This is a genomic window from Streptomyces sp. NBC_01717 (assembly GCF_036248255.1).
Taxonomy (GTDB): domain Bacteria; phylum Actinomycetota; class Actinomycetes; order Streptomycetales; family Streptomycetaceae; genus Streptomyces.
On sequence record NZ_CP109178.1, the window covers coordinates 1,248,789 to 1,305,870 of the forward strand.

The 57,082-nt window shown below is 69.0% G+C and carries 49 protein-coding genes and 4 pseudogenes (2 of these 53 only partly in view); 27 read left to right on the plus strand and 26 right to left on the minus strand.

All coding sequences use genetic code 11. The features are described from left to right. From OHB49_RS05850 to OHB49_RS05885, 8 genes are all read right to left on the minus strand, one after another. Positions 1-1,209 carry the 5' portion of an alkyl/aryl-sulfatase gene (locus OHB49_RS05850; protein ID WP_329158490.1) on the minus strand. 660 nt of this gene lie to the left of the window's left edge, so the window shows 1,209 of its 1,869 coding nt (coding positions 1-1,209); its start codon is at positions 1,207-1,209; the stop codon falls past the left edge of the window. 6 nt (positions 1,210-1,215) lie between these two features. Beyond that, the gene (locus OHB49_RS05855) at positions 1,216-2,253 is read right to left on the minus strand and encodes an acyl-CoA dehydrogenase family protein (RefSeq protein ID WP_329158492.1); all 1,038 of its coding nucleotides are present in this window, start codon (positions 2,251-2,253) and stop codon (positions 1,216-1,218) included. Beyond that, positions 2,250-3,371 carry an acyl-CoA dehydrogenase family protein gene (locus OHB49_RS05860; RefSeq protein WP_329158494.1) on the minus strand — a complete coding sequence of 374 codons (1,122 nt, stop codon included), beginning with the start codon at positions 3,369-3,371 and terminating at the stop codon, positions 2,250-2,252. Before OHB49_RS05860 ends, OHB49_RS05855 begins: the two co-directional genes overlap by 4 nt. 30 nt (positions 3,372-3,401) lie before the next feature. Beyond that, complete coding sequence (locus OHB49_RS05865; RefSeq protein ID WP_329158496.1) at positions 3,402-4,184, minus strand: enoyl-CoA hydratase/isomerase family protein; 783 nt, start codon at positions 4,182-4,184, stop codon at positions 3,402-3,404. A gap of 14 nt (positions 4,185-4,198) precedes the next feature. Continuing rightward, a complete protein-coding gene (locus OHB49_RS05870) occupies positions 4,199-5,740 on the minus strand; it encodes an AMP-binding protein (protein ID WP_329158498.1) in 1,542 nt (513 codons plus the stop codon). Between the two features lie 79 nt (positions 5,741-5,819). Then, positions 5,820-6,587 (minus strand): 3-oxoacyl-ACP reductase FabG, encoded by a 768-nt coding sequence (fabG, locus tag OHB49_RS05875; RefSeq protein ID WP_329158500.1) that lies wholly within the window; start codon positions 6,585-6,587, stop codon positions 5,820-5,822. Positions 6,588-6,624: 37 nt separating this feature from the next. Beyond that, on the minus strand, positions 6,625-7,389 hold the full coding sequence (locus tag OHB49_RS05880) for an SDR family NAD(P)-dependent oxidoreductase (protein WP_329158501.1): 765 nt from the start codon (positions 7,387-7,389) through the stop codon (positions 6,625-6,627). A gap of 24 nt (positions 7,390-7,413) precedes the next feature. After that, positions 7,414-8,571 (minus strand): acyl-CoA dehydrogenase family protein, encoded by a 1,158-nt coding sequence (locus OHB49_RS05885; protein ID WP_329158502.1) that lies wholly within the window; start codon positions 8,569-8,571, stop codon positions 7,414-7,416. 145 nt (positions 8,572-8,716) lie between these two features. Between OHB49_RS05885 and OHB49_RS05890 the strand changes: the two genes are divergently transcribed. Then, on the plus strand, positions 8,717-9,892 hold the full coding sequence (locus OHB49_RS05890) for a thiolase family protein (protein WP_329158504.1): 1,176 nt from the start codon (positions 8,717-8,719) through the stop codon (positions 9,890-9,892). A 183-nt stretch (positions 9,893-10,075) separates the two neighbouring features. On the opposite strand, the gene OHB49_RS05895 is transcribed toward OHB49_RS05890, so the two are convergent. Next, positions 10,076-10,753: an ATP-binding protein gene (locus OHB49_RS05895; RefSeq protein WP_329158506.1), complete on the minus strand. Its 678-nt coding sequence runs from the start codon at positions 10,751-10,753 to the stop codon at positions 10,076-10,078. Positions 10,754-10,919: 166 nt separating this feature from the next. Between OHB49_RS05895 and OHB49_RS05900 the strand changes: the two genes are divergently transcribed. The 4 genes from OHB49_RS05900 (at position 10,920) to OHB49_RS05915 (ending at position 17,140) form a co-directional block, all read left to right on the plus strand. Further along, positions 10,920-11,525 (plus strand): acyl-CoA-like ligand-binding transcription factor, encoded by a 606-nt coding sequence (locus OHB49_RS05900; protein ID WP_329158507.1) that lies wholly within the window; start codon positions 10,920-10,922, stop codon positions 11,523-11,525. A gap of 57 nt (positions 11,526-11,582) precedes the next feature. Then, positions 11,583-13,190 carry an MDR family MFS transporter gene (locus OHB49_RS05905; RefSeq protein ID WP_329158509.1) on the plus strand — a complete coding sequence of 536 codons (1,608 nt, stop codon included), beginning with the start codon at positions 11,583-11,585 and terminating at the stop codon, positions 13,188-13,190. Between the two features lie 301 nt (positions 13,191-13,491). After that, positions 13,492-15,315, plus strand: coding sequence for a sulfatase (locus OHB49_RS05910; protein WP_329158510.1), 1,824 nt, complete (start codon positions 13,492-13,494; stop codon positions 15,313-15,315). Between the two features lie 112 nt (positions 15,316-15,427). Continuing rightward, complete coding sequence (locus OHB49_RS05915; RefSeq protein WP_329158511.1) at positions 15,428-17,140, plus strand: phospholipid carrier-dependent glycosyltransferase; 1,713 nt, start codon at positions 15,428-15,430, stop codon at positions 17,138-17,140. A gap of 43 nt (positions 17,141-17,183) precedes the next feature. Here the strand turns inward: OHB49_RS05915 and OHB49_RS05920 are convergent, their stop codons facing one another. Next, positions 17,184-17,942, minus strand: coding sequence for a CDP-alcohol phosphatidyltransferase family protein (locus OHB49_RS05920; RefSeq protein ID WP_329158513.1), 759 nt, complete (start codon positions 17,940-17,942; stop codon positions 17,184-17,186). A 113-nt stretch (positions 17,943-18,055) separates the two neighbouring features. On the opposite strand from OHB49_RS05920, the gene OHB49_RS05925 reads away from it, so the two are divergent. From OHB49_RS05925 to OHB49_RS05945, 5 genes and pseudogenes are all read left to right on the plus strand, one after another. Then, positions 18,056-19,063: a zinc-dependent alcohol dehydrogenase gene (locus tag OHB49_RS05925; RefSeq protein ID WP_329158515.1), complete on the plus strand. Its 1,008-nt coding sequence runs from the start codon at positions 18,056-18,058 to the stop codon at positions 19,061-19,063. A gap of 111 nt (positions 19,064-19,174) precedes the next feature. Next, positions 19,175-19,573, plus strand: coding sequence for a 6-pyruvoyl trahydropterin synthase family protein (locus tag OHB49_RS05930; RefSeq protein WP_329158517.1), 399 nt, complete (start codon positions 19,175-19,177; stop codon positions 19,571-19,573). Next, the gene (locus OHB49_RS05935) at positions 19,546-20,703 is read left to right on the plus strand and encodes a glycosyltransferase family 4 protein (protein WP_443079495.1); all 1,158 of its coding nucleotides are present in this window, start codon (positions 19,546-19,548) and stop codon (positions 20,701-20,703) included. The genes OHB49_RS05930 and OHB49_RS05935 overlap by 28 nt, the downstream gene beginning before the upstream one ends. Beyond that, positions 20,685-21,668 carry a class I SAM-dependent methyltransferase gene (locus tag OHB49_RS05940; protein WP_443079644.1) on the plus strand — a complete coding sequence of 328 codons (984 nt, stop codon included), beginning with the start codon at positions 20,685-20,687 and terminating at the stop codon, positions 21,666-21,668. The genes OHB49_RS05935 and OHB49_RS05940 overlap by 19 nt, the downstream gene beginning before the upstream one ends. 29 nt (positions 21,669-21,697) lie before the next feature. Beyond that, positions 21,698-22,612, plus strand: a pseudogene (locus tag OHB49_RS05945) (lysylphosphatidylglycerol synthase transmembrane domain-containing protein); the annotation flags it as partial. On the opposite strand, the gene OHB49_RS05950 reads toward OHB49_RS05945, so the two are convergent. Next, positions 22,544-23,449, minus strand: a complete 906-nt coding sequence (locus OHB49_RS05950) for a RibD family protein (protein WP_030979892.1) — start codon at positions 23,447-23,449, stop codon at positions 22,544-22,546. The pseudogene OHB49_RS05945 and the gene OHB49_RS05950 overlap by 69 nt on opposite strands. Further along, positions 23,446-24,276, minus strand: a complete 831-nt coding sequence (locus OHB49_RS05955) for a creatininase family protein (protein WP_329158521.1) — start codon at positions 24,274-24,276, stop codon at positions 23,446-23,448. The genes OHB49_RS05950 and OHB49_RS05955 overlap by 4 nt, the downstream gene beginning before the upstream one ends. A 214-nt stretch (positions 24,277-24,490) precedes the next feature. On the opposite strand from OHB49_RS05955, the gene ribA reads away from it, so the two are divergent. The 4 genes from ribA (at position 24,491) to OHB49_RS05975 (ending at position 27,538) form a co-directional block, all read left to right on the plus strand. Continuing rightward, positions 24,491-25,147 (plus strand): GTP cyclohydrolase II, encoded by a 657-nt coding sequence (ribA, locus tag OHB49_RS05960; protein ID WP_329158523.1) that lies wholly within the window; start codon positions 24,491-24,493, stop codon positions 25,145-25,147. Positions 25,148-25,500: 353 nt separating this feature from the next. Further along, on the plus strand, positions 25,501-26,067 hold the full coding sequence (locus OHB49_RS05965; RefSeq protein ID WP_329158526.1) for a hypothetical protein: 567 nt from the start codon (positions 25,501-25,503) through the stop codon (positions 26,065-26,067). Continuing rightward, positions 26,064-26,189: a hypothetical protein gene (locus OHB49_RS05970; protein WP_267881613.1), complete on the plus strand. Its 126-nt coding sequence runs from the start codon at positions 26,064-26,066 to the stop codon at positions 26,187-26,189. Before OHB49_RS05965 ends, OHB49_RS05970 begins: the two co-directional genes overlap by 4 nt. Before the next feature lie 170 nt (positions 26,190-26,359). Beyond that, the gene (locus OHB49_RS05975; protein ID WP_329158527.1) at positions 26,360-27,538 is read left to right on the plus strand and encodes an alpha/beta hydrolase; all 1,179 of its coding nucleotides are present in this window, start codon (positions 26,360-26,362) and stop codon (positions 27,536-27,538) included. 16 nt (positions 27,539-27,554) lie between these two features. Here OHB49_RS05975 and OHB49_RS05980 read toward each other — a convergent pair whose 3' ends face one another. Next, on the minus strand, positions 27,555-28,505 hold the full coding sequence (locus tag OHB49_RS05980) for an AEC family transporter (protein ID WP_329158528.1): 951 nt from the start codon (positions 28,503-28,505) through the stop codon (positions 27,555-27,557). Between the two features lie 1,039 nt (positions 28,506-29,544). Here OHB49_RS05980 and OHB49_RS05985 point away from each other — a divergent pair. Beyond that, a complete protein-coding gene (locus OHB49_RS05985; RefSeq protein WP_443079645.1) occupies positions 29,545-31,704 on the plus strand; it encodes an RICIN domain-containing protein in 2,160 nt (719 codons plus the stop codon). Between the two features lie 20 nt (positions 31,705-31,724). Then, complete coding sequence (locus tag OHB49_RS05990) at positions 31,725-33,029, plus strand: ThuA domain-containing protein (RefSeq protein WP_329158530.1); 1,305 nt, start codon at positions 31,725-31,727, stop codon at positions 33,027-33,029. Between the two features lie 348 nt (positions 33,030-33,377). On the opposite strand, the gene OHB49_RS05995 is transcribed toward OHB49_RS05990, so the two are convergent. Both OHB49_RS05995 and OHB49_RS06000 read right to left on the minus strand, forming a co-directional pair. After that, complete coding sequence (locus OHB49_RS05995) at positions 33,378-33,698, minus strand: hypothetical protein (protein ID WP_329158531.1); 321 nt, start codon at positions 33,696-33,698, stop codon at positions 33,378-33,380. Positions 33,699-33,863: 165 nt separating this feature from the next. Beyond that, positions 33,864-35,114, minus strand: coding sequence for an IS701 family transposase (locus tag OHB49_RS06000; protein ID WP_329166300.1), 1,251 nt, complete (start codon positions 35,112-35,114; stop codon positions 33,864-33,866). Between the two features lie 252 nt (positions 35,115-35,366). Between OHB49_RS06000 and OHB49_RS06005 the strand changes: the two genes are divergently transcribed. Together OHB49_RS06005 and OHB49_RS06010 are read left to right on the plus strand one after the other, a co-directional pair. After that, on the plus strand, positions 35,367-35,876 hold the full coding sequence (locus OHB49_RS06005) for a helix-turn-helix domain-containing protein (protein ID WP_329166297.1): 510 nt from the start codon (positions 35,367-35,369) through the stop codon (positions 35,874-35,876). After that, positions 35,762-36,400 carry an IS630 family transposase gene (locus OHB49_RS06010; protein WP_329166298.1) on the plus strand — a complete coding sequence of 213 codons (639 nt, stop codon included), beginning with the start codon at positions 35,762-35,764 and terminating at the stop codon, positions 36,398-36,400. The genes OHB49_RS06005 and OHB49_RS06010 overlap by 115 nt, the downstream gene beginning before the upstream one ends. On the opposite strand, the pseudogene OHB49_RS45810 reads toward OHB49_RS06010, so the two are convergent. Then, positions 36,371-36,619 (minus strand): annotated as a pseudogene (locus OHB49_RS45810) (hypothetical protein); the annotation flags it as partial. The gene OHB49_RS06010 and the pseudogene OHB49_RS45810 sit on opposite strands and share 30 nt — an antisense overlap. A 29-nt stretch (positions 36,620-36,648) precedes the next feature. On the opposite strand from OHB49_RS45810, the gene OHB49_RS06015 reads away from it, so the two are divergent. Next, on the plus strand, positions 36,649-37,431 hold the full coding sequence (locus OHB49_RS06015) for an MBL fold metallo-hydrolase (protein ID WP_329158535.1): 783 nt from the start codon (positions 36,649-36,651) through the stop codon (positions 37,429-37,431). 125 nt (positions 37,432-37,556) lie between these two features. On the opposite strand, the pseudogene OHB49_RS06020 reads toward OHB49_RS06015, so the two are convergent. Continuing rightward, positions 37,557-37,805, minus strand: a pseudogene (locus OHB49_RS06020) (antibiotic acetyltransferase); the annotation flags it as partial. A 302-nt stretch (positions 37,806-38,107) separates the two neighbouring features. Here OHB49_RS06020 and OHB49_RS06025 point away from each other — a divergent pair. The 4 genes and pseudogenes from OHB49_RS06025 (at position 38,108) to OHB49_RS06040 (ending at position 40,409) form a co-directional block, all read left to right on the plus strand. Beyond that, positions 38,108-38,383, plus strand: coding sequence for a hypothetical protein (locus OHB49_RS06025; protein ID WP_329158536.1), 276 nt, complete (start codon positions 38,108-38,110; stop codon positions 38,381-38,383). A gap of 119 nt (positions 38,384-38,502) precedes the next feature. Next, positions 38,503-38,976, plus strand: a complete 474-nt coding sequence (locus OHB49_RS06030; protein ID WP_329158537.1) for an AAA family ATPase — start codon at positions 38,503-38,505, stop codon at positions 38,974-38,976. Positions 38,977-39,208: 232 nt separating this feature from the next. Continuing rightward, positions 39,209-39,559: pseudogene (locus OHB49_RS06035) on the plus strand (L-threonylcarbamoyladenylate synthase); the annotation flags it as partial. 211 nt (positions 39,560-39,770) lie between these two features. Further along, positions 39,771-40,409 carry a carbonic anhydrase gene (locus tag OHB49_RS06040; protein ID WP_329158538.1) on the plus strand — a complete coding sequence of 213 codons (639 nt, stop codon included), beginning with the start codon at positions 39,771-39,773 and terminating at the stop codon, positions 40,407-40,409. A 226-nt stretch (positions 40,410-40,635) separates the two neighbouring features. On the opposite strand, the gene OHB49_RS06045 is transcribed toward OHB49_RS06040, so the two are convergent. Continuing rightward, positions 40,636-41,016 carry a hypothetical protein gene (locus OHB49_RS06045; protein ID WP_329158539.1) on the minus strand — a complete coding sequence of 127 codons (381 nt, stop codon included), beginning with the start codon at positions 41,014-41,016 and terminating at the stop codon, positions 40,636-40,638. Between the two features lie 253 nt (positions 41,017-41,269). Next, a complete protein-coding gene (locus OHB49_RS06050; RefSeq protein ID WP_329158541.1) occupies positions 41,270-42,751 on the minus strand; it encodes an MFS transporter in 1,482 nt (493 codons plus the stop codon). 275 nt (positions 42,752-43,026) lie between these two features. On the opposite strand from OHB49_RS06050, the gene OHB49_RS06055 reads away from it, so the two are divergent. Next, a complete protein-coding gene (locus OHB49_RS06055) occupies positions 43,027-43,656 on the plus strand; it encodes a GntR family transcriptional regulator (protein ID WP_329158542.1) in 630 nt (209 codons plus the stop codon). A gap of 38 nt (positions 43,657-43,694) precedes the next feature. Here OHB49_RS06055 and OHB49_RS06060 read toward each other — a convergent pair whose 3' ends face one another. The 3 genes from OHB49_RS06060 to OHB49_RS06070 are packed head-to-tail and all read right to left on the minus strand — an operon-like array spanning position 43,695 to position 46,286. Then, positions 43,695-44,042 (minus strand): cupin domain-containing protein, encoded by a 348-nt coding sequence (locus tag OHB49_RS06060; protein WP_329158544.1) that lies wholly within the window; start codon positions 44,040-44,042, stop codon positions 43,695-43,697. Between the two features lie 30 nt (positions 44,043-44,072). Beyond that, positions 44,073-44,897: a carbon-nitrogen hydrolase family protein gene (locus OHB49_RS06065; protein ID WP_329158545.1), complete on the minus strand. Its 825-nt coding sequence runs from the start codon at positions 44,895-44,897 to the stop codon at positions 44,073-44,075. Positions 44,898-44,936: 39 nt separating this feature from the next. Next, positions 44,937-46,286, minus strand: a complete 1,350-nt coding sequence (locus tag OHB49_RS06070) for an MFS transporter (protein ID WP_443079496.1) — start codon at positions 46,284-46,286, stop codon at positions 44,937-44,939. A gap of 127 nt (positions 46,287-46,413) precedes the next feature. Here OHB49_RS06070 and OHB49_RS06075 point away from each other — a divergent pair, with 127 nt between their 5' ends. Further along, a complete protein-coding gene (locus OHB49_RS06075; RefSeq protein WP_329158547.1) occupies positions 46,414-47,100 on the plus strand; it encodes a DUF2848 domain-containing protein in 687 nt (228 codons plus the stop codon). Between the two features lie 959 nt (positions 47,101-48,059). On the opposite strand, the gene OHB49_RS06080 is transcribed toward OHB49_RS06075, so the two are convergent. The 4 genes from OHB49_RS06080 to OHB49_RS06095 all read right to left on the minus strand — a co-directional run bounded on the left by OHB49_RS06080 (position 48,060) and on the right by OHB49_RS06095 (position 54,021). After that, on the minus strand, positions 48,060-49,250 hold the full coding sequence (locus OHB49_RS06080; RefSeq protein WP_329156964.1) for an IS110 family transposase: 1,191 nt from the start codon (positions 49,248-49,250) through the stop codon (positions 48,060-48,062). Between the two features lie 317 nt (positions 49,251-49,567). After that, on the minus strand, positions 49,568-50,632 hold the full coding sequence (locus OHB49_RS06085) for a WxL protein peptidoglycan domain-containing protein (RefSeq protein ID WP_329158549.1): 1,065 nt from the start codon (positions 50,630-50,632) through the stop codon (positions 49,568-49,570). A gap of 76 nt (positions 50,633-50,708) precedes the next feature. Next, on the minus strand, positions 50,709-52,685 hold the full coding sequence (locus OHB49_RS06090; RefSeq protein ID WP_329158551.1) for a metallophosphoesterase family protein: 1,977 nt from the start codon (positions 52,683-52,685) through the stop codon (positions 50,709-50,711). A 127-nt stretch (positions 52,686-52,812) separates the two neighbouring features. Beyond that, entirely contained in the window at positions 52,813-54,021 is a 1,209-nt protein-coding gene (locus tag OHB49_RS06095) for a HupE/UreJ family protein (RefSeq protein WP_329158553.1), read from the minus strand. A gap of 172 nt (positions 54,022-54,193) precedes the next feature. Here OHB49_RS06095 and OHB49_RS06100 point away from each other — a divergent pair, with 172 nt between their 5' ends. Both OHB49_RS06100 and OHB49_RS06105 read left to right on the plus strand, forming a co-directional pair. Next, entirely contained in the window at positions 54,194-54,877 is a 684-nt protein-coding gene (locus OHB49_RS06100; protein WP_329158554.1) for a hypothetical protein, read from the plus strand. Between the two features lie 332 nt (positions 54,878-55,209). Next, positions 55,210-57,082, plus strand: partial view of a potassium transporter Kup gene (locus tag OHB49_RS06105; RefSeq protein ID WP_329158555.1) — the 5' portion only. The gene runs 98 nt beyond the window's last position; only the first 1,873 of its 1,971 coding nucleotides appear in the window; it begins with the start codon at positions 55,210-55,212; its stop codon lies beyond the right edge, outside the window.

Below are 57,082 nucleotides of genomic sequence, written 5' to 3' on the forward strand. Positions count from 1 at the left end.
CTCGACCGGCGGGTGCTGCCACAGATGCGCCGGGTTGCCGTCGTACCAGCCCATGTAGCGCTGGTACACCGCCTTGACGTTGTGGCTGATGGAGCCGTAGTAGCCGCGCACGCTCCAGGCCCGCCCCAGCTCGCCGGGGAAGGACTGGATCTCCTCGGCGATCTCGGGGCCGGTGAGCCCCTGGTTCATCAGCCGGACGGTCTGGTCGTGGATGTACGCGTAGGCGTCGCGCTGCTCGACAAGCATCCGCATCACCTCGTCGTTGCCCCACGTCGGCCAGTTGTGGGAGCCGATGAGCACCTCGACCTGGTCGAAGAGCCTGATCGACTCGGTGATGTACGACGCCCAGGCGTGCGCGTCGCGGACCTGGGCGCCGCGCAGAGTGAGGATGTTGTGCAGCGAGTGGTTGACGTTCTCGGCGATGAGCAGGACTCGGTGGTCCGGCAGGTAGAAGTTCATCTCCGAGGGCGCCTCGGTGTCGGGCGTCAGCTGGAAGAACAGCCGTACACCGTCGACGACGAACTCCTGGCCGGTGCCGGTGACGGTGTCCGTCGGCGCGATGAGGCCGACGGTGCCGGTGGACAGGGCCTGGCCGAGGCCGAAGCCGACCGAGGCCTCGGCGCCGACGGGCAGCGAGCGGCCGTACATGTAGACGGCGCGGCGCATCATCGCCGGGCCGGCGAAGATGTTCTCGCTGACCGCGTGGTGCATGAACTCGTCCGGGGCGATGACCAGGCAGTCCCCGGCCGCCACCGCCTCGTTCGTGGTGACTCCGAGGACTCCGCCGAAGTGGTCGCCGTGGCTGTGCGTATAGATCACGGCCTTGACGGTGCGCTCACCGCGGTTGCGGATGTACAGCCCGAGCGCCTCGGCGGCGACCTCCCTCGACGTCAGCGGGTCGACGACGACCAGACCGGTCTCGCCCTCGATGATCGTCATGTTGGAGACGTCGAGGCCGCGAACCTGGTAGATGCCGGGTACGACCTCGAACAGGCCCTGCGCGGTGTTGAGCCGGCTCTGCCGCCACAGGCTCGGGTGCACCGTGTCGGGGCAGTCGTCCTTGTTCAGGAAGTCCCAGCGGTCGTTGTCCCAGACGACCCGGCCCGCCTCGTTGCGCACGACGCAGGGCTCCAACCTGTCGATCAGGCCGCGCGTGGCGTTGACCTGATCGGTGGTGTCGTCCCAGTCGAATACGGGTGTGGAAGGCATCGCTACTCATTCCTCGCGGGTGGGGTGGTGACGCGGACCGCCGCCGTCGTCCACGTCGGGGCTCCATCGACCGGTGGCGGTGATCCGCGTCCAGACGCCGGTCTCGCCCGCTTCGGCAGCGCGCCTGCCGAGGCTCTCGGCCCAGCGGCGCTCGGACGTGACGGCGTCCCGCCAGGACCAGAGGCGGCGGGTCAGGCGGTGCAGCGGGTACTCCTCCGTGATGCCTATCGCGCCGTGCAACTGGTGCGCGATCTGGGCGATCTCGGTGGCAGCGGAGGCCGTGGTGATCCGTACGATCTCGATGGCGCCGTCGAGCGGTGCGGCCTCACGGGCCAGGGCCAGGGCGGCGTCGGCCTGGATGAGCTGGACGCGCATCCGGGCCAGGTTGCCGGCGACGGCCGGGATCTTGAGCAGGGGTGCGCCGAACTGCTCCCGCTCGGAGACGTACTTCTTGGTGAGGCGGTACGCGCCCTGGGCGGCGCCGAGCACGGCGGCCGACCACAGCAGGGCAAGGCGCTCACGGACCTCGGCGTATTCCGGCGCGCCCTCGACGGCGGTGACGGGCGTGCCCGCGAGGAGCACGGTGTCGCGGGGCTCGCCGGCGATGTTGTCCACGGGCCGCACGGTGACCGAGGCATGGGCCAGGTCGACGAAGAGCGGCGCGGCGCCGGGCGCGCACAGCACCAGGCGTGCGGCGTCGCGGGCCCACGGCACGGTGGTCAGCTCGGCGGTGAGAGTGCCGGTGGAGGCGTCGGGCACCTCGTCGAGCAGCAGGACCGTGGTGAGGCCTTCGGCGAGGCCGCCGGCATGACTGAGGACCCAGTCCGCTGTGGACGCCTCGACGATCGGTACGCCGATGCCGTGCCTGCCGAGGGATTCGACCACCACGAGCAGATCGTCGAGGCAGCCGCCGGAGCCGCCCTTGTCCTCGTCGATGCCGACCCGGGGAAGTCCCGACCCGACCAGGCTGTCCCACAGTTCGGGTTTGCCGGATGCGGCCAGGTCGTCGACCAGGCTGCGCAGTTCGTCGGCGAACTGGCTCATGAGCGGGCCTCCTGGCGGGCGATGAGGGAGAGCAGCACCTCGGCCGCGCCGCCGCGCAGGCTGAAGGCCGGAGAGGCGAGCAGCGCCTGACCGAAGACGGAGCCGAAGGCGGGGTCCTGGCAGAGGTCGGTGCGGCGCAGCGCCTCGATGATGTCGTGTTCGAAGGCGTTGCCGAGGAACTTCAGGGCCGCGGCCTGCTGGACGGGGGCCCGACCCGCGTCCATGGCGCCGGCGACCTCGAAGCAGAGCCGGCGAAGGACCGCGAGGCGGGCGACGAGGGAGCCGAGCAGCGCGTGCAGCTCCCGGTCGTCCTTGTCGCGGGCGGCCGCGGCGATCAGCTCCACGAGGACGGGGTAGCTGGAAAGGGAGCGCTCGGCGCCGCCGCGCTCGAAGGAGAGCTGCTCGACGACCTGCTTCCAGCCCTGGCCGGCCTCGCCGATGAGGCGGTGGGTGGGCACGACGACGTTCTCGAAGCGCACCTCGTTGAAGTGGTGCTCACCCGCGAGGTCGACGATCGGGGTGACCGACACCCCCTCGGCGTCCATGTCGAGGACGAACTCGCTGAGCCCCTCGTGTTTCCGCTCCGCGCGCGAGGTGCGGGCGAGGACGTAGGCGTGGGTGGCGTGGTGGGCCTGAGTGGTCCAGATCTTGTGGCCGTTGACCAGCCAGCCACCGTCGGTCCGCTCCGCGGTGGTCCTCACCGAGGCCAGGTCGGATCCGGCCTCCGGCTCGCTCATGCCCAGGCAGAACACGGCCTCGCCGGAGGCGATCTTCGGCACGATCTCCTCCTGGAGCGCACGCGTACCGTGGCGCAGGACCGCGGGGCCGATCTGCCGGTCGCCGATCCAGTGGGCGGCGACGGGGGCGCCTGCGCGCAGCAGTTCCTCGGTGACGGCGAGGCGCTCGACGTTGGTCCGCGCGGCGCCGCCGAACTCCTTCGGGTACGTCATCGCGATGAGGCCGCGGGCTGCGAGCTCCTTGCTGAACTCCAGGTCGAAGGAGCGCAGCCAGGAGTCACTGCGGGGGGTGTAGCGTCCGGCGTCCCGCCACTCGGCGGTCAACCGGCGGACCCGTTCGCGCAGTCGGGCGCAGGAGTCCGGTCCTGGAGAGTGGTCCATGATGGCCTTTCGGGCGTAGCGACGAGGGGCTCAGCGGCCGTTGAAGACGCCGGGGCGCTTCTCCTGGAAGGCTGCGAACGCCTCGGCGGAGTCCTCGGTCGAGGTGATCACGGCCATGTGGGACGAGATCAGGTCGAGGGCGGTCCGCAGGTCGTGGCGGGCGCCCTGGCGGACGGCACGCTTGATGGTGCGGATCGCGGCCGGCGGGCGCTCGGCGAGCCGGGTGGCATACGCGTACACCGCGTCCATCAGCTCCTCGTCCTCGTGCACTTCGTCCGCCAGGCCGATGCGCAGCGCCTCGTCGGCGCCGACGAAGTCGCCCGTCCACAGCATCCGCAGAGCGGTGGAGGTGCCCACGGCGCGGGGCAGCAGCCAGCAGCCGCCGTCACCCGGGACCAGGCCCACCTTGATGTAGCCCTCGGAGAAGCGGGCGCTGCGTCCTGCGAAGCGCAGGTCGCACAGGAGCGCCATGTCCATTCCGGCGCCCACGGCAGGTCCGGCGACGGCGGCGATCACCGGCTTGTCGACATCCTCCAGGGCGAGCGCGACCCGGTGCACGTGCTGGGTCAGCAGCTCCTTCTCCCCCAACGGCGGCCGCTGCTCCCCCTTGAAGGCGGAGAGGTCCACGCCGGAGCAGAAGGAGCCGCCGGCGCCGCTGACGACGATCACCCGCACCTCCGGGTCGCGCTGGGCCTCGATCAGGGAGTCGGCCCAGGTGTGCACCATGTCGATGGTGAAGGCGTTCTTGCGCTCGGGGCGGTTGAGCAGGATGGTCGCGATGTGGTCGCGAACCGTGTATTCGAGGTCGGCCATCGCCGTCCCTTTCTCTACTTGATGCCGGCCCGCAGCTCGCGCTTGAGGACCTTGCCGTTGGGGTTGCGGGGCAGCTCGTCGACGAAGTGCACCCCGCGCGGCTTCTTGTACGAGGCGATCCGAGACTTGGTGAAGTCGATGAGCTCCTGCTCGGTTGGGCGCACGACGCCCTTGCGCAGGACGACCATGGCGGTGACGGCCTCGCCCCACACCTCGTGCGGCACACCGATGACCGCGGCCTCGGAGACCGCGGGGTGCTCGGCCAGCGCGGACTCGACCTCGGCGGGATACACGTTCTCGCCGCCGCTGACGATCATGTCCTTGATCCGGTCGGTGAGGAACAGGTAGCCGTCCGCGTCGAGGAATCCGCCGTCCCCGGTACGGAGCAGGCCGTCGGCGTCGTACAGAGCCGCGGTCTCCTCGGGACGGTTCCAGTAGCCGGGGGTGTTGTGCCGGGAACGGATACGGATCTCGCCGGGGGTCCCGGCCGGGACCGGTCTGCCGGTGACAGTGTCCGCGATCACCACATCCACCCCGCGGCGCGGCCTGCCCACGGACTTCAGCAGGTACTGCCTGGGTCCGTCGGCCTCGTGGTCCTCCGGCGGCAGTTGGGTGACCGTGCCGCCGCCCTCGGTGAGGCCGTACTTGCCCATGAAGTGGCAGGAGAAGAGGGACATCGAGCGGCGCAGCAGCGCCGGGGTGATGGGCGCGGAGCCGTAGGTGATGAGCGCGAGGCGGGAGAAGTCGCGCTTCTCGATCCCCGGCAGCTCCGTGAGCATGTGCAGCACCGAAGGGACGAGGAAGGCGTGCGTGACACCCTCGCGCTCGATGGTCTCGGCCGCGGTGTCAGGCGTGAAGTCCGGGAACATCAGGCTGTTGGCCCCGGCGGTGAGCGCCACGCGCAGCCAGCCCAGGCCCCCGATGTGGAACATCGGCAGGGCATTCAGCGCCACCGACCCGGCCTCCCAGAGGTACTCCTCCAGCTCCGTCGTGTCGGCGTAGAAGTTGCCGTGGGTGAGCAGGACGCCCTTGGGCACGCCGGTGGTGCCGGAGGTGTAGATCTGCAGGAACACCTCGTCGGCGTCGGCGTCCGTGCCCCGCCCCGGGTCGTCGTCGGGGTGGGCGGCGAGCCAGTTCTCGTATGCGGGTACGGCATCGTCGGCGGACGGGCCGATGACGACCAGCCGCACGTCCGGCATGGCCGCGCGCACGGCGTCGGCCGCGGTACGGAACTCGGGCTCGGCGAGCAGGAACGTCAGCTCGGCGTCCTGGGCAACGGCGGTCAACTCGGGCACGGCGAGGCGCCAGTTGAGAGGCACCGTCACCAGACCGGCCTTGGCCGCGCCGACCAGGATCTCGCCCGCCGCGTTGCGGGTGCGGGCGAGGAAGCCGATCCGGGACCCGGCGGGGGCGGCGGCGAGGAGCGCGCGGGCGATCCGGTTGCTACGGGAGTCCAGCTCGGCGTAGCGGACGGTGCTGCCCTCCGAGGTGAGCGCGGCGAAGGAGCCGCGCTCACGTGCGTGCAGGCGGATGGCCTCGGGCAGGTGCAGACCCATGACGGGGTCCCTCCATCGTCATTGGCAGAGGATGCGGCAGTACGGGGTGGACAGGGCCCGACCGGACCCGGCTCGGGCGTCAGCCCTTCGGGCCGCCCGCGACATAGAGGACCTGGCCGGAGACGAAGCCGGCCTCCTCGCGTGCGAAGTACGAGACCGCCTGGGCGATGTCCTCGGGGACGCCGACCCGGCGGACGGGGATGCTGGTGGCGTAGCGCCCGGTGAACTCCTCGAAGGTGATCCCCATCCGCCCGGCGGTGGCCGCGGTCATCTCGGTGGCGATGAAGCCGGGTGCCACGCAGTTGGAGGTGACGCCGAACGGGCCGAGTTCGATCGCCAGAGTCTTCGTGAGAGCCTGCAGGCCGGCCTTGGCGGAGGAGTAGTTGGACTGGCCCCGGTTGCCGAGGGCGGCGGCGGAGGACATGTTGATGATCCGTCCCCACCTGGCGTCGACCATGTGCTTCTGGCAGGCCTTGGCCATCAGGAACGCGCCGCGTAGGTGGACGCCGATGACGGCGTCGAACTCCTGCGGGGTCATCTTGAAGACGAGGTTGTCGCGGATGATGCCGGCGTTGTTCACCAGCACGGCGGGGGCACCGAGTTCGGCCACGACCTCGGCGACGCCGGCCTCGACCTGCTCGGGGTCCGAGACATCGCAGCCGACGGCGAGTGCACGGCCGCCGCCCTTCTCGATGATCTCGACGGTGCTCGCGCAAGCCGCCTCGTCCAGATCGAAGACGGCGACGGCGAAGCCGTCGCGGGCCAGGCGGGCGGCGGTCGCCGCACCGATGCCCCGTGCGGCGCCGGTGACGACGGCGACCTTCTGGGCCGGGTCGGTTTCGGACACAGTTGGCTCCCTGTGGACAGCAGCGGTGGGTGGTGGTCTACTTCGGGGCCATGCGGATGGCGCCGTCGAGACGGATCGTCTCGCCGTTGAGCATGGGGTTCTCGATGATCGAGGTCGCCAGCTGCGCGTACTCGGACGGGTCACCGAGGCGCGAGGGGTGCGGCACCTGGGCGCCGAGCGCGTCGAGTGCCTCCTGCGGTTTGCGGTTCAGGAGCGGGGTGGAGAACAGGCCCGGGGCGATGGTCATCACGCGGATCCTGGCGGCGGCCAGGTCGCGGGCGATCGGCAGGGTCATGCCGACGATGCCGCCCTTGGAGGCGGAGTAGGCGCACTGGCCGATCTGGCCCTCGAAAGCCGCGGCGGAGGCGGTGTTGATGATGACGCCGCGCTCGCCGTCGACCTCCTCGGTCCTGGACATCTCGGCGGCCGCGAGGCGCAGCACGTTGAAGGTGCCGATCAGGTTGACGCCGACGACGAACTCGAAGTCCTTGAGCGCGTAGGGCGTGCCGTCGCGGTTGACCGTGCGACCGCCCTTGCCGAGGCCCGCGCAGTTGACCGTGATGCGCAGTGGCGCCCGGTCGGCGGCGGTGGCGACGGCGCAGGCGGCGTCCTCGGCGCTCCGGACGTCACCGGCGACGAAGTGTGCTCGCTCGCCGAGTTCCTTGGCGACCTGCTCGCCGGCCGAGGTGGGAAGGTCGAGCAGGACGACGTGTGCGCCCCGCTCGAGCAGGCGCTTTGCGGTGGCGAGGCCGAGGCCCGATGCGCCACCGGTGATGACGGCGGAGACTCCGTTGATCTGCATGGTGGGGGGTTCCGTTCTCGAATCTCAGAGGCCGATGGATTTGGCGATGATGGTCTTCATGACCTCGCTGGTGCCGCCGTAGATCCGCATGACGCGGGTGTCGGCGTACAGGCGGGCGATCGGGTACTCGAGCATGTAGCCGTAACCTCCGTGCAGCTGGAGGCACTTGTCGATGACGCGGCCGGCGGTCTCGGTGCAGAGGAGCTTCGCCATGGCGGCGTAGTCCGCGGACAACTCGCCCTGCGCGTCGCGCTCCAGCGCCTCGTACGCCATGAGCCGGGCCGCCTCGACCTCGGTGGCGCACTCGGCGAGCACGAACTTGGTGTTCTGGAAGGACGCCACAGATTTACCGAAGACCGTACGGTCCTGGGTGTACTCCTTGGCGAAGCGCACGGCGGCGTCGGCCGCGGCGGCGGCCTGGACGGCGATGACGAGGCGCTCGCGCGCGAGGTTGCGGCCCAGGTGGAAGAAGCCCTCGCCCTCCTCGCCGAGGACGTTCTCGACCGGCACCTTGACGTCGGTGAAGGACAGCTCAGCGGTGTCGGAGGCGTGCAGGCCGATCTTGTGCAGGCTGCGGCCGACCGCGAAGCCCTCGCTCCTGGTGTCCACGACAAGGATCGTCAGTCCCTTGCGGCGGTTGTCCGCCGGGGCGGGCGACGTACGGCAGACCACCAGGACCAGGTCGCACCGGGTACCGCCGGTGATGAAGGTCTTGGCTCCGTTGAGGACGTAGTGCGTGCCGTCCTCGGACAGCACGGCCGTCGTCCGGATGCCGGCCAGGTCCGAGCCGGTGCCGGGCTCGGTCATCGCGATCGACAGCATGATGTCGCCCGAGGCGCAGCCCGGTACCCAGCGTTGCTTCTGCTCCTCGGTACCGAAGTGCAGGAGGTACGGCAGGATGATGTTGGCGTGCGTCATGGCGGTGCCGACGGTGGCCCCGGCCCGGGCGACTTCCTCCGCGAACACGGCGCCGAAGTGGTGGCCGGTCCCGGCGCCGCCGCCGTACTCCTCGGGCACCTCGATGCCGAGGATGCCGAGCTCTCCGAGCTTGCGGTAGAAGTCGCGCGGGACGGCCTTGGCCGCCACCCAGTCCTGCAGTTGCGGGACCGCTTCCTTCGCCAGGAACTCCCGCACCACCACCCGGAAGGCCTCGTGCTCCTCGTTGAATACCGTGCGCGGCATGCCTGCCTCATTCCAGATCATGGGTTAGCCGGTTTTCACTTTCAGGCCCCACAAGGCCCACTGTCAAGGGATTTTTCTTATTGGACTCTGAGGTTAGCTTGGAATAACTTAATGTCACCCGTCTCCCCGTTACCAGGAGCAGCCCATGCGTGACGCAGTGATCGTGGATGCCGTTCGAACCCCTGTCGGCAAGCGCGGCGGTTCCCTCTCCGGTATCCACGCCGTCGATCTCTCCGCCCATGTCCTGACCGCCCTCGCCGAGCGCAACGGTCTCGACCCCGGCACCGTCGACGACGTCGTCTGGGGCACCGTCTCCCAGGTCGGCGAGCAGGCCGGTGTCGTCGGCCGTTTCGCGGCCCTCGCGGCCGGCTGGCCCGAGTCCGTACCCGGCGTCTCCGTCTCGCGCGCCTGCGGCTCCTCCCAGCAGTCCGTGCACTTCGCCGCCGGTCTGGTCACCGCCGGCCAGTACGACATCGCCGTCGCCGGCGGCGTCGAGTCGATGAGCCGCGTGCCGATGGGCTCGGCCCGCAGCGTCCCGACGGCCGGCAAGGCGTACGGCCCCCTGGTCCTGAACCGCTACTTCCCCGGCGGCGAGGGCGAGTTCGACCAAGGCGTCGGTGCCGAGCTGATAGCCGAGCAGTACGGCCTGAGCCGCACGCAACTCGATCAGCACGCCCTGGACTCGCACGAGCGCGCCGCCCGCGCGATCGACGAGGGGCGCTTCAACTCCCAGATCACACCCGTCACGGTCACCGACCCAGACGGCACCACGCGCGTCTTCGACACCGACGAGGGCGTGCGGCGCGGCTCCACCCTGGAGAAGCTCGCCGGCCTGAAGACGCCCTTCAAGCAGGACGGCGTGGTGAGCGCCGGGAACTCCTCACAGATCTCCGACGGCGCCGCCGCGCTGCTCATCACCACCGGTGAGATCGCGCAGCGGAACGGCTGGACCCCGATCGCCCGCGTGCACACCGCCGTTCTCGCCGGGGCCGACCCGGTCACCATGGCCCTCGGTCCCGCCCCGGCCACCGCCAAGGCGCTCAAGCGCTCCGGCCTGTCGATCGGCGACATCGGCGCCTTCGAGATCAACGAGGCGTTCGCCCCGGTCACCCTGGCCTGGCTCAAGGAGACCGGCGCCGATCACGAGCTGATGAACCCGCTCGGCGGCGCCATGGCGATCGGCCACCCGCTCGGCGGCTCGGGCGCGCGCCTGATGACCACGCTGGTCCACCACATGCGCGACAACAACATCCGCTACGGCCTGCAGGCCATGTGCGAGGCCGGCGGCATGGCCAACGCGACGATCCTCGAACTCCTCTGAAGCAGAGTCTCGTTCAAGTGGGGGTGCCGCCCGTGGGCGGCACCCCCACTCGCACTCTTGAGGAGCCTGCCGGTGGGCGTGAATGGGCGAGGGCGAGCGCCCTCACCGGGTGAAGGTAAGAAGACGAGCGGGCGCACGTCTCCACATGAGTCGACGCTCTGCAGGACGTCAAGCAGCACCGTGTCAGGCAGTCTCGGTCGCCGGGGGCTGCGCTGGAAGAGGCTGTTCGGCCCACACGGTTTTGCCGCCGGTGTCGGAGGTGTTGCGGACGCCCCAGTCCTCGCTGAGTTGCGCGGAGATGAACAGGCCTCGGCCGCCCTCGTCCACCGTGCGGGCGTGACGAACATGTGGTGCGGAGGGGCTGCTGTCGTGCACCTCGCACGTCAGGGTGCGGCCTTTGATCAGACGCAGTTGCACGGGTGGAGCACCGTAACGGATCGCGTTGGTCACCAGCTCGCTGACGATCAATTCGGTTGTGTACGCGGTCTCGTCGTCGACCCCCCACGTGGCGAGTCGGCGTCGCGTGCGTGCCCGAGCCTGACCCACGGATTCTGGCTGGTTGTCCAAGTCCCAGCTGGCGACCTGGTCGGCGGGGAAGACGCCGGTGCGGGCAAGGAGGAGGACCGCATCGCCGGTGGCGGGGGCGTTGCCCAGCCGGTTGACGGCGTCGTCGCAGATGTCCTGCAGGGCCCCCGGCCGGGGGCCAACAGCAGCCGGAGGGGGCCCAGGTCGGCCGGCCCGTTGGACGAAAGTGCGGACACGAGCGCGGTGGTGCAGAAAGCAAGGACGCTCCCCTCGGGTGTCCGACGTCAGTGTGTGAAGACAGAGTTGGACACCCGCGTCTCCTTGACGCCCGGCCACAGTACGACGAAGGCGGCCAGTACCTCACCCACGCTCCGGCTCGGAGCATCGATGACCCACTTCGTGCCATCCGCCGGAGAGCCGGCGGCCAGGGGCCTCAGGGCCTCCACAGCTCCCGCCGGCCAGAATTTTGCACACCACGCAAAATTGCATAGCATGCACCTTCATGAGCGCCGACGACATGCCACTCGGGCTGCGCGAACGTAAGAAGCGTGCGACACGTGACGCCCTCGCGGACGTGGCGCTGCGCATGGCCGCGGATCGCGGAATCGAGAACGTGACCGTGGAAGCGGTCACCGATGCGGTCGGCGTCTCTGCGCGCACCTTCTTCAACTACTTCCCGTGCCTGGAAGACGCGGTCACCCGACCCGACCCCGACACCGCCGAGCGGGCCCGTCGGGCCGTACTCAACGCGCCGAAGGAACTCTCGGCGCTCCATGCTCTGCGCGAGGCGATCGGCCAGGAACTCGCCCATATCGAGGAGGATCACGAACGCTGGGAACTCCAGACGGCCGCGCTCAGGAAGAGTCCTTCGCTGCTGCCCGGATTCCTGGCCGCCCAGGGCGCGGACGAACGCGCACTGGTCGCTGTCGTGGCCGAGCGCCTCGGCCAGGATCCCGAGTCCGATCTTCACCCCCGGCTTCTCACGCACGTGACGATCGCTGCCGTGCGCGCCGCCGTCGAGCTCTGGGTGGCCTCCGGCCGTACCCGCACGTTCCAGAGCATCTACAGCGAGGCGTTCGCCTCGCTGGCCGCCGGTCTGAGCGACTGAAGCACATCCGAACCCCCCACCGGGGGCCCTTCACCAGAGAATGAGGAACGTCAACCGATGACCGCTGCCGTCACACCCGAAACCGGTACCGCCGGTGCGCCCGAGGGGGCTGCACCGGCCATGACGCGTCGTCACATACTCCAGGCCATGTCGGGCCTGATGGCCGGCATGTTCGTGGCCATCCTGGCCTCCACCGTGGTCTCCAACGCCCTTCCCAGGATCATTGCCGATCTGCACGGCAGCCAGTCCTCGTACACCTGGGTGGTCACCGCCGAGCTCCTGGCGATGACGGCGACCGTCCCGATCTGGGGCAAGCTGTCAGACCTCTACGACAAGAAGCTGCTCATCCAGCTCTCGCTCTCGATGTTCATCGTCGGCTCGCTCGTCGCCGGCTTCTCGCACAGCGTCGGCCTGCTCATCGTGAGCCGTGTGGTGCAGGGCATCGGCGCGGGCGGTCTCACCGCGCTCGCCCAGGTCGTGATGGCGGCGGTCATTCCACCGCGTGAACTCGGCCGCTATTCCGGCATCTTCGGCGCCGTCTTCGCCGTCGGCACCGTCGCGGGACCGCTCATCGGCGGCGTGCTCGTGGACACCTCCTGGCTGGGGTGGCGCTGGTGCTTCTTCATCGGTGTGCCGTTCGCCCTGCTCGCGATCGTGCTGCTCCAGCTGACCCTGAAGCTGCCCACGGTCCGCAGGGAGGTGAAGATCGACTATCTCGGTGCCGTCCTCATCATGAGCGGGGTCAGCTCACTGCTGCTGTGGGTGACCCTCGCAGGCAACCGGTTCGACTGGGCGTCGTGGCAGACCGCCGCTCTGGTCTCCGCCGGTGTGGTCCTGCTGGCCACAGCGGTCCTGGTCGAATCCAGGGTCCAGGAACCGATCATCCCGCTGGACATCTTCCGTAACCGGACCGTCGCACTGACGACGGTGGCGAGCCTGCTGGTCGGCGTGGCCATGTTCGGCGGCACGGTGTTCCTCTCCCAGTACTTCCAGATCTCGCTCGGCAAGTCGCCGACCATCGCAGGTCTGATGAGCCTGCCGATGATCCTCGGTCTGATGCTCTCCACGACCGTCGCCGGGCAGATCATCTCCGCCCGGGGCAAGTGGAAGGGCTTCCTGATCGCGGGCGGCATCATCATGACCGCGGGCATGGGCCTGCTGGCCACGATCAGCGCGGACTCCTCGTTCGGGCTGCTCAGCATCTACATGGTCGTACTGGGCGTCGGCGTCGGCATGCTGATGCAGAACCTGGTGCTGGCAGCTCAGAACGACGTACCCGCGTCGGAGCTCGGCGCAGCGACCTCGGTGCTCTCGTTCTTCCGCAGCCTCGGTGGGGCGATCGGCACGAGCGCGCTGGGCGCCGTGCTCAGCCACCGGGTGGCGAGCGAGATGGAGAAGGGCTTCGGCGGGGCGGCGGACAACGGGGGCGCCGGGCACGGGGTCCCCGACCTCGCCGCCCTTCCCGAATCGGCCCGGCAGGTGGTCGAGCATGCGTACGGGGTCGCGACCGCGGATGTCTTCCTGATCGGAGCCCCCTTCGCGTTTCTCGCGCTGATCGCGGTGCTGTTCATCAAGGAGAAGCCGCTCAAGACGCAGAGCGGCATGGAACGGCTCGCGGAGGAGAACGCCGCCGCGGCAAAGGCGCCGGCTGCCCCGGCGCACTGAGCGCGCCACAGCGACAGGTACACCGAGTTCGAGGCGAAGCGCCGCCGTGCCCGGACAGAATCTGCGGACACGCACGATGCGTCCGCGTGAGGACGTCGCGCGCGGCGGCCAGGCTCCTTCTCGCCCAGGGGTACGAACGGACCAGATGCCCCGAACCGACGACGCGTTCAGCCTGAACACGCCATCGCAGTGCTTGCTTGAACGGGAGCCGCCTCCGAGCCGTACATGATGGGTGGCGGAACGCGGCCTCCCAACCTGGTCCGCCGTGCCACCACTTGGCTTCGCACGGAAGGATCTTCGGGTGTCGCACGCTGACCGCGCTCCGGTCCCGCCCCATACGGACAGCGCAAGCACGGAGGAGGACCTGACACGGGACGGTTCTCCGGAGCACGTCCCGGACTGTGACGCCGCGGGTCCGGACGGCGCCGCACGCGACGACCCTGGCGAGGCCGTCGTCCGCGGCCCGCGGGAAAGGCGCCCGGCCGTGGTGCGGAGCGTGGCGTGGGTGACCACGGCCCTGGCCACCGCGCTCGTGCTCTTCGCTCTACTCCTGCCGAACCAGGTCAGCCGACTCACGCCCGGCACGTTCGCCCGCATTCCGGTGGAGGCGATCCTCGGCGTCGCCGTACTGCTCGTCCTGCCGCCAAAGGCGAGGCGGGTGATGGCGGTGTTCGCGGGGGTGGGCCTCGGCCTGCTGACCATCCTGAAGTTCCTCGACATGGGTTTCTACGCGAGTCTCGACCGGCCATTCGATCCGGTACTCGACTGGATCCTGCTCGACGACGCGGAAGCCTTCCTCAAGGACTCGGTCGGCCGGGCCGACGCGATCGGTGCGCTGATCGGGATCGTGGCCCTCGCTCTCGCCTTGCTCGCCTTCATGACGCTGGCTGTGGTCCGGCTGAGCCGCCTCCTGGTCCGGCACAGCGCCGTGGCGACCCGTACCACCTTGGTGCTCGGGACCGCATGGATCACCTTCATGGCGCTCGGCACGCAGATCGCCGGCGTGCCGGTCGCTTCCAGGAACACGGCCACCCTCGTCGAGGACCGTGCCGGCTCGGTGCGTGCAGGCCTCAAGGACGAGCGGGAGTTCGAAAAGGAGTCTGCCGTCGATGCCTTCGGCGACACCCCGGCCGACCAACTGCTGACCGGGCTGCGCGGCAAGGACGTCATCTTCACCTTCATCGAAAGCTACGGGCGCTCCGCAGTCGAGGACCCGGCGATGGCGTCGCAGGTCGACGCGGTGCTCGCGGACGGGACCAGTCGGCTGAGTGCGGCCGGATTCTCCTCGCGAAGCGGCTGGCTCACCTCCCCCACGACGGGCGCCGGTAGCTGGCTTGCCCACACCACCTTCATGTCAGGCCTGTGGGTCGACAATCAGCAGCGCTATCGCAGCGTCACCTCGAGCGACCGGCTGACCCTCACCGGCGCCTTCCGGCGCGCCGACGCCTGGCGGACGGTCGGCATCATGCCGGGGGTCACCCGGGCCTGGCCGGAGGGGAAATTCTTCGGCCTCGACAACATCCACGACTCCCGGCAGCTCGGGTACAAGGGCCCGAAGTTCAGCTGGACGCCCGTACCCGACCAGTACAGTCTGTCCGCCTTCGAACGCCTGGAGCACGGCAAGCCGGGCCGTGACCCATTGATGGCGGAGATCATTCTCGCCTCCAGTCACAATCCCTGGGCACCCATACCCAGGATGATCGGCTGGAACGAGGTCGGTGACGGCTCGGTGTACGACGCCATGAAGAAGGCCGGCAAGGACCCCAAAGAAGTGTGGCGGGACCCCGCCCAGGTGCGAACCGAGTACCGGCGTGCCATTGAATACTCGTTGCACAGTCTCATCTCCTACGTGGAGAAGTACGGCGACGACAACACCGTGCTCGTCTTCCTCGGCGACCATCAGCCGGTGACGACCGTCACCGACGGCAAGTTCGGCCGGGACGTACCGGTCGCGATCGTCGCCCGCGATCCGGCCGTGCTGGACCGTATTTCCGGCTGGGGCTGGCAGGACGGTCTGAAACCCGGCCCGTCCGCTCCGGTCTGGAGGATGGACACCTTCCGCGACCGCTTCCTGACCGCCTTCGGTCCGCAGTCGGGCCCCAACTCGTCCCCGCCGACCCGGTGACCAGAGGCATCAGCAGTTGACCAGGTGGAGCCATGATGTCGCGTCGACCCGCCACAGCACAGTCGACGTCACTCAGGATGTGCGACAGAAGGAGCGGAAGGTTCGCGCACTGATGCGGCGGGCAGTGACGCGGCAGGCCGCTCGAGCAGGCGAAGGGCTGCGGAGACACCGGCGGTGGCTGTTCGCACTCGTCGTGGTCGTGCTCCTCGCCGAGATGGCGTTCGCGATGGTCACGACGGCCGTGAAGCAGACCCCGACCATCGACGAGCCCGTGTACGTGGGCACGGCGGTGGTCTACCTGCAGCAGCACAGCCTGCGGTACAACCCTGAGCATCCGCCGCTGGGGAAGCTGCTCATCGCGTCAGGGACGGCCTTCGCCGATCCGCACCTCGACCGCGCCTTCGTCGGCGATCAGACGGAGCTCGGACGGCACCTCCTGTACGAATCGGGCAATGATCCGTGGCGTCTGATGCTGTGGGCGCGATTGCCGGTGATCGTGCTGACGCTACTGTTCGGGCTGGTCGTCCTCGCGTTCGCCCGTGACCTCGCCGGTCCCGTGGGCGGGTTGGTGGCGCTCGGTCTGTACGCGTTCTCGCCCGACATCATCGCGCACGGGTCGCTGGCCACACTTGACGTACCGGCGGCCGGCTTCCTGCTGACGTCGGTCTGGTTGCTGTGGCGGGCGCGGCGGCGGCCTCGCCGCTGCCTCCCGCTCGCCGGAGGGGCGCTGGGCGCGGCCGTGGCCACGAAGATGAGCGTGTTGCCCGCGGTTCCGGTGCTGTTGCTCCTCGTCGTCCTGTCGGTCTGCCACGCCCGCCGGACGCACAACCTCGGCCCCCGCGGGCGGATGCGGCTTCTCCTGCTCGGCGTGGCGGCCGCATCGGTCGTGGCGCTGGTCTCGATCGCCGTGGTGTGGGCCACCTACCTCGCCGTCGACCCGCAGTTGCGATGGGCCGGTCCCGAGACCCTGCCGGTCACCCACGGGCTGCGCGCGCTGGTCGTCGACCGGCTCCCGTTCCCGGAGCCGTACCGGGACGGTATGCGCATCCAGTTCGGCTTCGAGAACATGGCGTGGGGCGGCTTCCTGTTCGGCCGCCACTACCACGGTTCGCTGTGGTACTACCTGCCGACCGCGCTCCTGATCAAAACGCCGCTGGGCATGCTCGCGCTGTGGCTGACCGGAGTCGTCGCCACCGTGACGGTGCCCCGGCTGCGGTCCGCGGCACCGTACGTACTGGTCCCCACGGTGGTTCTGCTGGCCGCGGCCATGTCCGGGTCCCGCGATCTCGGCGTCCGGTACGCCCTCTTCATGCCGATGTTCCTGGCAGTCGCCGCGGCGGGCGTGGCCGTCTTCCGGCGGCGGGCGGCGCACATCGCGTCCGCGGCGCTGATCCTGTGCGTCGTGGTGAGCTCGCTGCGGACGTACCCGTACTACCTGCCGTACTCCAACGAGGCGTTCGGCGGCCCGGCCAGGACTCACCTGCGCCTGCACGACTCGAACGTCGATTGGGGTCAGGACCTGGGCCGGTTGGCCACCCGTCTGCGGCAGCGGTACCCGGACGAGAAGATCTGGCTCGTCTACAAAGGCAGCGGCGTGCCCTCCTTCTACGGCATCGACGCGTCCGACCCGCGCAAGGTCCCCCCGAGCGAGGTTCACGGCCTCCTCGTCGTGTCGGACTCCTCGATCGCAAAGGCCGATGACCGACTGGCGACGCTGATCAACACCAGCGCGCGCATCGACGAGGTGGGCCACTCGATCACGATCTACCGCCGGGCAACGCGCGTGCCCGGAGCCCTCGAGGCGAAGCGGTCCCAGCGCGAGTAGGTACCTGACAACCGTTCCACGACGTGACCGGGCGAGGCAGCGATCATGCGTTTTCGAGCATCGTCTCCCGGACCTCGCCGGCGTTCTCGCGGGACCTGACGCACCACAGCCACCCGATGTCACGCGCGAAGGACCAGACGAGCAGCACCAGCGCCCCGAGGACTGCTGCATACGAGGGCAGGCGCGGGATGATCCCGGCGCCGACCGCGAGAAGAACGATCCCCTGCAGGGCGGCCACCGTCTTACGGGCCATGCTCGGACGTAGGGGCCCACGCAACCACGGCAGTACCCGGGCCGCCACGACGAATACGTAGCGCATGGCACCGATCAGCAGCACCCAGGCGCCCAGCGACGTGGCGACGTGGACGCTGAGCACCAGAATGAGGAAGGCGTCGACTTCCATGTCGAAGCGCGCCCCCAGGGAGGACGCCGTCCCGGTGCGCCGGGCGACCTGGCCGTCGACTGCATCGAGGATCAGCGCCACCGTGGCGAGCGCGGCCAGGACCACGACCGGCGGTCGGCTCACGAAGGAGTCTGCGACCAGCGCGGCCACACCCCCGACGAGCGTCGTGCGGGCCAGGGTGACGCCGTTGGCGGGACCGAAGGGCCTGTTGCCCGCCTGGTCCAGTGCACGTGTGAGGACGACCCAGACGCCGGCCGTGAAGCCCAGGCCTGTCAGCCATCCCGCGGCTCCCAGTCCGGTCGTCATGCCGAGAAGAACCAGCAGCAGTGTCTGCCCTGCTGCCCCCCACGCCGGCTCCGGGCGCAGCAGACGAGTTCTGTATGTGCTACTCCGGGTCACCGCGCGCCGCCCTCCTGCCGTGTGACACATTCGCCGAGAACCGCGTACGTTTACGCGGTCTCACGATCATCAGAACGTAAACCATCGCCCGAGCGTTCAGCAGGAGGTCATCGATGGAGCGCACCGCACGCGCCTTCTGGCTCCGCTCCCCCGGCCACGGCGAGATAAGGGATGTTCCGCTGCCGGAACCGGCCGGCGACGACGTCGTGGTGCGCACGCTGTTCTCCGGTGTGAGCCGTGGCACCGAGAGCCTCGTCTTTCGCGGCGGCGTACCGGAGAGTCAGCACACCGCGATGCGGGCGCCGTTTCAGGACGGCGATTTCCCCGGTCCCGTCAAGTACGGCTATCTCAACGTCGGCCTTGTCGAGGAAGGACCGGGGCACCTCGTGGGCCGTACGGTCTTCTGCCTCTACCCGCACCAGAGCCGGTACGTCGTCCCTGCGAGTGCTGTGACCCCGGTGCCGGACACCGTCCCCGCCGGGCGGGCGGTGCTGGCCGGAACGGTGGAGACGGCGGTGAACGCCCTGTGGGACGCCGCACCGCTGATCGGCGACCGGATCGCCGTCGTCGGAGCAGGCATGATCGGCTGCTCCGTCGCAGCGCTTCTCGCCCGGTACCCGGCCGTCCGCGTCCAGTTGGTCGATTCCGATCCCACCCGCGCCGCTGTCGCCGGCGCGCTGGGCGTCGACTTCGCGCTCCCCGAACATGCCCTGGGCGACTGCGACCTCGTGGTCCACGCCAGCGCCACCGAAGCCGGGCTCACCCGCTCGCTGGAGCTCCTCGCCCCGGAGGGCACGGTCCTGGAACTGAGCTGGTACGGCGACCGGCGGGTCAGCCTGCCGCTCGGGGAGGCCTTCCACTCCGGTCGTCTGGTCCTGCGCGGCAGCCAAGTGGGGACCGTGTCTCCGGCCCGGAGCTCCCGCCGTACCTTCGCCGATCGGCTTGCCCTCTCGCTCGATCTGCTCGCCGACCCCGCCTTCGACGCACTGATCACCGGCGAATGCGCCTTCGAGGAGCTGCCGTCGGTGCTGGCCGGGATCGGCAAGGGTGATCTTCCCGGGTTGTGCCACCGCGTGCTGTACGACACGACCCCAGTGCCACGGGTTCCGGCCGAGCGTTGAACGAATCTCGCCATTGAACCTGTCGGGCCCTGAACGCACAGCGTGTTCCAGCCGTACTGAACGACAAGGGCCGCGAGCGGCCACACGGGTCGGACCAGGAGGTCACAGCCGTTGTTCAGTGTCACCGTCCGCGAGCACTTCATGATCGCCCACAGTTTCCACGGGAAGGTGTTCGGTCCCGCGCAGCGTCTGCACGGAGCGACGTACGTGGTGGACGCCTCCTTTCGCCGTCCCGAGCTGGACTCCGACAACATCGTCGTCGACATCGGGCTGGCCACCACTGAACTCAAACGCGTGGTGGGCGAGTTCAACTACCGCAACCTCGATGACGAATCCGAGTTCGCGGACATCAACACCTCGACGGAATTCCTGGCCAAGGTCATCGCCGACCGCCTGGCCGACCAGGTGCGCGCCGGAGCACTGGGCGAGGGCGCACATGGTCTGACCGGCATCACGGTGACCCTGCACGAATCACACATCGCATGGGCGAGCTACGAGCGGCTCCTGTGAACCCCTCCGCTGCCACCACGGTGACCGGGCGCTCGGTCATCGTGGTGATGCCCGGTGGCGTCGACGATCCGTCGGCGCCGAGTGGGGGCAACACCTACGACCGCCGAGTGTGCCGGGACCTGCCCCGGATCGGATGGCAGGTCCACGAGTACGCCGTCGCGGGCACCTGGCCACAGCCCCGAACCACCGCGCGTACGGAACTGGCCCGGATGCTCAGGGAGTCGGCGGACGGCGCCGTCGTCCTCCTCGACGGACTCGTCGCCTGCGCCGTCCCCGACATCGTCGTCCCCGAAGCAGAGCGGCTGCGCCTGGTGGTGCTCGTCCACCTGCCGCTGGGCGACGAGACAGGCCTCACCCCTGCCATGGCGGCAGCTCTGAACGCTGGAGAGCGCAGGACGCTGCAGGCCGCGGCGGCGGTCGTGGCGACCAGTGGCTGGGCAGCCGACCGGCTCGTGGCGCACCACGGACTCGACCCCGGCCGGGTCCACGTCGCCGCCCCCGGAGCCGACACGGCACCCCTCGCGACCGGCACCGCAACCGGTACCGACCGCGCCCCGAGCCTGCTCTGCGTGGCCTCTGTCACTCCGCGCAAAGGGCAGCTCCAGCTGGTGGAGTCCCTCACGGCCGTCTCGGACCTTCCGTGGAACTGCGTCTGCGTCGGCGGACTGGGCCAGGACCCCGGCTACGTCACCCGGCTCCGGGAACTGATCGAGCGGTGCGGCCTCGACGACCGGGTACACCTTGTCGGCCCGCGGACAGGCACCGAGCTGAACGCGAGCTACGCCGCAGCTGACCTGCTGCTGCTCGCCTCGCACGCCGAGACGTACGGCATGGTTGCGACGGAGGCTCTTGCCCACGGCGTCCCCGTACTGGCGACGGCGGTCGGTGGGCTCCCGGAAGCGGTCGGACACGCACCCGACAGGGGCGTGCCGGGCTTCCTGGTACCAGCGCAGGACCCGGCAGCATTCGCCTCGGCGTTGCGCCTCTGGCTCGGTGAGCCGGACGAACGCCGACGTTCGCAAGAGGCTGCCATGGCTCGGCGCACTGCGCTGGCCGGCTGGGACACGACGTCGCGCAGTGTGGCCGCGGTGCTGGAACAACTCCGCAAGGAATCTCAGGAGGCCGCGTGAGCGGGACCGGTGCAACTCGCTATGCCCCGGAGTGGCTGGCGCTGCGGGAGGGTCCCGATGCGGCCGCCCGCGCATCCGGACTCCTCGGCCCGCTGCGGCGGCACCTGGAGGCCGCGGCCGGTGGGCCCGGAGGTGCAGAACCGACGCCAGGCCTCTCGACGTCGGTGATCCGCGATCTCGGGTGCGGCACCGGTTCCATGGGGCGCTGGCTCGCTCCCCGGCTGAACGGTCCCCAGCACTGGATCCTGCACGACCATGACCCGGGTCTGCTCGACCTGGCCGCTGCTCGGACGCCTGAGAGGGCTGCCGACGGCAGCCCCGTCACCGTCACAACAGAACGCGGCGATGTCGCGCGACTGACCGCGAACGTCCTCTCAGGCACCTCGCTGGTGACGGCCTCCGCTCTGCTGGACCTGCTCACCCGCGAAGAGCTGAACAGGCTGGCCGCGGCCTGCGCCGGGGCCGGCTGCCCGGCCCTGCTGTCGCTCTCCGTGGTGGGAAGGGTCCACCTCACCCCGGCGGACCCGCTGGACGCCGAGATCGTGCACGCGTTCAACGCGCACCAGCGCCGCGTCGACCAGGGCCGCCGGCTCCTCGGGCCCGACGCCGTCGCGGCGGCGTCCGAGGCCTTCGCACGTCATGGCCTGACCGTACGAGAACAGCCGAGCCCGTGGCGGCTCGGTTCCGGTCCTCGTTCTCTGCCCTGCGACGGGTCGCGCCGGACGCGAGAGGTCGATCCGTACGGATCCGGAAGTCGGGACCTGGGCACCTGCGAGTCCGCGCTGACGGCGGAGTGGCTTCGGGGCTGGGTCGGCGCCGCTCGTGACCAGCGGCCGGACCTCGCACAGCGTGCCGATGCGTATCTGCGGCGCCGCCTGGCGGAGTGCTGGGCAGGTGAGTTGCAGGTGGTGGTGCATCACAAGGATGTACTGGCCCTGCCCGGCCCGACGGGTGGATCTTCGTGACGCCGCGGGTCGTGCGGGCCCGTCTCGGCATGCTCGCCGGAACGGCCATCGTCGCGGGGCTGCTGTGGTGGCAGGGCACCGCCGTCGTCCTGAACGGCGTGCGCGGGATCGACGGCCCCACACTGTTGGCCGCTCTCGGTCTCGGCGTGCTCACCACCGTGTGCAGTGCGTGGCGTTGGCGCCTGGTGGCGAAAGGGCTGAGCGTACGGCTGCCGCTGGGTCGGGCCGTCGCCGACTACTACCGTGCTCTGTTCCTGAACGCGGCGCTGCCCGGTGGCGTCCTCGGCGACGTACACCGTGGTGTGCGGCACGGGCAGAGCGCAGGGGACGTCGGCCGGGGGGTCCGCACCGTCGTCCTCGAGCGCGTTGCGGGCCAAGTGGTCCTTGCCGCAGTCGGCGTGACGCTCCTGCTCACGCAGCCCTCCCTGGCACTGGACAGGATCGGCCATCTCGCCGATCGGACCGCTACTGCGCCGGGTGCCCTGTCCGCCCTCCTCGTGCTGTCCGGCGTGGTGATCGTGGGTGCTGTCCGGCTCCGCGGGAGGCAGAGCACATCCCGGTTGCACCGAGCGGTTCGGACCACGCTGGCCGAAGCGCGCCTCGGACTGCTCGCCCCCGGAAGCTGGCCGGGGGTGCTGATCTCGTCCCTTGCCGTGCTGGCAGGACATCTCGGCATGTTCCTTCTGGCCGCCCGAACCGCAGGATCGACGGCGCCGGCGACCGAACTCGTGCCGCTGATGGTGCTGGCACTTCTCGCCATGGCTCTGCCGCTGAACGTCGGGGGCTGGGGGCCCAGGGAAGGGGTCACCGCATGGGCCTTCGGAGCCGCGGGCATGAGTGCCGCGCAGGGACTGAGCGTCGCCGTGGTGTACGGACTACTCACCCTCGTCGCGAGCCTGCCCGGTATCGGCGTGCTCGTCACCCAGTGGTTCACCGGGATGCGCCGTCCGCAGATCGAGCTCGAAGAGAGTGTCCTCGCCGAGAGCGGCGCGCCGGGTCGGCGGACGGAGCGCATCGCGCATCAGCTCCGGGCCGGGGAAGCCGAGCCCCGGGACGCCGTCACCGAGCAGGACCGGTGCCACTGTGAGGTAGAGGCGGTGCAGCGCCCGCGCGTGGAGGAAGCGCGACACGGTGATTCCGCCACCCTCGACAAGCACGCGGCCCAGCCCACGGCGTGCGAGTTCCCGCAGCAGACGTCGAGGGGCGAACGCGGCGGCGTCGGGCAGGGGCAGTATGTCGATGCCCTCCATGGCCGGAACGGCCTGCCCCCGGTCCTTGTCCGCGCCCACCACCCACAGGGTGGGTGCTGCCCCGTCACTGAACACTCGGTGGCGCAGCGGTACCCGGCGGTGCGGATCGAGGACGACGCGAACCGGGTTGCTGCCCGCGCAGGTACGGACCGTCAGTTGGGGATCGTCCGCGACGGCGGTGCCGGCACCGATGACCACCGCGTCGCAGAGGGCACGCAGGCGGTGCAGATGGTCGCGGTCCTCCGTGCCCGTGACGTAGTCGGCGTCTCCGGTACGGCTCGCGATGAATCCGTCCAGACTCTGTCCCAGCTGCGCGATGGCGAAGCGCGGACCGCCCAGACAGAGCGGCAGATAGCGGTCGGCGAGGATGTCCGCATCGGGCGAGGCGCATCCCCACCGGCGTCGGCCGTCGGTTCCCCGGATCAGTCCGGCGGCCTCGGCGTCCGCCTCGGACCGGATGCCGCGCAGCCGCTCCCAGGCTTCCGCCGCATCAAGGATGCCGTCGCGCTGTTCCGAGGAGCGGCCGGTCACCGCGTTCCCCGCCGGACGACGGCCGACGGCCGGCTGTCCGCGGCGCCGGACGGCCCGGACCCGGGGTCCGCCGGAACCAGGAGCTCATCCGGTGCCAGAAGCGAGAGGTATTCAGCGAAGGAATCGACGAGACCGGTCAGCAACTGCTTGCCCTTTTCGGCGGATGCCAGGGAAGGACGGCCGATCACACCGGATTCCGTATAGGCCCGCATACCGAGAGTGAGCAAATGCTTCCGGTCGTCGGCGAGGAAATCGGAGGTCTCATAACCGGGGCGGATCATTCCTGGATCCACATTCAGCAGGATGGACGTTTCCAATTCTCCCGCATGCATGTCGCTGTATGAGGACGTACTCAAGCCGGCCCTGTCCCGCGCCCTGCCCCAGTCGGCCGATCCGGGGAACAGAGCCATCCGAGTCCCCGTTCCCGCCGACTCCTGAACTGCGTTACGCAGCACATAGTTTCCACCGTGCCCGTTGATCAGAACCAGATTATTGATACCGGATCGACGGAGCGATTCAGCGATGTCCCGGACAACGGCACACAAGGTGGCCGCAGAAATGCTGACCGTTCCCGGCCAAGCGGCGTGTTCGTGCGAGCAGGAGATCGTCACCGGAGGCAGTCGGTGCACCGCATGGGCGGCAGCGATCTCCCGGGCGATGGCGCAGGCCACGACCGTATCGGTCATCAGGGGCAGATACGGCCCATGTTGCTCGAAGCTGCCGATGGGAAGGACCGCGACACCGGCCCGACCGGCCCCCACATCCGCCGTCGTCGCGTCCGGTGACAACAGATCGGATATCCGCGTGCGCCCTTGCCGTTCACTCATGTTTCCCGACCCATTCCTTCTTCGCGCCACGAGACCTGGCCACCGGCCGGCCCGAATAGGACAGCACACGGAGGGAAGTTCCGTACGCGCCCACGAGAGCAGGCTACGCAAAGTCGATGCATTCATCAGTCGAACACGATGACCTGGCAGACCAGTTGTCTTCCTGTCGTCGACTTCCGGCCCACCGGTGAAGGCTACCCGATATGATCGGGCCATGATAGAGAGCGATGGCGCACACCGCGACAGCGCGCGTTCAACGGGCGCTGAACGAGCGACAACTGTCCAGCTGTCAACCGAGCACGGTGTGTTCCGTGCTGTCGGCTACTGGGATCACAATCGTAGGGACGAACAAATAGCGCTGGTATACGGCGACATCGAGGGAGACGATGCGCTCACCCGGGTACATTCGGAGTGTTTGACCGGAGATACTTTTGGGTCCAACCATTGCGAGTGCGGGGACCAATTGTCCGCGGCGCTACGCGCCATCGTGGGCGAAGGACGCGGCGTACTCATCTACCTGCGGGGTCACGAAGGCCGGGGGATCGGCCTGTTGGCCAAGCTCCGAGCGATGCAGCTCCAGGCGGAGGGACTTGACACGGTCGAGGCGAATATCGCGCTCGGGCTCCCGGTCGACGCCCGCAACTACCAGGTGGCGGCAGAGATTCTGCACGACCTCGGTGTCCGATCCGTGCGGCTGCTGTCGAACAACCCACGCAAGCGCGAGGCGCTGCTGCAGCACGGCATCAAGGTCACCGAACAGGTTCCGCTCCTGACAGAACCGCGTGAGGAGAATCTCGTCTACCTGCGGACCAAGCGAGAACGCCTTGGCCATCACCTGCCGCATCTGGATGGCGGGGTCGACCGGACCTGACGCGTGGGCGAAGCCCGGTGCGCGGCGTTGCCCGTGCAGAGGCGTCCGGCAGCCTCCGGGGGCGCCGGCAGGCTGTCGGTTCCGACGCCGGCACTCCGGTGGCGGAGTTAACCGTTCGGTGTATTTACTGAGACGGTATGCGGTCGGCAGCTGCCGACGTGAGAACGGCGCGCTCCTCGTCCATGGCGATGCGGACCGCATCCTGCCGGTACGAGAACACCGCCGGACGACTGCCTCCGCTGTTCCAAGGACCTCACCTTCGTGACGGTAAAGGCGGTCCGCACAACGTCGCCCGGACACCCGCGGAGGTCGTCACCCCGCGCTGCTGGACTCCGTGAAGGGATGAGCGGCCTATGACAGGAATCAGCGGTCCGGCCCGACACCTGCGTGGTCTCCTGGCCGGGGCCGCCGCGGGCGCCGCCGGGACCACGGTCCTGGACGCGGTCGGATACCTGGACATGGTGATCCGCGGTCGAGGAGCGAGTACGACACCCGAGGTCACCGTGGAGCGACTGTCGGAGACCCTGCACGTTCCGATTCCGGGCGACGAGAAGAAGCGGGAGAACCGCGTCAACGGTCTGGGCCCCCTGACCGGTGTGGCAGCGGGTGTGGGGATGGGAGCCCTGCTCGGCCTCGCTCTGTCCTGCGGCTGGCGGCCGGGCAACGCGGTCCTGACCGCCACGGCGACCACGGGGGCGCTGATCGGGACCAACGGACCGATGACCATGCTGCGCGTGACCGACCCGCGCACCTGGTCACGCTCCGACTGGGTCGCCGACATCATTCCGCACGTGGCCTACGCGCTGGTCACCGTCGCCGTCGTCAGGGGCCTGGAACCTGGCCCGCCCGATCACGCCGGCGGGATCCGCACGGGAGTGCGGGAGTGCGGCGCCGCGCTCCGGCACACCCTGTGCTCATGACCGACCAGGGCTGTCCCTGTTCCACCGACCGCGGGCCGGTGGTGGACATCAGCGTCGCCGACCGGGACCGGCGGCTTCCCGAGGCAGATGCGCCCGGCGCGCGTAGCGCGGTCACCGGATGAGGCATCGCCCACCATCCCCTGCCTGCACGAACGGGACCGACCGACCCGCTCTGCCGGGCTGCCGCGCGTACCGCGCCAGGACACTCCAGCAGCCCAACCGGGCTGGTCGGTGGCCCGCGATGCCAACAGGCTGACCCAGGGGACCTACAAGCACGTTGGGATCAGCAGACATGACATCCTCGCAACGACGTCCGATAGCCCGCAGGACCCGCTACGGAACCATGGTCGCGCTCCTGGTGACGACCAGCGCAACGCTCAGTGCCTGCGCCGGCCACAGCGACCGCGCCGCGGACAGCCACCGCACCGCCGAGAGCAGCCGGGCGGTAGCCGCCGGGGCCACGCAGAGCCAGACCCCGTACGTGCCCTGCGGCAAGCCGCCGGTGAAGCTGGAGAAGGCCGACCAGGACTTCCTCGACACGCTCGCGGCGGCCGGCGGCACCCCGCTGTACGAGCAGTCGTACAAGGACGCCCGGGAAGTGCTGAACAAGCTGCAGGCAGGTCCCGTGGACATGCTGCCCGCGCAGATCAGTGAGCGGACCGTGCCCGGTGGTCCGACCGGTCCGGTGTCCATTCACGTCGTCCGCCCCGACGGTGTCCAGGGCGATCTGCCCGCCGTCGTGTACATCCACGGCGGCGGCTGGGTGCTGGGCAACTTCATGACCCACGAACGCCTCGTCCGGCAGATCGCCGACGGTGCCCGCGCCACTGTCGTCTTCGTCGACTACACCCCCTCCCCCGAGGCCCAGTTCCCCGTCCCGGTCGAGCAGGCCTACACCGTCGCCAAGTGGGTGGCCGACCACGGCCGTGAGATCGGCGTCGACCCCAGCCGGCTGGCAATCGCCGGCGACTCGGTGGGCGGAGACATGACCGCGGCCGTCACCATGATGGCCAAGCAGCGCGGTGGCCCCCACTTCAAGCAACAGGTCCTGCTCTACCCCGTCACCGACGCCGACTTCGACACCGCCTCCTACAACCGCTTCGCCGAAAACTGCTGGCTCACGCGGCCGGCCATGAAGTGGTTCTGGGACGCCTACGCGCCCCGCGTGGCCGACCGCAGCAATCCGCTGGCCTCCCCGCTGCACGCCACCGTCGACCAGCTGCGCGGCCTGCCGCCCGCCCTGATGATCACCGACTCCGATGTGCTGCTGGACGAGGCCAACGCCTATGCCGCCAAGCTCCGCGCAGCCGGAGTCCCGGTCACCTCGACCCACCACAGCGGGATCACCCACGACTTCATGATGCTCAACGCACTGGCCGACACCCAGGCCGCCAAGCAGGCCGTCACCCAGACGACCGCAACTCTGCGCGAGGCACTGTACGCACCGACCGACCCCGGCCCCGGCAAGTAACACGCACTTCCTGGGCTCATGCGTGCTGGGGCAGCAGGGCGATCACCACGGACAGCGAGGCAATCCCGGCGACCGTCGAGAGCATCAGAGTCGATCCGGCAACCCTGGACTGCACACCGAAGGGCGCGCTGAACACCAGCCCGAAGAATCCGCAGGGAATGGCGGTGAGCAGCACGGCCTCGGTGGTGGTGAGCCTGTCCAGGCCGAGGAGCAGGCACAGCCCCCAGACGAACAGCGGCATGAGCCCGTTCTTCACCACGATGCCGTACGCCACGTTCGGCCCGAACGACACCTTCTGCGCGGAGAGCAGGAGCCCGGTGAGGAACAGCGCCGCACCCGCACCGGCCTGGCCCATGGGGGTCAGTGTCTTCTCGACCAGGTCAGGCATGTGCACGCCGCTGAGCACGAGCACGATGGCGAGCATCGGAGCCCAGAAAATCGGCCGACGCACCGACTTGCCCAATGCACCGCCGAACCGGGAGAGAGTGGACCCGGGCGCGTTCGGGCCCAGCTTGGAGTCCTCCAGCAGGGCCAGACTGAACGGCACGATGGTCACAGCCCCTACCGCGAGGCCGATGGCGACGGCGATTGCCCCACGGGCGCCGACCACGGCGGCGGACAACGGCAGGCCGATGGACGCATAGTTCGGGAACGCGACGGTGAGGGCCTGCACTGCGGCCTCCGCCTTCTGCAGCCCGAACGCTTTTTGCTGCAGCACCAGAGTCACGGCATACACGACAGCCAGAGCAACGACTGTCACGACGATGTACCCGGCGTGCGCGGTGATGTCGGACCGGTCCGTGGAGGAGATCGATACGAACAGCGACGCCGGGATGGCGAAATCCATGACCAGCTTGTTGATCGAGGAAACGTTCCGGTTGTCGACGTATCCGCGCAGGCCGGCGCCGAACCCGAGGGCGAGGGCGAAGAAGACGGGGAGCAGGGCCGTCGCGATCTCGTGCACCATGCAAAAACTATAGACTTCTGCAGTAATCGCTACGGAGAATGACTTTCCCCTATATTTCCATGAATATGCGGTGCAGGTCGCCCGTACGTGCTCACCCGGTACTCGAGCTGCCGGGCACGGCGCCGCTGACCGGTCGCAGCCGTGGCGTCCACGGGTGAACCGGCCGACGTGGACGCCAGATGCGACCGCTGGGATCGGGGCGGGCCGGATGGGGCGTCAGCTGCGGGGTAGGGCGCGCCGGGTGGCGAAGAGTTGGAGCCAGGGGTCCCGGGAAGGTGCAGCGCCAGCACCGCGTCCCTCGGGCGGTAGCGCCGGCACGGCGCCCGGGTTCTGGATCGTGACGCTGCCGGCCCCGGCGGGTTGGACGGCGGCCAGTGAGCCGGGGCGCGCATGAGGTCGTGAGTGAACGCGACCAGGGCCGGGCAGACGGTTTTGGCCTGAAAGTCTCCGGACGGAAGGTTCGCGCGGGGACCTTCCGGGCTGGGGCGCGGGCGACCTTCCAGCCCAAATCCCCGCGGGCCCGCGATGGCCGAGTCGGCGCTCCGACCGCGAATACGGGTGCCGCCGGCACCACACACGTCCGTCGACGACACGAATCCGCCGACGCGCCCGTGCGTTCAACTCCTTGCACATACAGAGCAATTACAGGGTCTCCTTGCTTCACATCTTGACGTGCCTGGTTCAGACCTTTAGGTTCACCGATCACCACCGTTCCATGAATGCACTCGACGTTCACATGTCTGGACGGGCCACGCACCTCCCGTCCCGATGCCTGCACCTGCGCGCCACGTTCCCATCCCCCCACCGTCGGCCACGCACGAAAGGCTTAGACCCCTCGATGGCCGGACATCTCTTTCCGCGCCCCACGACGCTGCGCGCCGGCCTCCCGACAGCGCTACTCGCACGCTGCTCCGGAGTCACCGGCTGACGGACACGTCCGCCGCTCCCACCCCCCACCCCGACCCGCACAGGAGATCCCACCGTGCCCGGATCCAAGAGAGAAACCGGCCGTCGCCGGATACCGAAGCTGCTCACCCTGATCGCCCTCGTGGCCACGACCGGAACCGGTGTCGCGGCCGCCTCGCAGGACACGGCGACCGCGCAGGCCGCCGCGCTGCCGACCAGTTGGGCCACCGTGGTCAACGTGGGCAGCGGCAAGTGCGTCGACGCGCGCGCCGCGGGAGCGGTGAACGGCACCGTCGTCCAGCAGTACGCCTGCAACAGCAGCCAGGCCCAGCAGTGGCAGTTCGCCGCCACCTCCGGCGGATTCACCCAGGTCGGCAACCGCACCGACGCGACCAAGGTCTGGGACGTCACCGACGTCTCGACGGCGGACAGCGCGCTCGTGCAGCTGTGGACGTACGGCGGCGGAAACAACCAGCAGTGGCAGGCCGTGGCGGAGTCCAGCGGCGCGTACCACTTCGTGAACCGCAACAGCGGCAAGTGCCTCGACGTGCCGAGCGCCTCGACCGCGGACAGCGTGCAGCTCCAGCAGTACACCTGCAACGGCAGCGCGGCCCAGTCCTTCCATGTCAACCCCGCGGATCCCCAACAGCCGCCCGGGACACCGGACCTCGGCCCGAATGTCACCGTTTTCGACCCGTCCACACCCGCTGCCACCATCCAGAGCAGCCTGAACGCGGCCTTCGCCCAGCAGGAGACCAACCAGTTCGGCACCGCCCGCAAGGCCTTCCTCTTCAAGCCGGGCACGTACGACGCCGATGCCAATGTCGGCTTCTACACCCAGGTCGCGGGGCTCGGCCTCTCCCCCGACGACGTCACCATCCGCGGTGCGGTACACACCGAGGCGGACTGGTTCCAGGGCAACGCCACCCAGAACTTCTGGCGGTCGGCGGAGAACCTGTCCGTGACCCCGACCTCCGGCACGGACCGTTGGGCGGTGTCGCAGGCCGCCCCGTACCGCCGGATGCATCTGCGCGGCAACCTCCGGCTGGACGACGGCGGTTGGTCCAGCGGCGGCTACATGGCCGACACGAAGATCGACGGTCAGGTCAACTCGGGTTCGCAGCAGCAATGGCTGTCGCGCAACACCGAGTGGTCGAGTTGGACCGGCTCCAACTGGAACATGGTCTACGTCGGCGCCAAGAACGCTCCCGCGAACAGCTTCCCGAGCCCGCCGTACACCACGGTCGACCAGACCCCCGTGTCGCGTGAGAAGCCCTTCCTGTACGTCGACACGTCGGGCGCCTACAAGGTGTTCGTACCCGGCGTACGCACCAACTCGTCCGGGACCTCGTGGAGTTCAGGCGCGCCGGCGGGCACGTCCCTGCCCCTCTCCGACTTCTTCATCGTCAAGCCGGGCGCGACGGCCGCACAGATGAACGACGCGCTCGCCCAGGGCAAGAACCTGCTGGTGACGCCGGGTGTCTATCACCTCGACCAGACGCTCAAGGTGAACAGGGCCGGCACCGTGGTCCTGGGCCTCGGCCTGGCCACGCTCATTCCCGACAACGGGATCACCGCCATGACGGTCGCCGACGTGAACGGTGTCCAGCTGGCCGGGCTGCTGATCGACGCCGGCACCACGAACTCGTCCCAGCTCCTCGAGATGGGACCGAGCGGGTCGTCGGCCGACCACAGCGCCGACCCCAGTTCCCTGCACGACGTGTTCTTCCGGATCGGCGGCGCGGGCGTCGGCAAGGCCACCACCAGCCTGACCATCAACAGTAACGGCGTCATCGGCGACCACCTGTGGCTGTGGCGCGCCGACCACGGCAACGGCGTGGGGTGGACCAGCAACACCGGCGCCACCGGGCTCGTCGTCAACGGCAACAACGTGACGATGTACGGCTTGTTCGTCGAGCACTACCAGAAGCACCAGACCATCTGGAACGGCAACGGCGGCCGCACGTACTTCTACCAGAACGAGATGCCGTACGACCCGCCCAACCAGGCCTCCTGGATGAATGGTTCGACGCAGGGCTACGCCGCCTACAAGGTCGCGGACTCCGTAACGAGTCATCAGGTGTACGGATTCGGCAGCTACTGCTACTTCAACGTCAATCCGAGCGTCACCGCCGAGCACGCCATCGAGGCGCCCAACAACGCGAATGTGCGGTTCAAGGACATGGTGACGGTCTCGCTGGGCGGCACCGGGACGATCCGGCACGTCGTCAACGACCGGGGTGGCCCGTCCAACTCCACCACCAACGTCGCCAACCTCGTCAGCTACCCCTGATGGTCAAGGAAGGATCGTCGATGGACATCAGTCCGGACACCAGCAGAACCGGTCCTGCGCGTGCGACCCTGTGGGTCCTCGTCCTGCTGGCGACGCTGCTCGGCCTGGCGACACCGCCCGACGCCCGGGCGAGCACGGCGGCAACGCCGTTCAAGGTGCTCGCTCTCTACAACGGCACCTGGGACGCCGCGCACATCAGCTTCGTCCACGAGGCCAACGAGTGGTTCCCCGAGCAGGCCGCGCAGAACGGCTTCACCTACACGGCCAGCAACAACTGGGACCTCCTCAGTAACGGTGGCGTGAATGCCTATCAAGTCGTGCTGTTCCTCGACGACTTGCCGCAGACCGCTGCTCAGCGGTCCGGCTTCGAGCAGTACATGCGCGGTGGCGGCGCCTGGATGGGCTTCCACGTGTCCGCGTTCACGACGGACGCACAGTCCTGGCCCTGGTACCACAACCAGTTCCTGGGCAGCGGCAACTTCAAGTCCAACACCTGGGGTCCGACCACGTCCGTCCTGAAGGTCGAGGACCGCACTCACCCGTCCACCACGAGCCTGCCCGGGACCTTCACCTCGTCGGTCAGCGAGTGGTACAGCTGGTCCAACGACCTGCGGCAGAATCCGGACATCAAGATTCTCGCCTCGATCGACCCCAGCAGCTTCCCGCTGGGTACAGACCCCAACCAGACCTGGTACAGCGGCTATTACCCGATCCTGTGGACCAACACGAAGTACCGGATGCTGTACGCGAACTTCGGTCACAACGCGATGGACTACGCATCCAACACCACGCTGTCGTCGACGTTCGCCAGTGAGACACAGAACCGGTTCCTGCTCGACGGGCTGAAGTGGCTGGGCGGCGCCGGAGGCACCGTGCCACCGGCGGACCCGATCTCCGAGACCGCCTGGTACTCGCTGACGAACACCGGAAACGGCACCTGCGTGGACGCCCGTTCCGCCGCCACGGCGAACGGGACGGCGATCCAGCAGTACTCCTGCAACGGGACCCTGGCCCAGCAGTTCCAGTTCCGCGCGACGGACGGCGGATACACCCGGATCACCATTCGCGGGAACCCACAACAGGTCATCGATGTGACCGACCGCTCGACCGCCGGCAACGCACCACTACAGCTGTGGAGTTACTCGGGCGGGCAGAACCAGCAGTGGCAGCCCGTGAAGGAGAGCAGCGGGCGTTACCACTTCACCGCCCGGCACAGCGGCCAGTGCCTGAGTTCCGCGAGCTCCTCGGCGAACGGTGTCCAGCTCACCCAGCGACCCTGCGACGGCTCCTCCGCACAGAGCTTCACGCTCACAGCCCAGCCCTGACCGCTCCACCTGCCGGTGCCCCTCGCCGCCGATCCGCGGCGAGGGGCACCGGCCCGTTCTGCGCCGCTTGCCTCGGGGATGAACGCACCCAACGGCACGAGCACCAGGAATTGCGGCAGGAACAGGGTCCGGCCGCGAGCATCCTCGTGCCCGTGCAGTTCGTGGTGGGGGCGGCTGCCGTTGAGCCAGGCGATCGGGCCGGCCACCCGCTCGCGCGGCTGCTCGCCATGAGCGCGCGGGGGCTGCCACAGTTGGCGGCGCAGCCTGGCCCACTGCTCGTGTTGCCCCCTCGCTCTGCCTGCCGGGTTGCCATGCCGGCACGTGCTGCCTGGAGGCTGTCGCGAGGTGTCAGTAAAGGCTGCGGTGGAGCTCGGGTGGTCCGCCCAGGGTGTATCGCAGGGAGAGTGGGGCGCTGCCGTCGATGTCGGTGATACCGAGGTGGGCACCCAGTTCAGCGCCGATCAGTGCCCTGCCGGAGAGCTGCATGAGATCGTCGGCCGCGTAGAGGGCCGATATCACCCGGCCCGTGAACTGCGGGGATTCGCGCCTGTTGGTTGGTCGGGCCTCAGCAGGCAACGTTGCGAAATGCGCTCGTGCGGGCTCGGTGTCCAGTCCGCCCATCCAGATCGAGACGGCGGCGACGTTGTGGGGACGGAGATCCTTGGCCATGTCGGCGGCCATCTTGTCGGCGCCGGCTTTCTGGGCGCCGTACGCGGGTCCTAGTAGGGCTTGGTCAGGTTCGTATGGGGGTGGGTATGTTGCGGTGGCAGGTGGGGCAGGCGCCGACCCAGAGGGCGAGGAGTGTCTGGAGTTCGCGGAGGACCTGGTAGAGGCTCAGACCTGCGCTGAGTCTTTTGGGTGGTGTGCCAGTCGTTGCAGGGTGCAGAAGGCATGAGCTGCGGAGACGAGGGTGACGTGGTGATGCCAGCCGTTCCAGGTGCGGCCTTCGAAGTGGGCAAGTCCCAGGGCCTGTTTCATCTCGCGGTAGTCGTGCTCGATGCGCCAGCGTAGTTTGGCCAGCCGCACCAGTGTGGCCAGCGGCATCCCGGAAGGCAGGTTCGAGAGCCAGAACTGCACCGGCTCGGGCTCGGTGGCGGGCCATTCGGCCAGCAGCCAGCGCTCTGGTAGTTCTGGACCGTCGCCGGCTGTGCGGGCACCGCGTCCGGCCGGTCGGACGCGCAGAGCGACGAAGCGTGAGTGCATGCGCTTGAAGCCGCTTTGGCCCTGGCCTGGCCGGGATCCTTCCCGCCAGGACACCGGTCTCGCAGCAGCCCGGCCGGCCGCGATGACCAAATTTTTCATGGTCTGTGCAGGCTCGGGATACTGCATCTTCGGTGGCCGGCCGGTGCCCGCATAGGCAGGCTGGACAGGCCGGGCGCCGGCCCGATGGGCGGTGTGGCGGGAAGAAATGCCCACCGCATAAGGCAGGTTGCGTTCCTCCAAGCCCAGACGGAAGGCGGCGGCATCACCGTATCCGGCGTCCGCGACGACCAAGGGGAGGTCGATGCCCCACGAGCGGGTCTCATCGATCATGTCCAGGGCCAGCTGCCACTTCTCCACATGCCCCGCCTGGGAGGGAATGCCGCAGCGGCCCCGGCGGGCGACCTTGTCCGCATCCGCCTCCGGCGAGCCCGGATCCCAGGAAGCGGGCAGGAACAGCCGCCAGTTCACCGCGGCCGAGGCATGATCGCGGGCCAGGTGCAACGACACCCCGACCTGACAATTGGTGACCTTGCCCGCGGTGCCGGTGTACTGCCGGGACACACACGCCGAGGCGTCCCCGTCCTTCAAAAAGCCGGTGTCATCGACGATCAGCGCCTCCGCACCGATCACATCCTGCATCTTCCAGGCCAGCCGGGCCCGCACATGCGCTGGATCCCACGGGCTGGTAGTCACGAAGTGGGCCAGTGCCTGCCGGTTGCCGTCCTCGCCCAGACGCGCCGCCATCGGCTCCACCGACTTGCGCCGACCCTCCAGCAGCAGCCCACGCACATACACCTGCCCCCACCGCCGCTGATCCGCACGGAAGAACCCGTCGAACATCTCCGTCGTGAATGCCTCCAGGTCCTCCCGGACCCCGGCCATCTCTTCAGGTGTCACACCACCTCAACGACACTCACCAACAAGCAGACACGCCACCCACGAGTGAAGCTGACCAAGCCCTACTAGTGCTGGATTCCGCTTTCAGTGGGTATACATGCTGGTGGCGGGGTTGTTTGGGGTAATCGGGGTGGGTGGTTCGGGGTGGTGTTGCGGGCGCGACAGAGCCGTGATTCGGGTGAGGGATCGGTGGTGCGGCGGTTAGCTCGAGCGCGGAAGGCGCCGGCGGACTTGGTGATGCGGGCGCGGATGGTCGAGCTGAGCTGGGCCGGGTCTCGGGTGCCCGCGATCGCCTCTGAACTGGGTTGTAGCCAGAAGACGGTGCGGTGTTGGCTGCACCGTTTCAACCGGTACGGTCTCGAGGGTCTGGAGGATCTGGGCGGGCAGGGCCGCAAGCGGCGGATCACCGAACTCGAGCGGTCGAGGATCATCGCCCTGGTCAGGCAGCCCCCGCCGGGCAGACTGATGGTCCAGCCGGGCGGGGATCTCGAGGCCATGGACGAGGCCGGACCGCCGGAGTGGACCCTGGACGCGTTGGCCGGTCGGGCAAGGGAACTGGGGATTGAGGTGGGTCGCTCGCAGGTCCGCAGAATCCTGCTGGCCGAGGGCGTCAGATGGCGCCGCACGCGTTCCTGGATCCGTTCCAAGGATCCGGATTTCGAGGGAAAAGGACGCGGGTCGTCGGCCTCTACACCTGCCCGCCCGAGGACGCGACGGTCGTCTGCGTCGACGAACTCGGGCCGGTGATCCCGCGTACTTTCCCGCCGGCGCCGGGCTGGTCGCCGGACGGACACCGCATCAAAGCTGAGCTGGAGTACAGCCGCGGACCGGAGAAGACCTGGGTCTACGGCGGCTTGCGTGTCACGGACGGGCAGCAGGTCACCATGACCGCGTCCTCCCGCAACAGTGCCTTCTACCAGCGGTTCTTGCGGAAGCTGGAGGAAGCTAACCCGGCGGGCGACATCTACGTGGTCACCGACAACCTGTCCTCCCACAACAGCCTGTCGACCCGGACCTGGCTCGAGGACCACCCGCGTATCCGACACGTCTTCATACCCGTCGGCGCGTGCTGGCTCAACCTCCAGGAAGGCTGGTGGCGCATCTTCCGCAAGGCCGCCCTCGCCGGACAGACCTTCGCCGGCCCGGACGAAATCACCCAGGCCACCGAACTCGCGACAGCCCAGCTCAACGCCCGTGCCAGGCCATGGATCTGGGGCAGACCAGCACCACCCACCCGCCGCTTACGTCGCCGATATGTGTACTGCCTTTGAGGAACTCAGCACTAGGTGGTAGGCCACAGCACCGTAGTGACATGTGTTGACGATCAGTCCTCGACCATTGGCGATCAGCAGGGGTGCGGCGTGGAAGCTTGCGACGTAGTGCGATCGCAGGCCGACCGCTATGAGATCGGCCGCCTCCAGCGGCTGTTCCCAGAACCTCCCGGCAGGCGTGGCGTTGACCACCTGTGCCGCGTTGTTGACCAGGATGTCGAGTCGCCCGTGGGCCTACTGTCCTTTTCATGTCTGCCTTCAGCCCCACCAGCGAGCACGTGCCCGTACGCGTCTTCGGCGGCCCGACCGCCCTCTTCGAGTACGGCGGGCTGCGCTTTCTGACCGACCCGACCTTCGACGCACCCGGCGACTACCCGAGGCCGGACGGCCGGCGGCTGACCAAGACGGCCCCCTCCTCCGGCCGCCCCGCCGACCTCGGTCGCATCGACGTAGTCCTGCTCTCCCATGACGAGCACCCCGACAACCTCGACCACTCCGGCCGTGCCCTGCTCGCCGACGTCCCGCTCACCCTCACCACACCGGGCGGCGGACAGCGCCTGGGGAAGGGTGCCACGGGACTGACCGACTGGGAGTCGGTCGAGCTGGACCGTCCCGGCGGCGGCACGATCACCGTGACCGGCGTACCCGCCATCCACGGCCCCGGACCGCGTGAGGAGGTCGAAGCGGTCACCGGCCAGGTCGTCGGTTTCGTCCTGACCGGAGATGGTCTGCCCACCGTCTATGTCAGCGGCGACAACGCCTCGCTCGATGCGGTCAAGGAGATCGCCGAGCGCTTCGCCCCGGTGGACACCGCCATCGTCTTCGCCGGAGCTCCCCGCTTCCCCAGCCTCTTCGCCGGAGCGTGCATCGTCCTCGACAGCGCCCAGGCAGCCGAGGCCGCCACGATTCTCGACGCCCGCCGGGTGGTTCCCGTCCACTACGACAGCTGGGCCCACTTCACCGAGGGCCGAGAGGAACTGGTGGCCGCTTTCACCGCCGCAGGACTGGCCGCCCGCCTGGACCTGGGCTGAGCAGACGGCGACCTCACTCAGCTCAGGGGGGTCGACCCCCTGAGCGGTCTCCGTCGCTTTCGCTCAGCGGGCCGGGGCCGCCCGCATTGGCTGCTGCGTAGGCCGCTGCTTCCTCGGCCATGCTCCAGCAGCCGTGCGACGTCCTCGTCCCCGTAGCGGCGACGTATGAGGCGGCCCGGGTTGCCTCCGGGCACGTCCTCCACGACCACGGCACCGGAGGCAACGACCGCGCCGTGGCCGATCCGGACCCCGGCCATCACCGTCGACCGATACCCGAACCACACGTCGTGCCCGAAGACGGTGTCGCCGCGGCCGGGCAGCCCGGTGATGAGATCGCAGTGCTCGGCCCACGCCCCGCCCATGATTTCGACGGGCCCAACCTGCTCCACCCAGCTCCTTGTCCGGCGGGTCGCGACAGCGATTCAGCGCCGGTGGGCAGCCCGGCATGATCCGCCGGACAGACCCAGGCGTCCTTCGTGCTCGCGCAGGACGGGTGCGCTGGACGAGATGGTCCTGTCGCTGACCGCGAAGAGACTCACCTCCGGCAAGTTGCGCTGGGCGGATGGGGAAAGTCGCGGATGGGGAAAGTCTGGGACATGGACCTCAACGAACTCCAACGCCGCGCCCTGCGCATTCATGACCTCTACGACGAGTGAACCTGAGGGAGCGCGGCCGGGTGTGGACACGCGAGGAGTTCATGCTCGGCTTTGTCGGGGACGTCGGCGATCTGGCAAAGATCGTCATGGCACAGGAAGGCGCCCGTGACATGCCGAGCGGACGTGCCGCTCTGGAGCACGAACTTGCGGACTGTCTGTGGTCCGTGCTTGTTCTCGCGCATCGGTACGACGTCGATCTGGACGCTGCTTTCCTGCACACGATGGACCAGCTCGCCCAATCGATCACCGCGCGAGGCGGACGCGACGTCGGCCGGCATGACCGTGGGCAGGTGTGAACTCTCGGGCCAGTGAGAGGGCCGTTTGGCCTGACTCTAGACCTCGGGGGGCGCCTCGCAGGGTTGGCACCCGGGATCCAGGCCGTCCGGCGGCACGGTGGAGCGCATACGCTCGTTTCGTGGGGAAGATCTTGATCACCGGCATGTCGGGCGTCGGCAAGTCGACGGCACTCCAGCTGTTGCATCTGCGCGGGCACCGGACGGTGGACACCGATACGGACGACTGGAGCCGTTGGGTCACACTGCCGGACGGCTCCACCGACTGGATCTGGCGGGAGCAGGCCATCACCGACCTGCTGACCGGCCACGACGCGGGCAACCTCTTTGTGGCCGGCTGCAAGACCAACCAGGGCCAGTTCTACCCCTTGTTCGACCAGGTGGTGCTGCTGAGTGCTCCTGCCGATGTACTGCTGGCCCGTATCAAGGCGCGAACCAACAACCCCTACGGCAAACGGACTGAAGAACGGGACGCCGTTCTCCACCACCTGGCCACCATCGAGCCGCTACTCCGTGCCACCGCGGCCATCGAGATCGACGCCACCGCGCCCGTCGAACGCATCGTGCAACAGCTGGAAGAACTCTCTGAGCACTGACGTCTGCGGTCGGCTGAGCCGACCGCAGAGCGTCGGCCGTGCTCGGGACGGTCGGAGCCCGAACCCCGCGCCCACTCCCGGGCCGTGCCACACATAACCCCCCGGAACAGGGGCACCAGACCCTATGACCCGAGCTCCGGCAGGCGCATCCCCCGACCTGCCCGAGCCCCGCGGCCCCACCAGTTCCCCCCGCCGGTGGGGCCGACTCACGTTCCGGCCTACTTCACCGGCTTCCCTGGTCGCCCGCCACCGGCCGACACTGGACCGGGATCTGGGCGAGACACACGGCACGGTCGCGGTCCGGACGCCGTCCCACCCAGTGGCTCTTGACCTGCTCGCCGAAACCCGGCCGATGGCTGTCTCCAGCGCCAACCTGACCAGACAGCCGTCCCCGCAGGACTGCGATGCAGCTCACGGCATACTCGGCGACCCGGTCGCCGTCTACCTGGACGGCGGACCCACCGCGGCCGCCGTCGCCTCCTCGATCGTGGGTCTCACCGGCTGGGTCTCCATCCTGAAACGCGCGGGCGCGATCAACGCCGAGCGCCTGCTCAAGGTGGTGCCCGACCTGCAGGAGCCATGACCCGAACCCGTCGGCAACGCCACAGGACGGCACAGTCGACCTGCTTCAGCCACCCGTTCGGCGGGCGTCGTGATCGCGGTAGCGGCGTTGCGCGCTGTGTGGCGAAACACGGTGAACAACGCGCCCACGGCCGGGGCGCCGGACACGGCGCCGCTCCTGTTTTTCGGACCCCCACACAGCAGCGAGCCGGGGCTGGACGTATTCTGCGGCCATGACTGAGGACCCACCGCTGACTCCGTCCGAAGCCGTCGAGGTGCTGCTGGCCGGCAACCAACGCTTCGTGGCGGGCGCGCCGCAGCACCCGAACCAGGACGCCGCGCGCCGCGCCCAGACCGCACCCGTCCAGCGCCCCTTCGCCGTGCTGTTCGGCTGCTCCGACTCACGCCTGGCCGCAGAGATCATCTTCGACCGGGGTCTGGGAGACCTGTTCGTGGTCCGCACCGCAGGCCACGTGGCGGGGCCGGAGGTGCTGGGCAGCATCGAGTACGGCGTGAGCGTGCTGGACTGCCCACTGGTGGTGGTACTGGGTCACGACTCATGCGGCGCGGTGGCGGCCACCCGTGCCGCTCTGGCCGACGGCGTCCCCGCCACCGGATACGTACGCGACCTCATCGAGCGCGTCACCCCCAGCGTCCTTTCCGCCCGCGCCGCCGGGCTCACCGAAGACGACGACATCATCGCCGAGCACATACGGCACACCGTCGACCTCCTGCTGGACCGCTCCCGGGTCCTCGCCGACCAGGTCACCACCGGAAAAACCGCTGTGGTGGGCCTGTCCTACCACCTGGCCGACGGGAGCGCCCGACTCATCACGAGCCGCGGCCTGCCCGTGGAGGCAGCGGGCGCCTGAACGGTTCACAGGCGGACGGCGAGGGCTATGTCAGGCGCCGCCACCAGGGGTCCGCGCTCGCCGAGGCCGGCGCGGATTCGGCGGAGGCGCTCGCGGAGGCTCGCAGGGTCCCGACCGTGACTGGACTCTCATCTGAGCCGAGCAGAGCTTGCCCGACCGCGTCGTTTCGGATTCACACCGATGCGAGGGCCTTCGTCCTCGCCCCCGCATCGGCCCCGATGCAAACTCAGCCGCCGTAGGTGTGGACGTAGTCGAAACGGGCGGTCGCCCCGGCCGTGTTGAGGGAGACCAGGCCGATGCGGAGCGTCTGCTCCTTCGGCAGGGTCCACGCACCGGTCCACGTCCAGTGCACCCCGTCCGTGCTGGTGCCGGCGCGGACCTCGTGCTCGTTCCCGGACCTGTCGTAGTGGTAGGACAGCCGCATCCACAGCGTCTCCGCCGCGGGACCGCCCCACATCGGCCCGTACGCCACGGCCGTCGGCGGTGTGGTGGTTGGCCGCGCACGACCCGGCTCCCAGCGGATCGCGGGCCCGAGCGCGACCGGCGCCACACGCGCGTCTCCCGGGGGTGCACAGCAACTCCTGGGTTCCGCCTCGGACTGCGCCATGCGACCTCCTACCTAGGCCTGATCCACGCCCCGAGGCTACGTCACCAGCGGTGACGGCCTCGACGGCCGCCGCCGCGGACGGTCCGCATCGGCGATCGAGGGCCTTCTGGCGGCCCTGTGCCGCAGCGACCTCCGCGCCGGCCTCGCGTGCACCTGGCGCCGGACGGGCCGTGAGCAGGAGGCACTTGAACGGACCGAGCGCGCGCTGCGCGACGTCGGCGGCGAACGGCCTTCGGGCCGACGGTGCGGGAGTTCAGCCCCTGGACGCCGTCACGAACCGAGTCCGTTCCTCCGCGTCCGCGTCGAAGCCGACCGGCTCCCAGTGCTTCGCCAGCAGTGCGATCAGGCCGAGGACGGGGGCGGCGAGGATGACCCAGTAGACACGTGTTCCGAGGCCGCTGCTGAGGATGGGGAAGAAGAACAGCGTCAGCGTCGAACCGAGGCGCAGCACGGCCTGGTTGAAGCCGATGCTGACGCCGCGCATCGAGGTCGGGAAGCCCAGCGAGGCGTAGCTCATGATGTGCGCGCCGGGGCCGAAGCCCTGGGCGAACATGAACGCGCCGAGCATCAGGACACCGGCTGTCACGAAGGCCGTCCCGGACGGGTCTCCGATGAGACCGAGCACCGTGATGGCAACGAACTGGATCGCGAAGCCCAGCGTCATCATCGGCCAGGCGCCGCGGGTCGACGCCCAACGGATGCCGAGAATTCCACCGGTCAGGGCGAAGACGAGGTTCAGCGCGAAAGAGGACGCGATCGTGGTCAGCGGGCCCTGGGTCATCAGTGTGGCGATGATGATCGGCAGTCCGAACGCGACCGCGTTGTAGCCGAAGGTCTCCGCCAGACCGACCGTCACCGACTGGATCGTGCGCGTGCGGTACGGAGGGGTGAAGAGCCGTGCGTACGCGGCGAGGCCGGGCTTGGGCGGGCGGGGCGTCGTCGCGGGCGCGTCCTCGGCGACGCGCGCGTCCACGCCGTACGACTGCCGCAGGATCCTCGCCGCGCCTTCCAGATCGCCCTGGTCGGCGGCCCAGGTCGGGGACTCGTTCATGTAGCGCCGGCGCAGCAGCAGCACCAGCAGCGCGGGTATCGCGCCGAAGCCGACGGTGAACCGCCACAGCCAGCCCAACTGGGCGTCCGGCAGGAGGAAGTACAGCAGCATGATCACCAGGTAGCAACCGCTGGTCGCGGTGTACCAGGCAGGTGACCAGGCGGCCGTGCGTGAGCCCTTGCTGCCCTTGCCGCGCAGCCGGGAGAACTCGGCGAGGAACGCGATCGCGACCGGGATGTCCATGCCGACGCCGATGCCCATCACGAAGCGTGCGGCGATCAGCGTCCACACGTCCTGCGCCACCGCGCACACCAGCGCGGTGGCGACGAAGAAGAGCATGTTGGCCATGAAGACCCGGTAGCGGCCGATTCGGTCCACCAGCCAGCCGCCGACGAGCGCGCCGAGGAGCGAACCGACGCTGATCGAGGCGGTGACCGTGCCGGCCATGGTGGAGCTGAGACCGAACTGTTCCGTGATGTCGGGCAGCCCATAGGCGAGGGAGCTCAGGTCGTAGGCATCGAGGAAGATGCCGCCGAGCGCGATGATCACGATCATCTTGGCGTGACGGCCTCGCGCCGTGCCCGAGTTGACCAGATCGGAGACGTCGGCCGCGGAACGGATCAGTACCGTGCTCGACGTCGTCACCGGGGATGTGCTGGTGGACAGGGGGGAGGTGGAGCTCACGAGCGCCTTCCGGTGTGGTGCAGGGACGTACCGGCGGATCGTATGCGCCGACCGGAATTCGTTCGCAAATCCGTCCGCATAGTGGTCACCGATATGGACATGATCACGAGTGGTACACGGCCGACAACCCGGCGTCGAGCCCGAACTTCAGGGAGCCGCGTCGGGATCCACGTCGAGCCCCCCGGCTCCGCACAGGGCTTATGGGCCAGTTGCTCGTCGGTCCGTGCTAACTTCCGTATACAAGTTGTATGCGATGCGGTTCCACGGGAGCTCAGATGGCGACGTCCGGTCGGGAGAAGGCATACGCCTACCTCAAGGAAACAGTGCTCACCGACCCGGCGATGCAGGGTGAGTTCCTCTCCGAGCAGGAGATCGCCGATCGCATCGGCGTCTCCCGCACTCCCATCCGCGAAGCCCTGCTGCTGCTCGCGGCCGAGGATCTGGTCCAGATGGTGCCCCGGCGCGGAGCGCGGGTCGCCAGGCTGACCGGGCGGGAGATCTCCGAGCTGATGGAGTTGCGCGGCATCGTAGAACGGTATGCGGCGGAACAGGTCATCGCGTTGGACCGCGCGCCCGTCGAGGAACTGGCCGAGCTGTTGGAGCGGCAGCGTGGGCTGAGCGGACCCGACGACGCCAAAGAGTTCATCGCCATCGACCATCGCTTTCACACGACGCTCGTCTCGGCCGTCGGCAACGGCCTCCTCGACCGCCACTACGACGGGCTGCGCAGCCGCCAGGTGCGTGCGGGCGTCGTGGCACTGTACAACCAGAAGGGTCGGCCGCAGTCGGTGATCGACGAACACCGGGCGATCCTGGACGCGATCGCCGCGGCCGACGCGGGCGCGGCGAGCGCGGCGATCGACAGCCACCTGGAGTCGACGCTGCGGGTCCTGCTCGTGGGGTGACGCGGAACCGGCAGGCACGGTTCGCCCGCCGCCTCCGCTCAGTCGTGGTCCGGATAGGTGAACACCAGCATCGTCACGCCCTCCTGCGACGTCCAAGGGCCGTGCGGCATGCCTGGCGGACGGCAGGCGTACTGGCCCTGGGTGAAGGTCTGCTCGATGGTGAGGTCGTACATCGAGCCCTCGACGAGGTAGACCTCCTCCCAGAAGTCGTGCCGTGTCACGCCGAGGTCCGAGGAGTCCGTGCCGGGCTCCCACTTCACCAGAGCCGTGGTGCGCGTACCCGAAGCGTCCTGGGCGAGTACGCGCTCCACGACGCCCGGCGCGGACCCGGGTGCCGGCCGCCAGGGCCCGGCGGGGTGGTGGAATTCGAGTTCTGGCTTGCTCACGACGGTGCTCCCTGAGCTGGTCGGACCGGATCACACCGGGTAGGTGATCGCAGCATCGCCGAGCCCGAGCCTACGGTTGGCCAGCACGGACGTCTTCTCCCGCACCCGGGCGACCTCGGCGACGTCCAACTCCGCGATCAGCAGCCCCGGTGCCGCGCCCAAGGCTTCCCGTACCGTGCCGTCCGGGCCGACGAGCATGCTGTGCCCGATGCCCGTCGGTGCCGTTCCCGCGCCGGTGATGCCGCTCGCCGCCGGATCGGCCTGGCCCGTTGCGGCGACCCAGACCGTGGCGTCCAGAGCCCGCGCCCGTACGAGGAGTTCCCACTGCTCGCGCTTCCCGGGGCCCGCGCCCCAGGACGCGGCGAGCAGAGTGGCGACGGCGCCCGCGTCGGCGTGGGCCCGAAAGAGTTCGGGGAAGCGCACGTCGTAGCAGGTGGCCAGACCGAAGCGGACGCCTTCCACGTCGACGGTGACCACCGTCGAGCCGGGGGCGACACTGTCGGACTCCGCGAAGCCGAAGGCGTCGTAGAGGTGGATCTTGTCGTACGTCGCCTCGACGCCCGGGCCGGTCACGAGCAGGGTGTTCGTCACCCGCCCGTCGCCGGCCGGGGTGAACATCCCCGCGACGACGACGATGCCTGCCGCCTCGGCGATGGCCCTCACCCGGTGCGCCCACGGCCCGTCGAGCGGCTCGGCGAGCGGGGCGAGCGGCGTGCCGAAACAGGCCATCGCCGCTTCGGGGAGGACGACGACGCGGGCGCCTGCCTCGGCCGCGCGCCGGGCCTGCTCCTCGATGAGGTCGAGGTTCTTGGCCGGTTCGGGCCCGGTGGTGATCTGGCTCAGGGCGATGAGCATGAGGAATCCCTTCCGACAAAAGTTCAGGTGGCTACGGGTTCAGGCAGCCGCTTGCGCGACCAGTTGGGCGTCCTCGTCCACCGCTGCCGCCGAGTCCCGGCCCAGCAGGAGTCCGGCAAGGGTCACGGCTGCGGCGACGGCGACGTACACCGCGAGCGGCACCCAGCTGTGGAACGAACCGAGCAGCGCCGTGAACAGCAGCGGAGCGATCGCGCCGCCGATCAGACCGGCCAGCGTGTACGCGAGCGAGGACCCCGTGGAGCGCAGCCGCGGCGAGAACTGCTCGGCGACGAACGCGGCCTGCGGCCCGTACATCAGGGAGTGCAGGACCAGGGCGACGACCACGCCGAGGACCAACAGACCCCACGAGTCGCCGTCGACCATGCCGAAGAAGACGAACGGCCAGACACCGGCGCCGACGGCCGAACAGCCGTACAGGAGGCGCCGGTTGACCCGGTCGGACAGGGCGCCGGCCAGCGGGATCAGGAAGATCTGCAGCGAGGAGCCGATCAGTACGGCCGTCAGGGCCGAGCCGCGCGACATGTCCAGCTCGTCGGTGGCGTAGGTCAGGACGAACACGGTGAACAAGGCGTACAGCACGTCCGGGGCAACGCGGGCGAGGATCGCGGCGGCCAGCGCGCGGGGCTGACGGGTGAGCACCTCTCGCACCGGCGCCTCCGGGCGGGAGTGCTCGGCCTCCATCGCCTTGAAGACCGGGGTCTCCTCCAGCTTCGCGCGGATCCACAGGCCGAATCCGACCAGGACGCCGGAGACCAGGAAGGCGATGCGCCAGCCCCAGGAGAGGAACTGGTCCTCCGTCAACAGGACGCCGAGCGCTGCCAGGACGCCGTTGGCGAGGAGGTTGCCTGCAGGCGGTCCGACCTGCGCGGCGGAGGCGTAGAAGCCGCGCCTCTTCGAGTCGCCGAACTCACTGGAGAGCAGCACGGCACCGCCCCACTCGCCGCCGACGCCGACGCCCTGTGCGAACCGCAGCACGACCAGTGCGATGGGCGCGGCGGCACCGATGGTGCTGTGGGTGGGCAGCAGGCCGATCACAAAAGTGGCCGCGCCGATCAGGACCAGCGTCGCGATCAGGACCTTCTTCCGGCCGATCACATCGCCCAGCCGCCCGAAGACGATGCCGCCGAGCGGGCGCGATACGTAGCCGACGGCGTACGTGGAGAAGGCGAGCAGGGTGCCGGTCAGCGGGTCCTCGGAGGGGAAGAACAGGTCGCCGAAGACCAGGGCCGACGCGGCGGAGTAGACCGCGAAGTCGTACCACTCCAGGGCGGTGCCGGTCAGGCTCGCGAAGAAGGCGCGAACGAGACCGGAGCGGCCCGTCGTCATGCCCGGTGGGGCGGCCTCGGCTCGGGGGGCGTCGTACAGCATTTCAGTCCTCGGTTCGTGGAACATCGACCTTTCGGCATACTTCTTGTATACAGGTCGTATGCGCAACCCCTGAACGGGAAGTTAACTGCTTCGCAACCCGCCTGCCCCTTCACTCCCGGGAGATCCCATGGCCCTGCTCACATTCGAACTGCCCGACGGCTCCACCCTTGACGTGGACATCGTCCAAGTCCTCAACGCCGGCTACGCCGGGCGCAGCCAGGACGACGTCGCCGCGCACGTCGCCGAACTCGCCGCACTCGGTGTGCCCGCCCCGACCACGACCCCGGCTCTCTACCCGGTCTCGCCCTACCTCGCGCAGCAGACCGATCGCGTCGCCGTGCAGCACGGGCGGACCTCCGGCGAGGCGGAGTGGGCGCTCGTCGTGGCCGAGGAAGGCGAGCTGCTGCTCACCGCCGCCTGCGACCACACCGACCGTGAGCTCGAAGTGCACGGCGTGGCCTGGAGCAAGAACGCGAGCCCCGATGTCCTGGCCCGCCGCGCCTGGCGGCTGGCCGACGTGGAGGATCGCCTGGACGACCTGACCCTGCGCGCCTGGGTCACCGTCAAGGGCGAGGAATTCCTGATCCAGGACGGCTGCCTCGCCGAGCTGCTCACGCCCGCCTACTGGGCCGACGTGCTTCGCGGACGCGGCGAGCTGATCCCCGGCACGGTGCTGATATCCGGCACGATCCCGATGGCGGAGGACGTTGACCAGTTCGGCGAGGCCTGGCGCGTGGAGCTGGCCGATCCGGCGACCGGTAACGCCATCACCCTTGCCTACTCGGTGGTCCCGATGCCGGAGCCGATCGGCTGATCAGCACAGTGCCGTCCTGCTGGGGCTTCGGCGGAAGGCCCACCAGGACGACTCGTTCCTCCGGCGCGAACGGTCGCTTCGGGCTTGCACCGACCCGCTGATGAGCATCTCGAAACTGCGCTCCGCGCTCGAACGGAATCAGATCGGCACGCCCACGGGCTGACGGCCATCGCCTGGGTCCTGGCGGTGTCCGGGCCCACCGTGATGGTCGACGGCGGGTCGACGTTCGTCGGCCCGAAAGCGGCTACGCCCACCTGGTCCCGGGCGACTCCGGCAAGATCAGCGGGAACCTGCGGCCTCCCCAGCGAAACAGCCGCAGACTCCGAAGCCCAAGTGCCTTCGGCTGTCGGCCGAACGGGGCGCCGACTGACACATCGCCACGTGTGGACATGCCGGCACCATTCCGTCTCCACGCGAGCCAGTTCGGCGTCGTACCGGCAGGCTTCGAAGTGAAACTCCGGCGGAGGGACCTCCGAGTACGGAACCCGCCAGTCCGACCACTGCACGATGCCCCCGATTCGCTGTACGACCACGGACAGGAAACCGCAGCAGCCACCTGTGCACTCAGGTTCCCCCAGTTCCACGCGCCGCGGCTCACTGGCCGCACGGAGGGCACTGGGACGGCCGACGGGCAGCACGTCAGACGCGAACGGCCCGCGGCCCCCTTCGCCGACCGCCCCTGCCACCACGTCCTCACCGTTGACCCAGAACCGCAGACGGACACCGAACCGGGGCCCTGGCGGCAGCACACTGATCTCCAGCCGATCGAACATCGGGCCACCCTACGGCGAGTGCTGGCGGGGGATTCCGCGACCGCCTTGCCGAGCCGTCGCCGCACAGCAGCCCGCCCTCCCGGCGACGCCATCTGGGCCCTCCTGCGCGACGGACGGCGCTCAGGCGCAGCGCCGTCACATCTGCTCGGCAATCACGAGCTGAGTGATCACCTCCTAATGACGTTGTCAAGCCGCGACTGTGACAGGGAGTTCGCTTTGGAAGCACCGTCCGTCACGAATCAAGGCCCACAGCACGTTGACCCGTCGCCGGGCCAGTGCGAGGACGGCCTGGGTGTGCCGCTTGCCCTCGGCGCGCTTGCGTTCGTAGTAGCGGCGGGACGCGTCGCAGCTGCGGATGCTGATGAGCGCGGAGGTGTAGAAGACGCGTTGCAGGCCGCGGTGGTAGCGCCGGGGGCGGTGCAGGTTGCCGATGACGTTGCCCGAGTCGCGGGGCACTGGGGCGACTCCGGCAAGGCTGGCCAGGCGGTCGGCCGTGCCGTAGCGGCTCATGTCGCCGGCGGTGGCGGCGAGGAACTCGGCGCCCAGCAGCGGGCCGATGCCAGGCATGCTGGAGATCACTTCGGCGAGTTCGTGCTCGCGAAACCGGGTCGCAATGAGCTTGTCGATCTCGGTGATCTGCTCGTTGAGACTCATCACCTCCTTCGCCAGGGTGTGGATCACCTGAGCGGTGATCTTCTCCCCGGGGACGGCGGTGTGCTGGCGCTCGGCCGCCTCGACGGCGGTTTCGGCGAGGACTTCGGCCCCGCGGACGGAGCGGTTGCGCAGCCAGGTCTCCAGCCGCTTGCGGCCGGTGCGGCGCAGGGCGCCCGGGGTCTGGTAACCGGTCAGCAGGACCAGCGGGCCGACGTTCCCCAGGTCCAGGACTCGCTCCAACGCCGGGAAGATGCCGGTGAGTTGCCCGCGCAGGCGGTTGATGCGGCGGGTGCGGTCGGCATTGATGTCGGCCCGGCGGTTGGTGAGGACCCGCAGCTCGATGGCGTGCTCGTCGTCCGGGCGCAGGACGGTCAGGTCCCGGCGCATCCGGGCCTGGTCGGCAATGACGGTGGCGTCCTTGGCGTCGGTTTTGCCGGTGCCCCGGTAGCCGGCGGATGCCCGGTTGACCGCGAGGCCGGGGATGTAGAGCAGCTGCTGTCCGTGGTTGAGCAGCACACTGATCAGCAAGGTGGCCATACCGTCGGCGACATCGACCGCCCACACGGCGTCCTCGTCGATGGCCAGCACGTCGGCGAGCAGGGCCAGCAGTTCCGGCTCGTCGTTCAACACGCGGCGCGACAGCAGCCGCGTGCCCTCGGCATTCAGGACCACGCAGTGGTGATGGGTCTTGCCGATGTCCACGCCTGCCCATATCTGGGGCACGGGTTCCTCCGGTTCCGTCGGTGTGCGCTGTTTTCCCGAACGACCTCGCCAGCGTGGTCCTACTCAGCGGTACACCCGCAGGTGCCCGCAGCTCCTAATCAGCGGCCGAGTCGTCGTGAGACACCCGGCGGCCAGGTGACGGGAACCATCGAGGGCAACCAACTGAAAGCCATACCCGGTGTCTCTGGGCCTCTGGACCTTACGACGGCCCGTCCAACCCACCAACAACGTAGGACCAACTGACTCCGGAACCCGTCGGGCCGTCAGGGCGTCGCGGTCGGACCGACTACGCAGGCGGGCGGCCTCCGCCCCTGCGGCTACTGGTCGCGGAGCGCCTGCTCGACCGCGTCCCGGATGCGGGCGTCCTCACGCGCCTTGCGCCGTACGCGGTTTCGACGCCGGAGAACGAGTGCCCCGGCGACTGCCGCGATCACCACGACGACCAGCAGCAACAGCGTCCACGGGACGGCCCAGCCGTGCGCCGTGGCCTGGACCGGCTTGAGCGAACTGGTTGAGCCCGACGCGTCGGTGAGCAGAGGTGTCAGGGTCGCGGTCGCGGCCAGGCTGACTCCGGGCGCCACGCCGTGAACGGGCACCTTCACCTTCCAGCTCTCACCGGGGAGCAGCTCCGGCGGCGAGGCGATGTCGCCCGCTGCGGACCGCAGCCACCCGAACGGGCCGGCGACCGATACCCCCTGCTTGGCCGACAGGATGGCGTTGCCGGTGTTGTGGATCGTGTAGGTGACGGTGGCATCGCCCTGGGCGAACGGGTTGAACGACCCGGCGTAGCCCACGTGTAGGTCCTCGATCGCGAGCTTCGGCTTGAGCTCGCCGCTGACCCGCAGTTTGACCCGGATGCCGAGGCGCCGATCCACGTTGATGCCCTCGGCCTCGTCGGACTGCCGCAGGGAGGTGAGGATTCCGCCCACGTAGTCGCCGGGCGTGGCGTTGTCCGGAACGGCGACCGTGAAGGGAATCCTGGCGGACTTACCAGGCTTGATCACGACGCTGTCGCGGTCGGCGTGGACCCAGGCTCCGATGCCGACGGACTTCTTGTCCTGGGTGAGCAGATCGAGCTGGCCCGTGCCGGCCGTGAAACCGTCGGCGGCGTAGACAGCGAGTTCGAGCGGGGACTTGCTGTGGTTGGCGACGACCATGGCGTCCTCGGCGGTGCCGCCGGGGTTCACGCCGTAGCTGAAGCTGGAGCGGTCGTCGCCGTACCCGTTCGCGGCCGTTCTGACCGTCCAGGTGACGTCGCCGTTGTCCGCCAGAGCGGGATCGACCCGCAGGCCGACGGCCGCGAGGGCCATGAGCAGGGCCAGGGTGGCGTTACGAACGAGCGCGCTGACGTTGGTCTTCCGGCGCGGGACGGGCGGGTGCATGTCGGGGGTCTCCTGGAACTTCAGGCAGGGCGGGGCACCGGAAGGTGCCCCGCCCCGCCATGTTGGGACGGGTTGATCAGCTGCTCAGTGCGGTGATCGTCAGAGTGGCGCGGTAGCCACCCTTGGTAACGCTGTCCGGGATCTTCAGACCCAGGTCGGCGCCGAGCTTGGCCCCACCACGGGCGTGGCCCTGGTCGGCGTGAGCGAGGCCGCGCGAGACGGACAGGCCCTGGCCGTTGTCGTCGTAGCCGGAGGCCACCGATTCGCCGCTGGTGGCGCCGGCGCCCTGGTCGAGGACGTACGGGCTCCAGCCGAGGTACGAGCCGGAGAACTTCTTGTCGGCGTCCTTGAAGTCGCTCACGTCAGCCGAGATCGACCACGGGGCGAGCGAACGGCGGCTGTCCGACACGGTGATCGGGTTGATCTTGCCGGAGGCCTCGAAGTGGTCACCGTTGCGCTCCTGCGCGGTGCCGAGGTTCACCAGGCCGTTGTAGCCGTCGATCGTCCAACCGAACTCGCCCGGGGCCGGGTTCGGCACGTTGACCTGGAGGTCCTGGCCGGTGCCGTGGTTCGGGTGCACCTGGAACTTGTCGACGGTCGAGCCGACAGGCTGGTCCCCGTCGGTGTTGTTGCAGGACATGCCCTGCTCGACCTCGGAGTTCGGGGCCGCGCAGGTGCCGCTGCGAATGTCCTCGACCACGAGCTTGTCGCTGCGCACCTGGACCTTGACGTAGGTGCGGACGTGCTCCTGGTTCTGGACCGAGTTGTACCAGTAGTTGTTCGGGTTCTGCGGGTCGGCACCGTTACCGGCACCGCTGGTCCCGCTGCTGTCCGGCTTCGTGATGTCGTAGTACTTCGAGCCCGAAGCGGAGTTCGCGGTCACGTAGATGACGCCACCGGGACCGGGGTACAGGTCAGCGGCGCCGGGCTTCTCGTCCGGGTTCGCCTTCTGGCCGTTCTTGATCTCATAGCTGCGCGAGTAGCTGTGGTCGTGGCCCTGGAGGACCAGGTCGACACCGAGCTTGGAGAACGCGTCCGAGAAGTCGACGCGGCGGACCTTGTTGTCGTTGTCCTTGGCGTGGGACGCCGGCGAGTAGATCGCGTGGTGGTAACTGAGCACCTTCCACTTGGCCTCGGCGCCGTGCTGGTTGATGACGTCGGTCACGTACTTGATGTGCGCCGCGTCACCGCCGCCGCCCTGGGAGGTGGCATAGCTGTTGCTGTTGAGGTTGATGAACAGCACATCCTTGTAGATGTACCAGTAGTCACCGCCGGACGTGTTGGACGCCGGGTTGCCGTTGGAGTACAGCGGGCCCGAGCGGTCCGTGTTCGGGGTGGTGAAGTGCTGCTCGTACGCCTTGCCGCCGACGTCGTGGTTACCGATGGTGGGAGCCCACGGGTACTGACGGAGCTTGTCGGGGGCCAGGAAGGAGTTCCACTGGGACTCGGTGTTCGCGGTCTCGACCTGGTCACCGCCCGACAACAGCAGTTCGGCGTTGGGGTTGGCCGCCAGCGAGACGTCCACTGTGTCCTGCCAACCGGCCTGGTCCTGCGCCAGGTTGCCGGACGAGCCGATCTGCGGGTCGCCGAAGAACAGGAAGTCGTAGTCGCCCTCGAAGTCCTGCGTCTTGAACGAGTACGTCGAGGACCAGTTGCCCTCGGTGCCCACGCGGTAGGAGTACGCCGTGTGCTCCTTCAGGCCCGTGATCGTCGCGTGGCGGTTGAAGCCGCCGCTGGTCGCGATGTTCGCCGCGCCGGTGGCGTCGAAGTTGGCGGCGTCCGCCGGGAACTCGCCGTTGACGAGCGCGGTGGTCGGGGCGACCTGGAGCTTCTGCGCGGTGTCGGCCGAAGAGTACCAGGTCACGGTGCGCTGGGTCTCGTTGGCGCCCACGCCGAGTATGACGCCGGTGAGCGTTGCGGATTCGGCGGCGGCGGCGGGGGACGCCGTACCGCTGCCGAGGGCTACGGCCAAGCCCAGGAATGCCGCTGTGGCCCCAGTGGCCGCGCGGCGCCGTACAGACCCGGGAGCCTGTCTCTTGGTGCTCGATTTCATTGGTTTTTTGTTCCTTTAACGCACATGAGTGCACGGAATGGAGACCCTTACGATTCCTTCACATGGTGAACCCGCGACCAATGCCATCTCGGACTTGTCTGAACATCTCGCGGGACCTGAATCGGTCTCAGATTCCGAACGTCCGTTGCACGAACCACACCAGTCCCATGGCTGACACGCCGGCAGAGATCACGCCGGTCGCCCAGAGGCCGGCCGTCGGCGCCCGGTGGCGCAGCACGATCAGCAGCGGGAAGAGGGCGGCGATGATAGCCAACTGCACTGTCTCGATGCCGACGTTGAACACCAGCAAGGACCACAGCAGAGTCCATGACCACGCCTCGTCGATCCCCAGCGCGCCCGCGAAGCCCAGGCCGTGCACGAGGCCGAAGCAGAACACGACCCCGAGGCGGATCCAGCCCGCACGGTCCAGGCTGAAGTGGCCCCGCCCTGCTGTCTCGAGGTCGGACGCGTGGCCGCGGCGCCGCCAGAGCCGCCACAGGTGCCAGCCGGCGACCACGGCGATCGACAGCGCGATGACGGGCTCCACGATGCCGGCGGGCGCGTCGACCAGTCCGAGCGCGGCGAGCATGAAGGTCACCGAGTGCGCCAGGGTGAAACTCGTTGCCACGAGCACGATCTCGCGCAGGCGCCGTGACCCGGCGATGAGTGCCAGCAGGAACAGGATGTGGTCGATCCCGGACAGCAGATGCTCGGCGCCCAGGCGAAAGAACTCCCAGAACCGTTCGTACCAGGCCTGACCGATCGAGAAGGACGGGTGACCCGCGTCGAGTGCGGCACTGCCGGAGCGGCCGTCGAGCTCGTAGGTGACGATCGTCTTGGTGCCCTTGACGTACGTCTCGCCGTCGGGGAACAGCCCGCTGCGCACCTCCAGGTCGTCGCCCCGCTCGGAACACGCCCAGTCGAGCAGCAGACCGGCGTACGGCACGCCCTCCCGCCGGCCGATCGTGAAGTCGCCGACCCGTGTCGGCGTGCACGCCCTGCCGTCCGAGGTGACCGAGAAGCGCTCGGTCACGTATCTGACGGCCGACTCCGCATGGGCGTTGAGCGCCTCGGACTGTTCCTTGGCGCCACCGGTTTCGAACGCGGCGTTTCCGGTCTTGAAGAGGGGGTCGTCGTCCTCGTAGTCGGCGGCGGATACGATGAAGAGGTCGTACTCGAGCCCCAGTTTCGTCCGTATATGACCCTCGTTGCCCTCGGCGACGTCGACGTACGCGGTCGACGTGAACCCGTGGGCGGACGCCGGCTGTCCGGCGCTCAGGAAAGCGATCACGGCCGCGGTGATCCCGACGATGGTGCGGCGGACCCGTTGTGACATGTTGCTCCTTCAGGTTGCCAGTGCACGGTGCGCGTCACGGGTGAACACGGCCCGGGCGGCCGGCGAACTGTGGAACAACAAACGCGATGACGACACCTGCGGAGGAAGACGGCACCAACCGGGATAGCAGGATGTAGACGCACCATCCGCCACCACTCGGAGGACGATCGCCTTGCGCTCCCTGCTTCGGGCCGCTGCCGCGCTGGCCGCGGCCGCCGCGCTGGTCACCGGATGCAGTTCCGGCGACGACTGGTCACAGCCGCACCCCGACCCCACTGCCGTGGGCACGCTCGGTCCGGGGTTCGTCGACCCCTCTTCCCCACCCATCCCGGAGGGGACCGCCACGCCGCGGCCCGGCTCCTGGACCGGGGTCCACCCACCGAAGGACTACCGGGTGGTCCTGCTCACCTCGGGTGACGAGCGCCCGACCAAGAAGCTCGTGACGGCGGTCCAGGACTGGGCCGGGGACGAACACGTCGATCTCAGAACGATGACCGCCGACGGTCCGTCCGACCTCGTTCCCAGCGTCACCAGGGCCCTCGAGATGGGCCCGGACCTTGTCGTCAGCGCAGGCAACGACCTCGTCGACCCCCTCGCGGTGGTCACCCCGAACCACCTGTCCCAGCAGTTCCTCGTCGTGGGCGCGGAGCTTGCCGAGCCCACCCACAACGTCACGGCGGTCGACTGGTCCGGTGCGTCGTTCCGTGGCGAAGGGCTCGGCATGTCCTCGACGTACGACCCCGGCTCGTTCTCCACCGAGCGCTGCGCTGCCGCCATCAGGGCAGGCGTCGCGTCCGTGCTCAACGACCTGACCGGGATTGTGATCTGGCTCGACGCCCCCTCTGCCCCGCGCTGAGGGTCGCGGCCTGCTGCGAAACTGCCGGTCGAACCCACACCTTGGATTTGGCCGGGCGAGGTCAGCACGGGTGGGGTCAGGAGAGGGTCGCGCCGCGGTTGGAAAGCAGCGCGAGCTCACTGTGGAGGGCGAAGTGGTTAGCCCTTGGCGGGGAGGCCGGCGTGGTAGCGGCCGGGGGGGGGCGCTGCCCGGTTTCGACCCGCTCACCCGGACGTGCCGGCGACGGTCGCCGAGACGAAGTGGCGCCCTACCGACGATCGCTCCATGGGATCGGTATCGTCCGCCCCGATGCCCCGGTCCGCGGCTCAGCGGCCGGCACGAGGAGGAGCAGCATGGCCGATCGCCGGCAGGAACCCGCGTCGGATGACGGATCCGCATCGCGGACGCTGGACACCCGTCGGGTGAGCGCGCGCGACACGGTGCGCCTGGCGGTGGTCATCGGTGCTCTCGGCGTGGTCTTCGGTGACATCGGGACCAGCCCGATCTACACCCTCCAAACGGTGTTCAACCCCGACGACCCGCACCCCGTCCCGGTCAGCACGGAGAACGTGTACGGGGTGGTGTCGCTGGTTTTCTGGTCGGTGATGATCATCGTCACGGTCACCTACGTGCTGCTCGCGATGCGCGCCGACAACGACGGCGAGGGCGGCATCATGGCGCTCATCACCCTGCTGCGACGGTGGAGTTCGCAGCGCGGGCGTCGGGCCGCCGTCGTCCTGGCCGCGCTCGGCATCTTCGGGGCGTCGCTGTTCTTCGGTGACAGCATGATCACCCCGGCGATCTCGGTGCTGTCCGCGGTCGAAGGACTCAAGGTCGTCGAGCCGTCCCTGGAGGACGCGGTCGTGCCCATCACCGCGGTGATCATCGTAATCCTGTTCCTGGTGCAGCGCCGGGGAACCGCGGCGGTGGGCCGGGTGTTCGGGCCGGTCATGATCGCCTGGTTCGTGGCCATCGGTGCGTGCGGCGTCGTCGGCATCGCCGACCACCCGGACATCCTCAAGGCCCTGTCACCGACGTACGCGTTGGGCTTCCTGTTCGGCCACTGGGGTACGGCCTTCTTCGCCCTGGCCGCGATCGTGCTCGCAGTCACCGGCGCCGAGGCGCTCTACGCCGACATGGGGCACTTCGGCCGACGGGCGATCACCCGAGGCTGGCTGTTCCTCGTACTGCCCGCCTGCGTCCTGAGCTACCTGGGCCAAGGCGCGCTGATCCTCGACGATCCGGACAACATCAGCAGCCCGTTCTTCCTGCTCGTGCCCGACTGGGGACGCTGGCCGATGGTCATCCTGGCGACGGCGGCGACCGTGATCGCCTCCCAGGCGGTGATCACCGGCGCGTACTCGGTCGCCTCCCAGGCGGCCCAGCTGGGCTATCTGCCGAGGCTGCGCATCGCGCACACCTCCGAATCCACCATCGGTCAGATCTACGTCCCCTGGATCAACTGGCTGCTCATGGTCTCGGTCCTCACCCTGGTCTTCGCCTTCCGCAGCTCCGCGGCGCTGGCCTACGCGTTCGGCATGGCGGTCACCGGCACCATCACCATCACCACCCTGCTCTTCTTCTACGTCGCCCGCGCCAAGTGGGGCACGCCCCGGTGGCTGCTCGGCATCGGCGCGGGCGTGCTTCTCTTCGTGGACCTGCTGTTCGTGGCGGCCAACCTGACCAAGCTCGTCCACGGCGCGTGGCTGCCGCTGCTGATCGGCCTCACGGCGTTCACCGTCATGACGACCTGGCAGCGGGGCCGCGAGCTGGTCACCGCGGAACGAGCTCGCGCCGAGGGGCCGTTGCCCGAGTTCGTCGACGGCCTCCGCACGGGGCAGGAGCCGACGCTCCGGGCGCCCGGCACGGCCGTCTTCCTGAACCGGGGCAAGGAGACCACGCCGCTGGCCATGCGGGCCAACGTCGAGCACAACCATGTCCGGCACGAGCAGGTCGTGATCCTCGCCCTGCAGACCGAGCCGGTGCCCCGTGTCCCGGCCGACCAGCGGGTCGTCGTGGACGACCTCGGCTACGCCGACGACGGGATCATCCACGTCACCGCCCGGTTCGGCTACATGGAAACACCGGACGTGCCCGGCCTGCTGGCCATGCTCGACCCGGCCGTAACCGAAGGGCCGTTGCAGCTCGACCAGGCGTCCTACTTCCTGTCGAAGATCGAGCTCCGGCGCGGGAAAGCCCCGACGATGGCGCCCTGGCGCAAGCGGC

What these genes read in the sequence shown, in the direction of transcription:
- OHB49_RS05855 (WP_329158492.1), bottom strand. Translation starts at nt 2,253, where the DNA reads ATGAGCCAGTTCGCCGACGAACTGCGCAGCCTGGTCGACGACCTGGCC.
- OHB49_RS05860 (WP_329158494.1), bottom strand. Translation starts at nt 3,371, where the DNA reads ATGGACCACTCTCCAGGACCGGACTCCTGCGCCCGACTGCGCGAACGG.
- OHB49_RS05865 (WP_329158496.1), bottom strand. Translation starts at nt 4,184, where the DNA reads ATGGCCGACCTCGAATACACGGTTCGCGACCACATCGCGACCATCCTG.
- OHB49_RS05870 (WP_329158498.1), bottom strand. Translation starts at nt 5,740, where the DNA reads ATGGGTCTGCACCTGCCCGAGGCCATCCGCCTGCACGCACGTGAGCGC.
- OHB49_RS05880 (WP_329158501.1), bottom strand. Translation starts at nt 7,389, where the DNA reads ATGCAGATCAACGGAGTCTCCGCCGTCATCACCGGTGGCGCATCGGGC.
- OHB49_RS05885 (WP_329158502.1), bottom strand. Translation starts at nt 8,571, where the DNA reads ATGCCGCGCACGGTATTCAACGAGGAGCACGAGGCCTTCCGGGTGGTG.
- OHB49_RS05890 (WP_329158504.1), top strand. Translation starts at nt 8,717, where the DNA reads ATGCGTGACGCAGTGATCGTGGATGCCGTTCGAACCCCTGTCGGCAAG.
- OHB49_RS05900 (WP_329158507.1), top strand. Translation starts at nt 10,920, where the DNA reads ATGAGCGCCGACGACATGCCACTCGGGCTGCGCGAACGTAAGAAGCGT.
- OHB49_RS05905 (WP_329158509.1), top strand. Translation starts at nt 11,583, where the DNA reads ATGACCGCTGCCGTCACACCCGAAACCGGTACCGCCGGTGCGCCCGAG.
- OHB49_RS05915 (WP_329158511.1), top strand. Translation starts at nt 15,428, where the DNA reads ATGCGGCGGGCAGTGACGCGGCAGGCCGCTCGAGCAGGCGAAGGGCTG.
- OHB49_RS05925 (WP_329158515.1), top strand. Translation starts at nt 18,056, where the DNA reads ATGGAGCGCACCGCACGCGCCTTCTGGCTCCGCTCCCCCGGCCACGGC.
- OHB49_RS05935 (WP_443079495.1), top strand. Translation starts at nt 19,546, where the DNA reads ATGGGCGAGCTACGAGCGGCTCCTGTGAACCCCTCCGCTGCCACCACG.
- OHB49_RS05955 (WP_329158521.1), bottom strand. Translation starts at nt 24,276, where the DNA reads ATGAGTGAACGGCAAGGGCGCACGCGGATATCCGATCTGTTGTCACCG.
- ribA (WP_329158523.1), top strand. Translation starts at nt 24,491, where the DNA reads ATGATAGAGAGCGATGGCGCACACCGCGACAGCGCGCGTTCAACGGGC.
- OHB49_RS05965 (WP_329158526.1), top strand. Translation starts at nt 25,501, where the DNA reads ATGACAGGAATCAGCGGTCCGGCCCGACACCTGCGTGGTCTCCTGGCC.
- OHB49_RS05970 (WP_267881613.1), top strand. Translation starts at nt 26,064, where the DNA reads ATGACCGACCAGGGCTGTCCCTGTTCCACCGACCGCGGGCCGGTGGTG.
- OHB49_RS05975 (WP_329158527.1), top strand. Translation starts at nt 26,360, where the DNA reads ATGACATCCTCGCAACGACGTCCGATAGCCCGCAGGACCCGCTACGGA.
- OHB49_RS05980 (WP_329158528.1), bottom strand. Translation starts at nt 28,505, where the DNA reads ATGGTGCACGAGATCGCGACGGCCCTGCTCCCCGTCTTCTTCGCCCTC.
- OHB49_RS05990 (WP_329158530.1), top strand. Translation starts at nt 31,725, where the DNA reads ATGGACATCAGTCCGGACACCAGCAGAACCGGTCCTGCGCGTGCGACC.
- OHB49_RS05995 (WP_329158531.1), bottom strand. Translation starts at nt 33,698, where the DNA reads ATGGCCAAGGATCTCCGTCCCCACAACGTCGCCGCCGTCTCGATCTGG.
- OHB49_RS06000 (WP_329166300.1), bottom strand. Translation starts at nt 35,114, where the DNA reads ATGGCCGGGGTCCGGGAGGACCTGGAGGCATTCACGACGGAGATGTTC.
- OHB49_RS06005 (WP_329166297.1), top strand. Translation starts at nt 35,367, where the DNA reads ATGCGGGCGCGGATGGTCGAGCTGAGCTGGGCCGGGTCTCGGGTGCCC.
- OHB49_RS06015 (WP_329158535.1), top strand. Translation starts at nt 36,649, where the DNA reads ATGTCTGCCTTCAGCCCCACCAGCGAGCACGTGCCCGTACGCGTCTTC.
- OHB49_RS06040 (WP_329158538.1), top strand. Translation starts at nt 39,771, where the DNA reads ATGACTGAGGACCCACCGCTGACTCCGTCCGAAGCCGTCGAGGTGCTG.
- OHB49_RS06045 (WP_329158539.1), bottom strand. Translation starts at nt 41,016, where the DNA reads ATGGCGCAGTCCGAGGCGGAACCCAGGAGTTGCTGTGCACCCCCGGGA.
- OHB49_RS06055 (WP_329158542.1), top strand. Translation starts at nt 43,027, where the DNA reads ATGGCGACGTCCGGTCGGGAGAAGGCATACGCCTACCTCAAGGAAACA.
- OHB49_RS06065 (WP_329158545.1), bottom strand. Translation starts at nt 44,897, where the DNA reads ATGCTCATCGCCCTGAGCCAGATCACCACCGGGCCCGAACCGGCCAAG.
- OHB49_RS06070 (WP_443079496.1), bottom strand. Translation starts at nt 46,286, where the DNA reads ATGCTGTACGACGCCCCCCGAGCCGAGGCCGCCCCACCGGGCATGACG.
- OHB49_RS06075 (WP_329158547.1), top strand. Translation starts at nt 46,414, where the DNA reads ATGGCCCTGCTCACATTCGAACTGCCCGACGGCTCCACCCTTGACGTG.
- OHB49_RS06085 (WP_329158549.1), bottom strand. Translation starts at nt 50,632, where the DNA reads ATGCACCCGCCCGTCCCGCGCCGGAAGACCAACGTCAGCGCGCTCGTT.
- OHB49_RS06090 (WP_329158551.1), bottom strand. Translation starts at nt 52,685, where the DNA reads ATGAAATCGAGCACCAAGAGACAGGCTCCCGGGTCTGTACGGCGCCGC.
- OHB49_RS06095 (WP_329158553.1), bottom strand. Translation starts at nt 54,021, where the DNA reads ATGTCACAACGGGTCCGCCGCACCATCGTCGGGATCACCGCGGCCGTG.